The following is a 50,995-nucleotide window of genomic DNA, read 5'->3' on the forward strand; positions in this document are numbered from 1 at the left end:
TGCGCAATCTGAAGGCGCAGCATCCGAAAGTATTGAAGGCACGCCCTTGGTCCCATCTGTCTGATCATGCACCGCTGTCGGTGGAGATCGAGCTATGAGCAGCACGCCGATGGAAAAAACCCCGGTGGACAACTTACCCACAACCCAATCCCTACGGGACCGGGCGTTTGGAGATATCGAGTACGGCTGGCAGAGCAACAACCGGGTCGAGCTGCTGGAAAATGGCGAAGCGTATTTTCCCCGAGTGTTCGAAGTCCTGCGCCAGGCGCAGAACGAAATCCTCATCGAGACCTTCATTTTGTTCGAGGACAAGGTGGGCAATGAGCTGCAAAGCATCCTGATCGAAGCAGCGCAACGAGGCGTGCGGATCACCATGAGCCTGGACGGATTCGGTTGCGGTGAGCTGAGCACTGACTTCCTGGCGGCCCTGAGCGCTGCCGGAGTACGCCTGCAAATATTCGATCCGGCGCCGCTGACCCTTGGCTTGCTGCGGACTAACTGGTTCCGTCGTCTGCATCGCAAGATCGTGGTGGTCGACGGCGAAATCGCATTCCTTGGCGGGATCAATTTTTCCGCTGATCACCTCGCAGACTTCGGTCCCGAAGCCAAGCAGGATTACGCGGTCGAGGTCCAGGGCCCGGCGGTGGTCGACATCCACCATTTCACCCTGCTGCAAAGTGGCCGGCCGGCCCATGCCAAATATTGGTGGCAACGCCGCCGCAGACGTCGCTCGGAATTGGCCTTCACCGAACATGACGGTCAGGTGCGACTGGTCTATCGCGACAATCGCGAACATCAGACGGATATCGAAGAGGTTTACCGGCAGGCCTTGCGCAGAGCAAAACGTCGGGTGGTGATCGCCAACGCCTACTTCTTTCCGGGCTATCGCTTACTGCGCGAAATTCGCAATGCGGCGCGACGCGGGGTCGAGGTACGTCTGATTCTCCAAGGCCAGCCAGACATGCTGATCGCCAAACTCGCGGCGCGCATGACCTATGACTACCTGCTCAAGGATGGCGTGACCATCTACGAGTATTGCGAGCGGCCACTGCACGGCAAAGTCGCGTTGGTGGATGAGGAATGGAGCACCGTGGGTTCGAGCAACCTGGACCCGTTGAGCCTGTCACTGAATCTCGAAGCCAACGTGCTGATTCGCGATCGCGAATTCAATCGCGAGCTGTTCGAGCGCCTGGATCGATTGAGCCGCGAGCACTGCAAGTGCATGCCGCAAAACCGCTCATCGCGCGGGTTGCTTTGGCGGATGACGATCGGGTTTCTGGTGTTCCACTTCCTGCGGCACTTTCCAGCCTGGGCCGGTTGGCTGCCGGCACATAAACCGCGACTCAAACCCTTTACCCATCCGCAGCAAACGTCGAAGACCACCCGGGAGCAGGCGCCATGAGCCACCCCGAATCACACTCGGCGCAAAATGGCTCCCATCCCAACCATGGCTGGAAACGCTGGAAGCGGCCACTGACGGTGGTGTTTTTTCTGCTATTGATTGTGCTGTTCACCCTGCTGGCAAGGCGTATCGACTGGAGCGAGGTAGTCGATACCCTGGCCGACTTCAAGGTGCGCACGCTGATCATCGCCGCCAGCCTGACGCTGGTGAGTTTCCTGGTGTACGCCTGCTTTGACCTGATCGGTCGCACCTATATCCGACAGAATCTGGGCTGGCGGCAGGTTCTGCCGGTGGGATTTATCAGCTATGCCTTCAACCTCAACCTCAGTGCCTGGGTCGGCGGCATCGCCATGCGCTATCGATTGTATTCGCGGCTGGGTGTGAGCACGGCCAATATTGCGAAGATTCTCGGTCTGAGCCTGGCCACCAATTGGCTAGGCTACATGCTGCTGGCTGGATCGGTGTTCAGCAGCGGCCTGGTCAGGCTGCCACCCGGCTGGAAGCTCAGCAGCGATGCCTTTCAAGGGGTTGGGCTGCTGTTATTGTTATTGAGTGCGAGCTACCTCGTAGCCTGCCGCTTTTCCCGGCGACGGACCTGGACTTTGCGCGGTATCGAAATCAACCTGCCATCACTGCGCATGGCGTTGTTGCAATTGTTCCTGGGGGCGCTGAACTGGTCGTTGATGGCCGCGGTGATTTTCACTTTACTGCCCAAGCAGCTCGATTACCCGGTGGTGCTGGGCGTGTTGCTGATCAGCAGCATTGCCGGGGTGATTACTCATATCCCGGCCGGGCTCGGAGTGCTGGAGGCGGTGTTCATCGCGCTGCTGCAACATGAGGTGTCGCGCGGCAGTCTGCTGGCCGGGCTGATTGCCTACCGTGCGATCTATTTCATTGTGCCGCTGTTGATTGCGCTGGTGATGTTCCTGGTGGTCGAGGCCAAGGCCAAGGCGTTGCGGGTGGAGAAGAAGCCTGCGGGGTGAACCTAACATCAAAAAATCGTGCATGGGTCGGTGTAGGAGCGGCCGAAGGCTGCGATCTTTTGGGAATCACCCTTCACCTGGACTGAATCAGACTCAAGCGCTCGCCCACCACCATTTCGGTTATCCAGCCCACCAGGATCGAGGTGTAAGCCTGCTGGGAAATCGGATCGCTCAACGCATGATCGGCGCCATCAATGATCCGGTGGGTCAGCGAGTGGGTCTGCTGACAGGCCGCGCGATAACTCATGATGGTGGCGTGGGGCACATGCTCATCGTGCTCGGATTCAACGATCAGCACGTCCCCGGTAAACGCCGTACAGGCATGCAACGCACGGTTGCTGCCAGCCTGCACCCGGCTGCTGCGGTAATCGAGCAAGTCGGCTTTATCCAGGTCACGCTTGGGTGTGAGCCATAGATCATCGCGGTATAGCGCCGGAACCCTCAGCGCCAGCCAGCGCACCGGGCGCAATGAGGTCAGAATGCTCGCCAGGTAGCCCCCGTAGCTGGTTCCCACCACGGCAACCGCCGAGGTGTCGATAGCCGGATGAGCGAGCAACCGATCATAGGCCGCAAGCAAGTCGCGCAGGTTATCTTCACGGGTCACCTGCGACAGTGCAATGCCATTGCCTGCATGGCCGCGCAGGTCGAAGGTCAGACACACGCAACCCAGTCCGGCAATGCCTTTGGCTCGCTCCAGGTCGCGCTCCTGGCTACCGCCCCAACCGTGCACGAACAATACGCCCGGGACTTTCGATTTGGGACTGAGGAAGGTCCCGCTCATCTGCTCATGGTCGATCTCGATCTGAATCGTTTCGCTTCTAGCCGTCATAGGATTTGACCGTTACGTACTTGAGAAGAAAATCGCTGCTTTCAGCCGGGCCCCGGAACACTTCGATGGCACCCGCCGGTAATGCCTGTCGAGTATAGGTTTCCACCGAGGACACACGGATTGCGCGCATTCCAGGGTCGTTGACGAACGCTTGCAGCGCCGCCACTTCCGCACTGCTCGCACCGCCCATGCGCCACGACTGTTCCAGCACGCCACTGCGCTGCTGGCCGTTGGCATCCAGCCCCTGGGCGATGTCGTAATTGCGCCGCGAGGCGAAGAATGCCGGATAGGCCTCATCCGCCGCGGCATCGAATACCTGGGCCTGGCGGATGGCCAGACGCACGTCATCCGGCAGCTCGAGGGCGAGCAACTCGTCGTAGCCGCCCTGCACTACCAGCAGGTCCGAGCCGCCGTAGACCTTTTCGCCAACGCCGTCTTCCGTCAGGTACTGCTCGCCACAGTAGCTCAGGCGATTGCCGGCGATAACGGTCTGGCCAACGCTGTGGGTCATGACGTTTTGCAAATCCTGCTCGAGCACCACGCCTTCGCTGAACAGCTTGGCGGCTTGCGGCCGGGCAATGATTTCATCGAATTGATCGAGGCTGTTGATCACTTTCTGCCCCCGACCGGCACAGCCGTGAATCGGCTTCATCCGGATCGGCCCGCTGTAGAGCAGGTGGCTTGCCGCCGGCCGGGCATCTCTCAACGAAAAAACGCTGACGCCGTCCAGCACCACAGTGCGAACCCTTTCGCAAAACAGCGGCGCCCAGCCTTCAGGCGCCACCGCGTCTTTGTTCAACAGGCCATGGGTGATGGCTTTGGTGCAGATAAAATCGTGCTCGACGTAACCTCCCCACAGGTCTTCCGGGCCCTTGATCCCGAATTGCCGTGCGTCCTCTGCGCCGACAATGGTTTGCGTGGGCAGCAGATAGAGGTCGCGAGAGGCGTGACGTTCGGCGTCATAACTGCCACCGAACTTGAGTCCGAGAACCTGCGCCAACCAGCGAGCCAGCGCACGGTTGGTTTCGACTTCATGCAATGGCGCCTGCGGGCGGACCGAATGGGCGACCACCAGTTTCTTTCGTTGTGCCGGGGTCATGTGTCCCCCCTTGGCCCTGTGCGTAATGGGTGTCCTGGGATAGGTGCAGGGATCAGGCCAACAGACCAACCGAGAATAGGCTCCACTGATCAGTGGTCTGCCGGCACCGATGCTGGCATTGGGCCTGTCGTATTTTGCACGACCGCTGTGACAGGCAACGCATTTTGCACGACCGAGGATTCAACCCCGCTGGGCCATCGCGAGTGCCGTGACGCCGAACCGGCTTCGGTAATCACTGGGGGCAAGCCCGGTGATTTTCTTGAACGTCGCGCGAAAAGCACTCGGGTCCTGATAGCCGACGGTCCAGGCAATGTGGTCGATGGTGTCGTGGGTGAATTCGAGCATTTCCCTGGCCTTGCCGACCCGTAGATGCTGACAGTACTCGGTGGGTTTCAGGCCTGTCGCCGTCCGAAAGCGCCGCAGGAAGGTACGCTCTTCCAGCCCGGCCCGCTGCGCCATGCTGCTCAGGGATACCTCGACCGCACCATTGCCCTGCAGCCAGTGCTGAACCTTCAGAATAGCGCCGTCGCCATGGCCGAGAATCGGTGAAAAGTTGCTGCCACACTGACTCGCGCTGTCGCTGTGTTCGACCATCAGAAAGCGCGCGGTACTGGTGGCGATACTCGGCCCGAGCAGCCGATCGACCAGCCGTAAACCCAGCTCGGACCAAGCCATGAGTCCAGCGGTGGTGATCAGGTCGCCGTCGTCGATTATGGGTTTGTCGGCATTGAGCCTGACCGCCGGGTAACGCTCGGCAAATTTTTTCGCCGAGGTCCAGTGAGTGGTCGCGCTACGGCCATCGAGCAGACCGCTTTGCGCCAACAGAATCGAGCCCACGCACACGCCACCAAGGGTCGCACCCCCGGAGTGTTGCTGGCGAATCCAGCGCATTAGCACCAGCGGCGCCTGGTCGTCGGAAAAGCCGCCGATCGACGGTGGAATCAGTACCGCCACCAGCGCCTCCTCAGAACCGGGATGGCTGTCAAACACTCGCACGGGCACCTCATCGTCATCGGCCCGCCAATGACTGACCCGCAGTATCGGCAACCGCGACGCCTGATGCTCATCGGCGATGCGGTTGGCCACCCCGAACAGATCGGTCAAACCGTGCACCGCCGCCATCTGCGCCCCGGGATAGATCAGCACGCCGAGTTCGGCGACTGCGCGTTCCACATCCATTGTCAGTTTTCCCCTCTCTATTGTCGGTGCGGCCAATCCTCGGACGCCCTGTCAGACCCAATACTTGATTCCACACCAAGACACACTTCGAGGAAACAGACATGGCCAAGCAAGCACTCATCGTAGTCGATATCCAGAACGACTACTTCCCCCAAGGCAAGTGGCCACTAGTTGGCGTCGAAGCCGCGGCGGACAACGCCGCACGGCTGATTCAGGCCTTTCGCGAGGCCGGTGAGCCGGTGGTGCACATCCGGCACGAATTCACCTCCGACGCGGCGCCGTTCTTCACCCCCGGCTCCGAAGGCGCACACCTGCACCCTAAAGTGACCAACCGTGCGGACGAAACGGTGGTGCTCAAACACTTCGTCAACTCATTTCGCGAAACCGAACTACAGTCAATCCTCGACCAGCAGGGCATCGAGCAACTGGTGATCGTCGGCAACATGAGCCACATATGCGTCGACGCCATCACTCGCGCTGCGGCCGACCTTGGCTACCCGGTCACGGTGATCCACGACGCCTGTGCCTCCCGCGATCTAGAGTTCAACGGTGTTGTTGTTCCGGCCGCCCACGTGCACGCCGCCTTCATGTCGGCCCTGGACTTTGCCTATGCAAGCGTGGTGTCCACCAACGATTTCCTGACTGCCAGCCACTGACGCACACTCATTGGAGACTACTGACATGGCAATGCTTACGACTCGCGAAGGTAATACTCTCTATTACAAGGATTGGGGCAGCGGACAACCGGTAGTGTTCAGCCATGGCTGGCCACTGAGCGCCGACAGCTGGGAATCGCAAATGCTGCACTTCGCGGACAATGGCTATCGGGCCATCGCCCACGACCGGCGCGGCCACGGACGCTCCAGCCAGCCGTGGGACGGCAACGACATGGATCACTACGCCGACGATCTGGCCGAGCTGATCGAACACCTGGACCTCAAGGAGGTAATCCTCTTCGGCTTCTCCACCGGCGGCGGCGAAGTCGCCCGCTACATCGGTCGCCACGGCACCGGACGACTGGCCAAGGCCGGGCTGATTTGCGCCGTGCCACCGCTGATGCTGAAAACCGAGACCAACCCCAAAGGCTTGCCTATCGAAGTTTTCGACGGCATCCGCGCCGGCTCCATCGCCGATCGATCGCAACTCTACAAAGACATCGCCAGCGGCCCGTTCTTCGGCTTCAACCGCCCCGGAGCCAAAGTCTCCCAGGGCTTGATCGACTCGTTCTGGATGCAAGGCATGATGGGCGGGCACAAGAACACCCTGGACAGCATCAAGGCCTTCTCGGAATCCGATTTTCGCGAAGATCTGAAGAAATTCGATATACCGACCCTGATCATCCACGGCGACGATGACCAGATCGTGCCGATCCAGGCTGCCGGACTGGAAAGCGCCAGGCTGATCGAACACGCCAAGCTGATCGTCTACCCGGGGGCACCTCATGGGCTGACGGATACGCATAAAGAGAAGGTGAACGCGGATATGCTGGCCTTTGCCAAAGGCTGATAAAAGCATCAGAAACCAAAAGGCCGGTAGCGTTTGAGTGCTACCGGCCTTTTGTTTACCGTTAGAGAAATCCGAGTCCCTTGGAAGGGTTACGCATCCCCCAATTATCGCCCCCCCTCAAGCTAGCCGAGGGGGGGGCTGGAGCCTACGGTTTCTTGAGCAGGCGATTGTCCAGTTTGAAGATCTCGCCGGTCAGAACGGCCTTCGCCGAGTCCATGTGCATGGGATTGTAGAGGTAGTTTTGAGTGTGCGGCATGATGGCGCTTGGGATCGGCATCAGAAGTGCCGCTGCTGTCTTGAGAAACGCATCGCCCAGGCCTTTGGTGTGACGAAGATCATCTGCCCAATCCGTCTTGAGTTGGGGTGCTGCGGCAATGCTAATGTCGTCCGGGATCTCTACCTTGAGCAGCTGCAGCGTTTCAGGAAAGTCTTCCTGATCCACCTCAAGGTGGACCAGGATTTCAAGCATGGCCCCGGCAGGCGTCCCGGCGAGGTAAACGACAGGCCTGCCAGCAGTATGCCATCGTCCACTGGCAAGAAGGCCACCACGTCCTGTCAGATCGGCGAACGCGCTTATCCGCCAGAAAATCAAAAGGTAAAGCCTTCTGCCAGTTGAATGAGCATTTCCTCGACCTGACGGGTACCCTGAATGGTCGAAAGCATCGCCATTGGGCTTTTGCCTGAGAAACGATCTTTGGGCTTCGATAACCAGCGCTTGGCCTTTTCATCGTTTCCGAACAGAGCGTCGGCCATGGCGGTGATGTGCGCGGCACGGAACAGCCGATCACTCTCGTCGACCGTCAGCTTCTGATCTTTGGCAATCCGCGTCTTCAGCGTTTTGAGGGGGATGATCTGATCACGCTCCAAGGGCGTCACATCGCCTTGGTCGCAGAGTTTCATCAGTCGATCGGCCTCGAAACCAAACTGGATTATCTCGTGAATCTCCAGCTCGCTTGCATCGGTCGGAATCTGCAGAAGGGATTCCAGGCGGATTCGGTATGCAGCGTAGGCAGGCTCTCGCATCACTTCAGCTAACATTCGGCACCTCCATTGATTCGGCATTTGCCTCTTAGTATCCGGCAAACGCCGGATAATTGGAAGTGAGGGCGCTAGATCTGATCAGCAAGCGACCTGGATTCCACGCTTACGCCCCGCGATGGCCTCCGACGGTGCCGCAAGCGATTACACCTGCCCTTAAAATACAAAACGCCCGATGCAGTGCATCGGGCGTTTGGGTGAAACAGGTGTAAAACCTATTTCAGGTCTGGACACTTCGCGTTTCTAAAAATCAGAACGGAATATCGTCATCAAAGCTGTCGAAATCCGCTGCCGGCTGTGGCGCAGCCTGTTGTGGCGCTGGACGCGACTCACGCTGTGGCTGCTGGGTCGGCTGTGGACGGGACTGCTGTTGTGGACGTGGTGCCGAGTTGGACATGCCGCCCTGGCCTTGTTGGTCGCCCTGTGGACGGCCGCCGAGCAGTTGCATGGTGCCTTGCATGTCGACCACGATTTCAGTGGTGTAACGCTTGATACCGTCTTTTTCCCACTCGCGGGTTTGCAGTTTGCCTTCGATGTAGACCTGCGAACCTTTGCGCAGGTACTCGCCGGCGATTTCCGCAACCTTGCCGAACATCGACACACGGTGCCATTCGGTCTTTTCGACCTTCTGACCGGTTTGCTTGTCGGTCCACTGTTCGCTGGTCGCCAGACTCAGGTTGGTCACGGCGTTACCGTTAGGCAAGTAGCGAACTTCGGGATCCTGGCCGCAAGTGCCGACCAATATGACTTTGTTAACCCCACGGGCCATAACGTTCTCCTAGGCTTCGCACGTTGCCGGCGCCGGGTTGTTGACCAGGCGCTCGAGGGTCGTACGATCCAATAGTTCGGTGTCCAATTTGATGTAAATGGCAGCCTCGTCGGCCACCACCACTGCATCTGTTACTCCAACGACGGCCTTCAGGCGCTCGGTCAGGCCAGCTTCGCGTATCGCTTCAGGCGACAACGGCAAGCGCAGGCTCGTCACATAGGGAGGTTCGCGCATGGTAACAGCAAAGGCCAGCCAGAGGGCAGCCAGACCTGCGCATCCGAGGAACACAACCGACAGACCGCCATGCTGGAACAGCCAACCGCCCATGATCCCGCCCAGTGCCGAACCGAGGAACTGGCTGGTGGAATAAACCCCCATGGCCGTACCCTTGCCGCCCGCCGGTGAAACCTTGCTGATCAGCGATGGCAAGGAGGCTTCCAGCAGATTGAACGCGGTGAAAAACACCACCGTACCCATCACCAGCGCCCGCAAGCTATTGCCGAACTGCCAGAAGAATAGCTCAGTGAGCATCAGCATACCGACTGCACCGAGTAAAACTCGTTTCATTTTGCGTTTCTTCTCGCCGTAGATGATGAACGGGATCATCGCGAAGAAGGAAATCAACAACGCAGTCAGGTAAACCCACCAATGCTCTTCTTTAGGCAACCCGGCTTTTTCGACCAGGGCCAGCGGCAAGGCGACGAAGCTGGACATCAGCATCGCGTGCAACACAAAAATACCCAGGTCCAGGCGCAGCAGGTCCGGGTGCTTGAGCGTCGGCATGAGCGCCTGTCGCGCAACGCCGGACTCGCGATGCTGCAACGGCCCGGTAGAGCGCGGGACCATGAACATGACGATCACAATCCCCACTAACGCCATTGCACCGGTAGCCAGAAACAGCCCCGACAAGCCGAATGCGCGGGTCAGCAGCGGGCCGACTACCATGGCCACCGCGAACGACAGGCCGATGGTCATGCCGATCATCGCCATGGCTTTGGTGCGGTGCTGTTCGCGGGTCAGGTCTGAGAGCAAGGCCATGACTGCCGCGGAAATCGCCCCGGCGCCTTGCAGGATCCGTCCGGCGATCACGCCCCAGATCGAATCAGCGTTGGCCGCCAGCATACTGCCGAGGGCAAAGACGATCAGCCCCAGGTAGATGACCGGGCGTCGGCCGATACGATCGGAAACAAACCCGAACGGAATCTGGAAAAGCGCCTGGGTCAGGCCGTAAGCGCCAATCGCCAGTCCGATCAGGGCCGGGGTCGCTCCAGCGAGATCCATGCCATAGGTCGCCAGGACCGGCAACACCATAAACATGCCAAGCATACGGAAGGCGAACACCAGGGCCAGACCGCTTGCCGCGCGGGTCTCGCTGCCACTCATGCGTTCGCTGTGGGGATCGTGCATGGATAAACCTCATGTGAACCGGCGGCGATTCTACCAGTCCCATCGAATGACGGGGTACATCGCGACGCATTGACGCGCAGCTTTGATATATGGCTACGCCACGCTCATTTGATAGTGTGCATCCATCCAGTATTTGGCCTTATACTCCTACGTTTACGCCCGCCGAGCGAGGCCACTTTGGACAAGATCCTGATTCGTGGGGCCCGAACCCACAACCTGAAGAACATCGACCTGACCCTGCCCCGGGACAAACTGATCGTCATCACCGGCCTGTCCGGATCCGGCAAGTCGTCCCTGGCTTTTGACACGCTGTACGCCGAAGGTCAGCGACGTTATGTCGAATCGCTGTCGGCCTACGCCCGGCAGTTCTTGTCGATGATGGAAAAACCTGACGTCGATACCATCGAAGGTCTGTCACCGGCGATCTCCATCGAACAGAAGTCGACCTCGCACAACCCGCGCTCGACCGTCGGCACCATCACCGAAATCTACGACTACCTGCGCCTGCTGTACGCTCGCGTCGGCATGCCCCGCTGCCCGGACCACGATATCCCGCTGGAGGCGCAGACCGTCAGCCAGATGGTCGACCTGGTTATGGCGCAGCCCGAAGGCAGCAAGCTGATGCTGCTGGCCCCGGTGATTCGCGAGCGTAAAGGCGAGCACCTTTCGGTGTTCGAAGAGCTGCGCGCCCAGGGCTTCGTGCGGGCCCGGGTGAATGGCAAGCTCTGCGAGCTGGATGAGCTGCCGAAGCTGGATAAACAGAAAAAGCATTCGATTGATGTAGTGGTCGACCGCTTCAAGGTTCGCCCCGACTTGCAGCAACGTCTGGCCGAGTCCTTCGAAACCGCCTTGAAACTCGCCGACGGCATAGCCCTGGTGGCGCCGATGGACGATGAGCCCGGCGAAGAAATCATTTTTTCCGCACGCTTTGCCTGCCCAATCTGCGGCCATGCCATCAGCGAGCTCGAACCCAAGCTGTTCTCCTTCAACAACCCGGCCGGCGCCTGCCCGACCTGTGATGGTCTGGGGGTGAAGCAGTTCTTTGATATCAAGCGCCTGGTCAATGGCGAACTGACCCTGGCCGAGGGTGCGATTCGCGGCTGGGACCGGCGCAACGTTTATTATTTCCAGATGCTCGGGTCGCTGGCCTCCCATTACAAGTTCAGCCTGGAGGAGCCATTCAACGCGCTACCGGCTGATCAGCAGAAGTACATTCTGCACGGCAGCGGCTCACAGAATGTCGACTTCAAATACCTCAACGACCGTGGCGACATCGTCAAACGCTCGCACCCGTTCGAAGGCATCGTGCCGAACCTGGAGCGGCGCTATCGGGAAACCGAGTCGGCTTCCGTACGCGAAGAACTGGCCAAGTTCCTTGCCACCCAGGCGTGCCCGGACTGTCGCGGTACCCGTCTGCGCCGCGAGGCGCGGCATGTATGGGTCGGCGAGAAGACCCTGCCAGCGGTCACCAGCCTGCCAATTGGCGATGCGTGCGAGTACTTTGGCGTTTTGAAACTGACCGGTCGACGTGGCGAAATCGCCGACAAGATTCTCAAGGAAATCCGCGAGCGTCTGCAGTTCCTGGTCAACGTCGGCCTCGACTACCTGTCCCTGGATCGCAGTGCCGACACCTTGTCTGGCGGCGAAGCCCAGCGTATCCGCCTGGCCAGCCAGATTGGTGCCGGCCTGGTCGGGGTGCTGTACATCCTCGACGAACCGTCGATTGGCCTGCATCAGCGCGATAACGACCGACTGCTCGGTACGCTCAAGCATCTGCGTGATATCGGCAACACAGTGATTGTGGTCGAGCACGATGAAGACGCGATTCGTCTGGCCGACTATGTGGTGGATATCGGCCCGGGTGCCGGGATACACGGCGGACATATCGTCGCCGAAGGTACACCGGCCGAAGTCATGGCCCACCCCGATTCACTGACCGGCAAGTACCTGTCCGGCCGGGTGAAGATCGCAGTGCCGGCCAAACGTACGCCACGCAACAAGAAGCTTTCGCTGTCGCTCAAGGGAGCCCGCGGCAACAATCTGCGCGATGTCGACCTGGATATTCCGATCGGCCTGCTGACCTGTGTTACCGGCGTGTCCGGCTCGGGCAAGTCGACGTTGATCAACAACACGCTGTTTCCGCTCAGCGCCACGGCATTGAATGGTGCGACCACCCTCGAGGCGTCGGCGCACGACAGCATCAATGGCCTGCAGCATCTGGACAAGGTGGTGGATATCGACCAAAGCCCGATCGGTCGTACCCCGCGCTCCAACCCGGCGACCTATACCGGGCTTTTCACACCGATTCGCGAGCTGTTCGCCGGGGTACCGGAATCGCGTTCCCGCGGTTACGGCCCGGGGCGTTTCTCGTTCAACGTCAAGGGCGGGCGCTGCGAGGCCTGTCAGGGCGATGGACTGATCAAGGTGGAAATGCACTTCCTGCCGGACATCTACGTGCCGTGCGACGTCTGCAAGAGCAAGCGCTACAACCGCGAAACCCTGGAGATCAAGTACAAGGGCAAGAGCATCCACGAAACCCTCGAAATGACCATCGAGGAAGCACGAGTGTTCTTCGATGCGGTGCCGGCCCTGGCGCGCAAGCTGCAGACGCTGATGGACGTCGGTCTGTCCTATATCAAGCTGGGACAATCAGCGACTACCTTGTCCGGTGGCGAGGCCCAGCGGGTCAAGCTGTCTCGCGAATTGTCCAAGCGCGATACCGGCAAGACCCTGTATATCCTCGACGAGCCGACCACCGGCCTGCACTTCGCTGACATCCAGCAACTGCTCGACGTGCTGCATCGCCTGCGAGACCACGGCAACACTGTGGTGGTGATCGAACACAACCTGGACGTGATCAAGACCGCCGACTGGCTGGTGGACCTGGGACCCGAAGGGGGTTCCAAAGGCGGACAGATCATTGCTGTCGGCACCCCGGAAGAAGTAGCGCAGATGGAGCAGTCATACACCGGCTACTACTTGAAGCCGCTGCTGGAACGCGACAGGGCCTGAGGCCAATGAAAAAGCCCCTGTCACTTCGTCAGTGACAGGGGCTTTTTATTGCGCTGCCGCCAAAAGATCGCAGCCTGCGGCAGCTCCTACAGGGGGACGCGGCCCGGCGTAGGAGCTGCCGCAGGCTGCGATCCTGGCGATCTTGACCGCACCTGATTAGAACTGCGACTGCAGGTAGTTCTCCAGACCCACCAGCTTGATCAGGCCCAGCTGTTTCTCCAGCCAGTAGGCGTGGTCTTCTTCGGTGTCTGCCAACTGGAGACGCAAGATCTCGCGGCTGACGTAATCCTTGTGCAGTTCGCAGAGCTCGATGCCCTTGCACAGTGCGGCACGCACCTTGTATTCCAGGCGCAGGTCGCAGGCGAGCATCTCGGGCACCGTGGCGCCGACATCCAGATCGTCCGCACGCATGCGCGGCGTGCCTTCAAGCATCAGAATCCGCCGCATCAGCGCGTCAGCGTGTTGGGTCTCTTCTTCCATCTCGTGATTGATGCGCTCGTAGAGCTCGGTGAAGCCCCAGTCCTCGTACATCCGCGAATGGATGAAATATTGATCGCGCGCCGCCAATTCGCCCGTCAGCAACGTGTTGAGATAATCGATTACATCCGGGTGGCCTTGCATCGCCTGAATCTCCCTGCTTGAAAGTCTATAGTTTGAACCAAGCTGACTTGCAGGTCACTCGCCCATCGCAATAAAAGCGAAGATATTCTGAGAAAAGCAGGCTAAATAACGCAAAAACCGCCTAAATGAGGGCGGTTCTGCTTCTCGTTTAGACTTAGTTAAGCGCTACGCCCAAGGCCTTTGCGACGCCTTCTCCATAAGCGGCATCGGCCTTGAAGAAATGTTGCAATTGTCGCTGGACCACATCGGCAGAAACCCCGGCCATGGCACCGGCGATGTTGTTGATCAACAGAGCCTTCTGTTCGTCATTCATCAAGCGGAACAAGGCACCGGAGTGGCTGTAGTAGTCGGTGTCTTCGCGGTGATCGTAACGATCTGCCGCACCGCTCAGGGCCAGCCCTGGTTCCGCGTATTGCGGAGCCTGTTTCGGCGCATCGGCGTAGCTGTTGGGCTCGTAGTTCGGAGCACCGCCGCCGTTGCCGCCAAAGGCCATGGAGCCATCGCGCTGGTAGGTATTAACCGGATTACGCGGGGCATTTACCGGCAGTTGCTGGTGATTGGTGCCTACCCGGTAACGGTGGGCATCGGCGTAGGCGAACACCCGGCCTTGCAGCATGCGGTCCGGCGACAGACCGACACCTGGCACCATATTGCTTGGCCCGAACGCCGCCTGCTCGACTTCCGCGAAGTAGTTCTGCGGGTTGCGGTTCAGCTCCAGTTCACCGACTTCAATCAGCGGGAACTCCTTCTGCGACCAGGTCTTGGTCACGTCGAACGGGTTCTCGTAGTGCGCCGAGGCTTGGGCCTCGGTCATGATCTGAATGCACACGCGCCATTTCGGGAACTCACCGCGCTCGATGGCTCCGAACAGGTCACGCTGGGCGTAGTCCGGGTCAGTGCCGGCCAGCCGCGCTGCTTCTGCCGGGGCCAGGTTCTTGATGCCCTGCTTGGTTTTGTAGTGCCATTTCACCCAGTGCCGTTCGCCATTGGCATTGATCAGGCTATAGGTGTGGCTACCGAAGCCGTGCATGTGCCGGTAGCCGTCAGGGATCCCGCGATCTGAAAACAGAATGGTGACCTGATGCAACGCCTCAGGCGAATGCGACCAGAAGTCCCACATCATCTGCGCGCTCTTCAGATTGCTCTGCGGCAAGCGCTTTTGGGTGTGGATAAAGTCAGGGAATTTCAGCGGGTCACGGATAAAGAACACCGGGGTGTTGTTGCCAACAATGTCCCAGTTGCCTTCTTCGGTATAGAACTTCAGCGCAAAGCCGCGTGGGTCGCGCTCGGTATCCGCCGAGCCGCGCTCGCCACCGACAGTAGAGAAGCGCAAGAAGGTCGGAGTTTGCTTGCCGACGGACTCGAACAGCTTGGCGCTGGTGTATTGGGTGATGTCACCGGTGACCGTGAAGGTACCGTAAGCGCCCGAACCTTTGGCGTGGACACGTCGCTCCGGGATATTTTCACGGTTGAAGTGGGCAAGCTTCTCGATCAGGTGAAAATCGTCGAGCAACAACGGGCCACGGGGGCCGGCGGAACGGGAATTCTGGTTATCGGCTACTGGAGCGCCACTGGCTGTCGTTAGCGTTTTATTCTGGCTCATGCTCAAACTTCCTCTGTCAGTCTTTGACTGCCGGCTAATCGGCTGGAGGGAGTATTGACCATCAACATGTCACCACCAAATTCATTAAATTGCTGGCTTCGATAGAAAATAACTAATGACAGCAGATTGCCTGAGAAAAAGAAGGTTTGCTTATCGAGCGGACACAAAAAACCGGGCACTAGGCCCGGTTTTTTGTATTTGACGTCTTACTCAGCGGATACAGCTTCACCGCCGACAGCACGATCAACCAACTCGACGTACGCCATAGGCGCGTTGTCGCCAGCGCGGAAACCGCACTTGAGGATGCGCAGGTAGCCACCCTCACGGGTAGCGTAACGCTTGCCCAGGTCGTTGAAGAGCTTACCAACGATGGCTTTCGAACGAGTACGGTCGAAGGCCAGGCGGCGGTTAGCCAGGCTGTCTGTCTTGGCCAAAGTGATCAGCGGCTCAGCAACGCGACGCAGTTCTTTGGCTTTTGGCAGTGTAGTTTTGATCAGCTCGTGCTCGAACAGCGACACCGCCATGTTTTGAAACATGGCCTTGCGGTGCGAGCTGGTACGGCTCAGGTGACGACCACTTTTACGATGACGCATGGTTCATTCCTTACCAAACTCACGTTCGGTGATTACGACGATCAGGCAGTCGCCTTGTCGTCCTTCTTAAGACTTGCAGGCGGCCAGTTGTCGAGGCGCATGCCGAGGGACAGACCGCGGGAGGCCAGAACGTCCTTGATTTCAGTCAAGGATTTCTTGCCCAGGTTCGGAGTCTTCAACAGTTCTACTTCGGTACGCTGAATCAGGTCGCCGATGTAGTAAATGTTTTCCGCCTTAAGGCAGTTAGCCGAACGTACAGTCAGTTCCAGATCGTCAACCGGGCGAAGCAGGATCGGATCGATCTCGTCTTCTTGCTCGATTACCACTGGCTCACTGTCACCTTTGAGGTCGACGAACGCAGCCAACTGCTGTTGCAGGATGGTTGCAGCACGACGGATAGCCTCTTCAGGATCCAGGGTACCGTTGGTTTCCAGATCAATAACCAGCTTGTCCAGGTTAGTACGCTGCTCGACACGGGCGTTTTCCACCACGTATGCGATACGGCGAACCGGGCTGAACGAAGAGTCAAGCTGCAAGCGACCGATGCTGCGGCTTTCGTCTTCATCGCTCTGACGCGAGTCGGCCGGTTCATAACCACGACCACGAGCTACAGTGAGCTTCATGTTCAGGGCGCCGTTAGACGCCAGGTTAGCGATTACGTGATCGGGATTAACGATCTCGACATCATGATCCAGCTGAATATCGGCAGCGGTAACCACCCCCGAACCCTTCTTCGACAAGGTCAGCGTAACTTCGTCACGGCCGTGCAGCTTGATAGCCAGACCTTTAAGGTTCAACAGGATTTCAATTACGTCTTCCTGTACACCTTCGATGGCGCTGTACTCGTGGAGCACACCGTCAATCTCGGCCTCGACTACTGCACAGCCGGGCATTGAGGACAACAGGATGCGGCGCAGCGCGTTGCCCAGGGTGTGGCCAAAACCACGCTCGAGAGGCTCGAGAGTGATCTTGGCGCGGGTTGGACTGACAACCTGCACATCAATGTGGCGGGGTGTCAGGAACTCATTTACCGAAATCTGCATGGATGCACCTATTTTCTAGCCCTTACTTGGAGTAGAGCTCGACAATCAGGCTTTCGTTGATGTCGGCGGACAGATCACTGCGAGCAGGAACGTTCTTGAAAACGCCCGACTTCTTCTCAGTGTCTACTTCTACCCATTCTACGCGGCCACGTTGGGCACACAGATCGAGAGCTTGGACAATGCGAAGTTGGTTCTTTGCTTTCTCGCGAATCGCGACCACGTCACCAGCACGAACCTGGTAGGACGGGACGTTTACGGTCTGACCGTTAACGCTGACGGATTTGTGCGATACCAGCTGACGGGATTCGGCACGAGTCGAACCAAAGCCCATACGGTATACAACGTTGTCCAGACGGCATTCGAGCAGCTGCAACAGGTTTTCGCCAGTTGCGCCTTTCTTGCCAGCAGCTTCTTTGTAGTAGCCGCTGAATTGACGCTCGAGAACGCCATAGATACGACGGACTTTCTGCTTTTCACGCAGTTGGGTGCCGTAATCGGACTGGCGACCGCGGCGCTGGCCGTGGATACCAGGTGCTGCTTCAATGTTGCACTTCGATTCGATCGCGCGCACGCCGCTCTTCAGGAAGAGATCGGTGCCTTCGCGACGAGCGAGTTTGCATTTTGGACCAATGTAACGAGCCATTCTTTACAATCTCCTGGATTACACGCGGCGCTTCTTCGGCGGACGGCACCCGTTGTGCGGGATTGGCGTCACGTCGGTGATGCTGGCGATCTTATAGCCACAGCCGTTCAATGCACGGACAGCGGACTCACGACCTGGACCTGGACCTTTGACGTTGACGTCGAGGTTTTTCAGGCCATATTCCAGCGCAGCTTGACCAGCACGTTCAGCAGCTACTTGAGCAGCGAACGGGGTGGACTTGCGAGAACCGCGGAAACCCGAACCACCGGAGGTAGCCCAAGAAAGCGCGTTACCCTGACGGTCGGTAATGGTCACGATGGTGTTGTTAAAAGACGCGTGGATGTGGGCGATGCCATCAACCACTGTCTTTTTGACTTTTTTACGAGGACGAGCAGCAGGTTTTGCCATGATTAATTTCCTGTCGATTCGCTGGGGCGATTACTTGCGGATCGGCTTACGCGGACCTTTACGGGTACGCGCGTTAGTCTTGGTACGCTGACCGCGTACTGGAAGACCACGACGATGACGCAGACCGCGATAGCAACCGAGGTCCATCAAACGCTTGATTTTCATGTTGATTTCGCGACGCAGGTCACCTTCAGTGGTGAACTTCGCCACTTCGCCACGCAGCTGTTCAATCTGCTCGTCGCTCAGATCCTTGATCTTTGCGGCTGGGTTTACCCCAGTCACTGCACAAATTTTCTGTGCAGTAGTGCGACCAACACCATAGATGTAGGTCAGCGAGATAACAGTGTGCTTGTTATCTGGAATGTTAACGCCTGCAATACGGGCCATTCAGTGGGACTCCAATTGACAGCTACCTACGCCCCGGAAGCCAAGAAATAGGGCGCGAGATAATATCGCTGTAATAACAAATAATCAACCCAGCAGCGCACTAGCTGCTGGGCTTCAAGCGGATCACACTCAGCCTTGGCGCTGTTTGTGACGCGGTTCCGCGCTGCAAATTACTCGAACAACACCTTCGCGGCGAATAATTTTGCAGTTACGGCACAGCTTTTTCACCGATGCACGAACTTTCATCACCAACTCCTCGAACCTTATGGGTGCTTCAGCGCAGCATGCCGCTGCCGTAGCCCTTCAGGTTGGCTTTCTTCATCAGGGATTCGTACTGGTGCGAAACGAGGTGCGATTGTACTTGGGACATGAAGTCCATCACAACCACGACCACGATCAGCAACGAGGTCCCGCCAAGGTAGAACGGAACGTTTGCTGCAACCACCAGGAACTGGGGCAGCAAGCACACGGCCGTCATATATAGAGCACCGAACATGGTCAAGCGAGTCAGAACGCCGTCAATGTAGCGCGCAGACTGCTCACCTGGACGGATACCCGGAATAAAGGCACCGGACTTCTTCAGGTTTTCCGCTACGTCTTTCGGATTGAACATCAACGCCGTATAGAAGAAGCAGAAGAAAATAATCCCTGCACTAAACAGCAGAATATTCAACGGCTGACCAGGAGCGATCGACTGCGAGATGTCCTGCAACCAGCCCATACCTTCAGACTGACCGAACCAGGCACCCAACGAAGCCGGGAACAGCAAAATGCTGCTCGCGAAGATAGCAGGAATAACACCGGCCATATTCACTTTCAGCGGCAAGTGGCTAGTCTGCGCAGCAAACACCTTGCGGCCTTGCTGACGCTTGGCGTAATGAACGGCGATGCGCCGCTGACCACGCTCAATGAACACCACAAAACCGATAATCGCTACTGCCAGCAAACCGATGGCAACCAGGGCGAAAATGTTGATATCACCCTGACGTGCAGACTCGAAAGACTGCCCGACTGCACTCGGAAGACCGGCGACGATACCTGCGAAAATCAACATCGAGATACCGTTGCCAACACCACGCTCAGTAATCTGCTCACCCAGCCACATCATGAACATCGCACCAGCCACAAAAGTGGATACCGCGATGAAATGGAAGCCAAAGTCACCAGTGAACGCAACGCCCTGCCCCGCCAGGCCAACGGACATGCCGATAGCCTGAACAAGAGCAAGGACGACGGTGCCGTAGCGGGTGTACTGGCTAATCTTGCGACGGCCAGCTTCACCTTCCTTCTTCAACTGCTCCAGCTGCGGGCTGACGGCGGTCATCAGCTGCATGATGATCGATGCCGAGATGTACGGCATGATCCCCAGTGCAAAGATGCTCATCCGCTCCAGCGCGCCGCCGGAAAACATGTTGAACAAGCTAAGAATGGTCCCCTCATTCTGTCGAAACAGGTCTGCGAGTCGGTCCGGGTTGATACCTGGAACCGGGATGTGTGCGCCTATTCGGTAGACGATAATCGCCAGGAACAGAAAACGCAGACGAGCCCAGAGTTCAGACATACCGCCTTTGCCGAGCGCAGAGAGAGCACCTTGCTTAGCCATTTATTCCTCGAACTTGCCGCCAGCTGCTTCGATAGCCGCACGCGCACCTTTGGTGGCGGCGATACCCTTGATGGTGACTGCGCGAGTAACTTCACCGGACAACATGATTTTCACACGTTGTACGTTTTGGTTAATCACGTTGGCATCCTTCAGGGACTGCACAGTGACGATGTCGCCTTCCACTTTAGCCAGCTCGGACAGACGCACTTCTGCGCGGTCCATGGCCTTCAGGGAAACGAAACCGAACTTCGGCAGGCGACGATGCAGCGGCTGTTGACCGCCTTCAAAGCCCGGAGCAATGGTGCCACCGGAGCGGGAGGACTGACCTTTGTGACCACGGCCACCAGTCTTACCCAAACCACTACCGATACCACGGCCCGGACGATGCTTCTCGCGACGGGAACCCGGCGCAGGACTCAGATCATTGAGTTTCATCGATTAACCCTCGACACGCAGCATGTAGTAAGCCTTGTTGATCATCCCGCGATTCTCGGGAGTATCAAGTACTTCTACAGTGTGACCGATGCGACGCAGACCCAGACCCTTGATGCACAATTTGTGATTAGGGATACGGCCGGTCATGCTTTTGATCAGCGTTACTTTAACGGTAGCCATGATCAGAAGATCTCCTTGACACTTTTGCCACGCTTGGCGGCAATGGATTCAGGAGACTGCATAGCTTTCAAACCTTTGAAAGTGGCGTGAACCACGTTTACCGGGTTAGTCGAGCCGTAGCACTTGGCCAGAACGTTCTGAACGCCAGCAACTTCGAGGACAGCACGCATAGCGCCGCCAGCGATGATACCGGTACCTTCAGAAGCAGGCTGCATGTACACCTTCGAAGCGCCGTGAGCGGACTTCATTGCGTACTGCAGCGTGGTGCCGTTCAGATCAACCTGGATCATGTTGCGGCGAGCAGCTTCCATTGCCTTCTGGATCGCGGCAGGCACTTCACGTGACTTGCCACGGCCGAAGCCAACGCGCCCTTTACCATCACCCACCACGGTCAACGCGGTGAAAGTGAAGATACGGCCGCCTTTAACGGTTTTGGCTACGCGGTTAACTTGAACCAGCTTCTCGATGTAGCCTTCGTCGCGCTTTTGGTCGTTATTTGACATAACTTAGAACTCCAGCCCAGCTTCACGAGCAGCATCAGCCAGCGCCTTGACGCGGCCGTGGTACTTGAAGCCAGAGCGGTCGAAAGCCACCTGCGAGACGCCAGCGGCTTTAGCACGCGTAGCGACCAGCTGGCCAACCTTAGTGGCCGCGTCGATGTTGCCGGTGGCACCATCACGCAGTTCTTTATCCAAAGTCGAGGCACTTGCCAGGACTTTGTTGCCGTCGGCCGAAATGACCTGGGCGTAGATGTGCTGCGACGAGCGGAACACGCAGAGACGCACGACTTCGAGTTCGTGCATTTTCAGGCGTGCTTTGCGAGCGCGACGCAGTCGAGTAACTTTTTTGTCGGTCATTTGCTATGCCCTACTTCTTCTTGGCTTCTTTACGACGGACGACTTCGTCCGCGTAGCGCACACCTTTGCCTTTGTACGGCTCTGGTGGACGGAAGTCGCGGATCTCGGCGGCCACTTGACCTACCAGCTGCTTATCGATGCCCCGGATCAGGATATCGGTCTGGCTAGGAGTCTCAGCGGTGATGCCTTCCGGCAGTTCATAATCCACTGGGTGCGAGAAGCCAAGAGCCAGGTTCAGCACTGTGCCTTTTGCTTGCGCTTTGTAACCAACACCGACCAGCTGGAGCTTGCGCTCGAAGCCTTGGCTTACGCCTTGGACCATGTTGTTTACCAACGCACGAGTGGTACCAGCCATTGCGCGAGTCTGTTGATCGCCATTGCGAGCAGCGAAACGCAGCTCACCAGCTTCTTCAACAATCTCAACGGACGAATGGATGTTCAGTTCTAGAGTACCCTTGGCACCCTTCACCGAAAGCTGTTGGCCTGCGAATTTGACTTCGACACCGGCTGGCAGCTTAACGGGGTTCTTAGCGACGCGTGACATGCTTATCCCCCCTTAGAACACTGTGCAAAGAACTTCGCCGCCGACACCGGCAGCGCGCGCAGCACGATCCGTCATCACACCTTTGTTGGTGGAGACGATAGACACACCGAGACCGCCACGAACTTTCGGCAGATCTTCGACGGACTTGTACTGACGCAGGCCTGGACGGCTAACGCGCTTCACTTCCTCGATGACCGGACGGCCTTCGAAGTACTTCAGCTCGATGGATAGCAACGGTTTGATTTCGCTGCTGATCTGATAACCCGCAATGTAGCCTTCGTCTTTCAGGACTTTGGCAACAGCTACCTTCAACGTGGAAGATGGCATGCTTACGACGGACTTTTCAGCCATCTGGGCATTACGGATTCGAGTTAGCATGTCCGCTAACGGGTCCTGCATACTCATGGGCTAGACGCTCCTAATACAAAAAAATTAGCCTTGCGGCTACTACGTGTCGCCGAGTACTTCCGCACGAAAAAAGCACGGGCTCAGGCGAGCCGGGTATTCTAGACACACCCCACAAATGAATCAAGCCCCAATAGGGGCTTGATTCAAGTTCAAGGTCACCGGTGGTCAGGATCTTCCGACCCTGGACACCGAGACTTCGACAGTGCTTACCAGCTGGCTTTAACCAGACCAGGTACGTCACCACGCATTGCAGCTTCACGCAGTTTGTTACGGCCAAGGCCGAACTTGCGGTAAACGCCGTGTGGACGACCGGTCAGGCGGCAGCGGTTACGCATGCGCGAAGCGCTTGCGTCACGTGGCTGCTTCTGCAGAGCAACTGTAGCTTCCCAACGCGCTTCTGGACTTGCGTTCAGATCAACGATGATAGCTTTCAGTGCTGCACGCTTTTTGGCGTACTTGGCAACCGTGAGCTGACGCTTCAGCTCGCGGTTTTTCATGCTCATCTTGGCCATGGTCCTACTCCAATCAGTTGCGGAACGGGAATTTGAAAGCACGCAACAGGGCGCGACCTTCATCATCGTTCTTGGCAGTGGTGGTCAGGGTAATGTCCAGACCGCGGAGAGCATCGATCTTGTCGTAGTCGATTTCCGGGAAGATGATCTGCTCTTTAACGCCCATGCTGTAGTTACCACGACCATCGAAGGACTTGGCATTCAGGCCGCGGAAGTCGCGAACCCGAGGCAGGGAGATCGACAGCAGACGATCCAGGAATTCATACATACGCTCACGGCGCAGAGTCACTTTGACGCCGATCGGCCAACCTTCACGGACTTTAAAGCCAGCGATGGATTTCCGAGCGTAAGTCACAACGACTTTTTGGCCGGTGATCTTTTCCAGGTCAGCAACAGCGTGCTCGATGACTTTTTTGTCGCCGATCGCTTCGCCCAGACCCATGTTCAGGGTGATTTTGGTAACGCGCGGAACTTCCATCACGTTCGAAAGCTTAAGTTCTTCCTTAAGTTTCGGAGCGATTTCCTTCCGGTAAATCTCTTTTAGTCGTGCCATGGTCTTCTACCTAGCAGTGTTCAAGCATCAACCGCTTTTTGGGTCGACTTGAAGACACGAATTTTCTTGCCGTCTTCTACTTTGAAACCAACGCGGTCAGCCTTGTTGGTTTCGCCGTTGAAAATGGCGACGTTAGAAGCGTGCAGTGGCGCTTCTTTTTCGACGATACCGCCTTGTACGCCCGACGCCGGGTTAGGCTTGGTATGACGCTTGACCAGGTTCAGACCACCAATGACCAGACGGTCATCAGCGAGAACCTTAAGCACCTTACCGCGCTTACCTTTGTCTTTGCCGGCGATCACGATGATCTCGTCGTCACGACGAATCTTTTGCATGTCGGATCTCCTTACAGCACTTCTGGGGCGAGCGAGACGATCTTCATGAACTTCTCAGTACGAAGTTCACGGGTCACTGGCCCAAAGATACGGGTGCCGATCGGCTCTTGCTTGTTGTTCAGAAGAACAGCAGCGTTGCCATCAAAGCGGATAATGGAGCCATCTGCACGGCGAACGCCGTGACGAGTGCGGACTACTACAGCAGTCATCACTTGGCCTTTTTTCACTTTACCGCGAGGAATTGCTTCCTTCACGGTAACTTTGATGATGTCACCGATACCAGCGTAACGACGATGGGAGCCACCCAGCACCTTGATGCACATAACGCGGCGAGCGCCGCTGTTATCGGCCACATCGAGCATGGATTGAGTCTGAATCATATAATTTCTCCGACCCCTAGTCCTTAGACTTCCACAGCGCGTTCGAGAACATCAACCAGTGCCCAAGACTTGGTCTTGGCCAGGGGACGAGTTTCACGAATAGTGACTTTGTCGCCAATGTGGCACTGATTGGTTTCGTCGTGCGCGTGCAGCTTAGTCGAACGCTTAACGTATTTACCGTAGATCGGGTGCTTAACGCGGCGCTCGATCAGAACGGTGATGGTTTTGTCCATCTTGTCGCTGACAACACGGCCAGTCAGCGTACGGACAGTTTTTTCGGCTTCAGCCATGATTACTTACCTGCCTGCTGGTTGAGCACAGTCTTCACGCGAGCAATGTCACGCTTAACTTGCGAGAGCAGATGAGACTGCCCCAACTGGCCAGTTGCTTTCTGCATACGCAGATTGAACTGGTCGCGCAGCAGGCCGAGCAGTTGCTCGTTCAGCTGCTGTGCGGATTTTTCACGAAGTTCATTCGCTTTCATCACATCACCGTCCGTTTAACAAAGGAGGTGGCGAGCGGCAGCTTTGCAGCAGCCAGGGCGAAAGCCTCACGCGCCAGCTCTTCAGAAACACCCTCGATTTCATACAGGACTTTGCCTGGCTGAATCTGGGCAACCCAGTATTCGACGTTACCCTTACCTTTACCCATCCGAACTTCGAGTGGCTTTTTGGTGACAGGCTTGTCCGGGAATACACGGATCCAGATCTTGCCGCCACGTTTAACGTGACGGGTCAGTGCACGACGCGCTGACTCGATCTGACGAGCGGTGAGACGACCACGAGCTACAGACTTCAGCGCATATTCGCCGAAGCTGACTTTGCTACCGCGCAATGCCAAGCCACGGTTGTGGCCAGTCATCTGCTTGCGGAACTTCGTACGCTTTGGTTGCAACATTTGGCGTACCCCTTACTTAGCAGCTTTTTTACGAGGCGCTGGTGCTTGTGGTTTCAGCTCTTCTTGGCGACCACCAATTACTTCGCCTTTGAAGATCCAAACCTTTACACCGATCACACCATAAGTGGTGTGAGCTTCGTAGTTGGCATAGTCGATGTCGGCACGCAGGGTGTGCAGTGGCACACGACCTTCGCGATACCATTCAGTACGTGCGATTTCAGCACCGCCGAGACGACCGCTCACTTGGATTTTGATGCCTTTGGCACCAATGCGCATGGCGTTCTGTACAGCGCGCTTCATAGCGCGACGGAACATTACGCGACGCTCCAGCTGCTGAGCTACGCTCTGCGCAACCAGCATACCGTCGAGCTCCGGCTTACGGATCTCTTCGATATTGATGTGCACAGGCACACCCATTTGCTTGGTCAGGTCCTGACGCAGTTTCTCAACATCTTCACCTTTCTTCCCGATAACGATACCTGGGCGAGCGGTGTGGATGGTGATACGTGCAGTTTGAGCCGGACGATGGATATCGATACGGCTTACGGACGCGCTTTTTAGTTTGTCTTGGAGATACTCACGCACCTTCAGATCAGCGAACAAATAGTCCGCATAAGTCCGACCGTCTGCGTACCAGACGGAGGTGTGCTCCTTGACGATTCCCAGGCGAATGCCAATGGGATGTACTTTCTGACCCATCTCTTCGACTCCGTTACTTGTCAGCAACCTTGACAGTGATATGGCAAGACCGCTTGACGATGCGATCAGCACGGCCTTTGGCACGCGGCATGATGCGCTTCAGCGAACGCCCTTCGTTGACGAAAACGGTGCTGACTTTAAGGTCATCAACGTCTGCGCCTTCGTTATGCTCGGCGTTGGCTACGGCCGACTCCAGCACTTTCTTGATGATCTCGGCGGCTTTCTTACTGCTGAAAGCCAACAGGTTGAGCGCTTCGCCCACCTTCTTCCCGCGGATCTGGTCGGCGACCAAGCGGGCTTTCTGGGCGGAGATTCGAGCGCCCGACAACTTAGCGGCTACTTCCATCGTTCCTTACCCCTTAACGCTTGGCTTTCTTGTCTGCCACGTGCCCACGATATGTGCGGGTACCGGCAAACTCGCCTAGTTTGTGGCCGACCATGTCTTCGTTCACGAGAACTGGAACATGTTGACGACCGTTATGCACAGCAATGGTCAGACCGACCATTTGTGGCAGGATCATGGAACGACGCGACCAGGTTTTCACTGGTTTGCGATCGTTCTTTTCCGCCGCCACTTCGATCTTCTTCAGTAGGTGAAGATCAATAAAAGGACCTTTTTTCAGAGAACGTGGCACTGTCGTATCCCTCTATTTACTTGCGACGACGGACGATCATTTTGTCGGTACGCTTATTACCACGAGTCTTCGCGCCCTTAGTCGGGAAGCCCCATGGCGATACCGGATGACGACCACCAGAGGTACGACCTTCACCACCACCATGTGGGTGGTCAACCGGGTTCATGGCAACACCACGAACGGTTGGGCGAACGCCACGCCAGCGCTTGGCACCAGCTTTACCCAGCGAACGCAGGCTGTGCTCGGAGTTCGAGACTTCGCCCAGGGTCGCACGGCATTCAGCCAATACTTTACGCATCTCACCGGAGCGCAGACGCAGGGTCACGTAGACACCTTCACGAGCGATCAGCTGAGCCGAAGCACCAGCGGAACGAGCGATTTGCGCGCCTTTACCCGGCTTCAATTCGATGCCGTGTACGGTGCTACCAACTGGAATGTTACGCAGTTGCAGAGCGTTGCCCGGCTTGATCGGCGCCAGAGCACCTGAGATCAGCTGGTCACCGGCACTCACGCCTTTAGGGGCGATGATGTAGCGGCGCTCGCCATCTGCGTACAGCAGCAGAGCGATGTGAGCAGTACGGTTTGGATCGTATTCGATACGCTCGACAGTGGCAGAGATGCCATCTTTGTCGTTACGACGGAAGTCGACCAGACGATAATGCTGCTTATGACCACCACCGATGTGACGAGTGGTAATACGGCCATTGTTGTTACGACCACCAGTCTTCGATTTCTTCTCGAGCAGCGGTGCGTGAGGAGCGCCTTTATGCAGCTCCTGGTTGACCACCTTGACCACAAAACGGCGGCCAGGGGAAGTCGGTTTGCATTTAACGATTGCCATGATGCACCCCTTCCTTACTCAGCACTGCTGCTGAAATCGAGATCTTGGCCTGGCTGAAGGGAGATAACTGCCTTCTTCCAGTCATTACGCTTGCCCAGACCGCGAGCAGTGCGCTTGCTCTTACCCAGAACATTCAGGGTAGTAACACGCTCTACTTTCACGCTGAACAGGCTTTCGACGGCCTTCTTGATTTCCAGCTTGGTTGCGTCAGTTGCAACCTTGAAAACGAACTGGCCTTTCTTGTCTGCCAGGACCGTAGCCTTCTCGGAAACGTGCGGGCCAAGCAGAACTTTAAATACGCGTTCCTGGTTCATCCCAGCAGCTCCTCGAATTTCTTCACGGCCGACACGGTGATCAACACCTTGTCGTATGCGATCAGACTAACTGGATCGGAACCTTGCACGTCACGTACATCAACGTGTGGCAGGTTGCGAGCAGCCAGGTACAGGTTCTGATCAACAGCATCGGACACGATCAAGACATCAGTCAGACCCATGCCATTCAGCTTGTTCAGCAGATCTTTGGTTTTCGGTGCTTCAACAGCGAAGTCCTGAACCACGACCAGACGATCAGTACGCACCAGTTCAGCAAGGATGGAACGCATTGCTGCGCGATACATCTTCTTGTTGAGCTTCTGGGAGTGATCCTGAGGACGAGCTGCGAAAGTGGTACCGCCGCCACGCCAGATTGGGCTACGGATAGTACCGGCACGAGCACGGCCAGTACCTTTCTGACGCCATGGGCGCTTACCGCCACCACGAACGTCGGAACGGGTCTTTTGCTGCTTGGTACCCTGACGGCCGCCGGCCATGTAGGCCACGACTGCTTGGTGAACCAGCGTCTCGTTGAATTCGCCGCCAAATGTCAGTTCGGAAACTTCGATCGCTTGAGCGTCATTTACATTTAATTGCATGTCAGCTTCCCCTTAACCGCGAGCCTTGGCCGCTGGACGTACAACCAGGTTGCCGCCAGTAGCGCCAGGAACAGCACCCTTGACCAACAACAGATTGCGTTCAGCGTCGACGCGCACTACTTCGAGGGACTGCACGGTCACGCGCTCAGCGCCCATATGACCGGACATTTTTTTGCCCTTGAATACACGACCAGGAGTCTGGCACTGGCCAATAGAGCCCGGGACGCGGTGGGAAACGGAGTTACCGTGAGTGTTGTCTTGGCCACGGAAATTCCAACGCTTGATCGTACCCTGGAAGCCTTTACCCTTGGACTGACCGGTTACATCAACCAGTTGACCAGCGGCGAAGATTTCAGCGTTGATCAGATCGCCTGCCTGGTACTCGCCTTCTTCAAGGCGGAATTCCATTACGGTACGACCAGCTGCAACGTTTGCTTTAGCGAAGTGACCTGCTTGAGCAGCAGTCACACGCGAAGCACGACGCTCGCCGACAGTGACTTGCACTGCACGATAGCCATCGGTTTCTTCAGTTTTGAACTGGGTGACGCGATTCGGTTCGATCTCAATGACCGTGACCGGAATGGAGACACCTTCTTCGGTGAAAATACGGGTCATACCGCATTTACGACCGACTACACCAATAGTCATGTTGTAAACCTCATGAGTGTACGGGGCTTTCACCCGCTATGGCCGCCCATTTCAGAGCGTTACACGACTAAGACCGAGTCTTAGCCGAGGCTGATCTGTACTTCCACACCGGCCGCCAGATCGAGCTTCATAAGTGCATCAACGGTTTTATCCGTTGGCTGGACGATGTCCAGCACGCGCTTATGAGTACGGATCTCGTACTGGTCGCGCGCGTCTTTGTTGACGTGCGGGGAGACCAGAACGGTGAACCGCTCTTTACGGGTAGGCAGTGGAATCGGACCACGCACTTGAGCACCAGTACGTTTCGCGGTTTCCACGATTTCCTGGGTGGATTGGTCGATCAGGCGATGGTCAAAAGCCTTCAACCTGATACGGATTTGCTGATTTTGCATTGGATTTCAGACTCCAGGCTGCTATTCCCACCGAGCGCAATACGCCCGTTAAAAGGAGGCGCAATTCTATAGACGGGCCCACACAGTGTCAACCCAATAAAAAAGCCCCCGCAAGCGGGGGCTCTTTCATCAATCAACGCTTAGGCGATGATTTTGGCTACGACGCCAGCGCCGACGGTACGACCGCCTTCACGAATAGCGAAACGCAGACCATCTTCCATTGCGATGGTTTTGATCAGGGTGACAACCATTTTGATGTTGTCGCCTGGCATTACCATTTCAACGCCTTCCGGCAGTTCGCAGTTACCGGTCACGTCAGTGGTCCGGAAGTAGAACTGTGGACGGTAGCCTTTGAAGAACGGAGTGTGACGACCGCCTTCTTCTTTGCTCAACACGTACACTTCAGCTTCGAAGGTGGTGTGCGGCTTGACCGAACCTGGCTTGACCAGAACCTGGCCACGCTCAACGTCGTCACGCTTGGTACCACGCAGCAGAACGCCGCAGTTCTCGCCTGCACGACCTTCGTCGAGCAGCTTACGGAACATTTCAACACCGGTGCAGGTGGTGACGGTAGTGTCACGCAGACCAACGATTTCCAGTGGATCCTGAACCTTGACGATACCGCGCTCGATACGACCGGTCACAACAGTACCGCGACCCGAGATCGAGAATACGTCTTCGATTGGCATCAGGAACGGCTTGTCGATAACACGGACTGGATCTGGAATGTAGCTGTCCAGAGTCTCAACCAGTTTACGAACGGCAGTGGTGCCCATTTCGTTGTCATCCTGGCCGTTCAGAGCCATCAGAGCGGAACCGATGATGATCGGAGTGTCGTCGCCCGGGAAGTCGTAAGTGCTCAGCAGATCGCGCACTTCCATCTCAACCAGTTCCAGCAGCTCAGCGTCGTCAACCATGTCAGCCTTGTTCAGGAAGACAACGATGTACGGTACGCCTACCTGACGGGACAGCAGGATGTGTTCACGAGTCTGTGGCATCGGACCATCAGCGGCCGAGCAAACCAGGATCGCGCCATCCATCTGCGCAGCACCGGTGATCATGTTCTTCACATAGTCAGCGTGACCTGGGCAGTCAACGTGAGCGTAGTGACGGATCAGCGAGTTGTATTCAACGTGCGCGGTGTTGATGGTGATACCACGAGCCTTTTCTTCCGGAGCGCTGTCGATCTTGTCGAAAGCAACAACGGCCGAACCGAAAACTTCGGAGCAGACGCGAGTCAGAGCAGCAGTCAGGGTGGTTTTACCATGGTCAACGTGACCGATGGTGCCAACGTTGACGTGCGGGAGGTCACGTACAAATTTTTCTTTAGCCACGACAATTAACTCCTTGCCTAAAGGACTGAATCAGCCTTGTTTTTTAGTGACAGCTTCGACGATATGCGACGGAGCTACATCGTATTTTTTGAATTCCATAGAGTAGCTCGCGCGACCCTGAGACATGGAACGGACGTCGGTCGCATAACCGAACATCTCACCCAGCGGAACTTCGGCGCGAATCACTTTGCCGGAGACCGTGTCTTCCATACCCAAAATCATGCCGCGACGACGATTCAAGTCGCCCATCACGTCACCCATATAGTCCTCAGGTGTAACAACCTCTACCGCCATCACCGGCTCAAGCAGCACACCACCACCTTTGGTGGCCAGCTGTTTGGTCGCCATGGAAGCAGCCACCTTGAACGCCATCTCGTTGGAGTCGACGTCGTGGTAAGAACCATCGAAAACGGTCGCCTTCAGGCCGATCAGCGGATAGCCGGCCACAACGCCGTTCTTCATCTGCTCTTCGATACCCTTCTGGATAGCCGGGATGTATTCCTTAGGAACCACACCACCCACTACTTCGTTCAGGAATTGCAGACCTTCCTGACCTTCGTCAGCAGGTGCAAAACGGATCCAGCAGTGGCCGAACTGGCCACGACCGCCGGACTGGCGAACGAACTTGCCTTCGATCTCACAGTTCTTCGTGATCTTCTCACGATAGGAAACCTGTGGCTTACCGATGTTGGCTTCGACGTTGAACTCACGGCGCATCCGGTCAACCAGGATGTCCAGGTGCAACTCGCCCATGCCAGAGATGATCGTTTGACCGGTCTCTTCATCAGTCTTGACGCGGAAAGATGGATCTTCCTGAGCAAGTTTGCCCAGAGCGATACCCATTTTTTCCTGGTCGTCCTTGGTCTTGGGCTCAACGGCAACCGAAATAACCGGCTCCGGGAAGTCCATGCGAACCAGGATGATTGGCTTGTCAGCGGTGCACAAAGTCTCACCGGTGGTGACGTCCTTCATGCCGATCAAGGCCGCGATGTCACCAGCGCGTACTTCCTTGATTTCCTCACGGGCGTTTGCGTGCATTTGCACCATACGACCCACGCGCTCTTTCTTGCCTTTAACCGAGTTGATAACGCCGTCACCGGAGCTCAACACACCCGAGTAAACCCGGACAAAGGTCAAAGTACCCACGAATGGGTCGGTAGCGATCTTGAACGCCAGCGCCGAGAACGGCTCGCTGTCGTCTGCATGACGCTCCAGCTCGATAGTCTCGTCATCCGGGTCAGTACCCTTGATGGCAGGAATGTCGACGGGTGCCGGCAGGAAATCGATAACGGCATCGAGAACCAGGGGAACACCCTTGTTCTTGAAGGAAGAACCGCAAACAGCCAGGACGATTTCGCCAGCGATAGTACGCTGACGCAGAGCACCCTTGATTTCCGCGATGGTGAGTTCTTCACCTTCGAGGTACTTGTTCATCAGCTCATCATTGGATTCGGCGGCTGCCTGCACCATGTTGTCACGCCACTCTTCAGCCAATGCCTGCATATCTGCAGGGATAGCCTCGCGACGAGGAACCATGCCCTTGTCAGCGTCGTCCCAGTACACAGCTTCCATGTTGATCAGATCGATCTGACCCTGGAACTGGTCTTCGGAACCGATAGCCAACTGGATGGGTACCGGGGTGTGACCCAGACGCTTTTTGATCTGTTCGATCACGCGCAGGAAGTTCGCACCAGCACGGTCCATCTTGTTTACGTAAACAAGACGTGGAACGCCGTATTTGTTGGCTTGACGCCATACGGTTTCCGACTGGGGCTCAACACCCGAGGTGCCGCAGAACACAACTACCGCGCCATCGAGTACGCGCAGGGAACGCTCAACTTCAATCGTGAAGTCAACGTGGCCCGGGGTGTCAATGACGTTGAAGCGGTACTTGTCGTACTGCTTGGCAGAACCTTGCCAGAAGGTAGTGATCGCAGCAGAAGTAATGGTAATACCACGCTCCTGCTCCTGCACCATCCAGTCTGTGGTCGCGGCGCCGTCATGCACCTCGCCCATCTTGTGGTTTACGCCAGTGTAAAAAAGGACGCGCTCGGTGGTGGTGGTTTTGCCAGCATCCACGTGAGCAACGATACCAATGTTACGGTAGCGGTTAATCGGAGTAGTACGAGCCATAAAGCCCTCGCAAAATTATTGACGCTAAAATTAGAAGCGGTAGTGCGAGAAAGCCTTGTTGGCTTCAGCCATACGGTGCACGTCTTCACGCTTCTTAACTGCAGCACCTTTACCTTCAGCAGCGTCCAACAGTTCGCCAGCCAAACGCAGGGCCATAGACTTCTCGCCGCGCTTGCGGGCGAAGTCTACCAACCAGCGCATTGCCAGGGCGTTACGACGGGACGGACGAACTTCGACCGGAACCTGGTAAGTAGCACCGCCTACACGGCGCGACTTCACTTCGACCAGCGGAGCGATGGCGTCGAGAGCTTTCTCGAAGATTTCCAGGGGATCGCTGTTCTTGCGTTCTTTAACCTTGTCCAGCGCGCCATAAACGATACGCTCGGCAACGGCTTTCTTGCCGCTTTCCATCACGTGGTTCATGAACTTGGCCAGGATTTGGCTTCCGTATTTTGGATCGTCAAGCACTTCGCGCTTGGCTGCTACGCGTCTTCTTGGCATGGATAAGCCCTCAAACGGTCTTCAGGTTCGCTCGGAATCGGTGCCCTTTCGGGACGCCTCCGACCTTACTCTTATCGACTCAGAAAAAAAGAAATTCAGTTTTTACAAAAAGCCGCTACTACTTAGGCTTCTTGGTACCGTACTTCGAACGACCCTGGTTACGACCTTTAACGCCGGAAGTATCCAAGGAGCCGCGAACGGTGTGGTAACGAACACCTGGCAAGTCTTTTACACGACCGCCGCGGATCAGTACCACGCTGTGCTCTTGCAGGTTGTGGCCTTCACCGCCGATGTACGAGGAAACCTCGAAACCGTTGGTCAGACGCACACGGCATACTTTACGCAGTGCCGAGTTAGGTTTTTTCGGCGTAGTGGTATACACGCGAGTGCATACGCCACGACGTTGCGGGCAGTTCTGCAGCGCAGGCACGTCGGATTTCTCGACGATACGCTTACGCGGCTGACGTACCAGCTGGTTGATAGTTGCCATCTACTAGCTCCACTGTTGTCTTGCGACGCTATTGTCTTGCAAGAAAAGCAAAATGGCAGGAACGAATTCCCGCCAAATTTAGGGGTACAAGAGTCTAAAGAGGTTCTTGCCCCCAGTCAAGGCAAGGCCCCGACCTCCCCGCCCTACTCGCCCCGGAAAAAATCCCGGGGCGAGTCAGGCAGGGCTGCCAGGGCCCGGCGCTTATTTACCGCAGAACTCAGTTACCGCTCGAGTTCAGCGCTTCGGTCAGTGCAGCTTCCACTTCACTGGCGCTCACGCGCAACGGTTTGTCAGCATCACGGCGACGCTTGCGCTCGCTGTGATAAGCCAGACCGGTACCAGCCGGAATCAGACGACCCACGACCACGTTTTCTTTCAGGCCGCGCAGGTAATCGCGCTTGCCGGTTACCGCCGCTTCGGTCAGTACGCGAGTGGTCTCCTGGAAGGAGGCCGCCGAGATGAACGATTCGGTGGACAACGACGCCTTGGTAATACCCAGCAGAACACGAGTGAACTTGGAAACGAATTTCTCGTCGTTCGCCAGGCGCTCGTTTTCTACCAGAACGTGAGTCAATTCCATCTGGTCGCCCTTGATGAAAGTGGAATCGCCGGATTCAGCGATTTCAACTTTACGCAGCATCTGACGCAGGATGGTCTCGATGTGCTTATCGTTGATCTTCACGCCTTGCAGACGGTAAACGTCCTGGATCTCGTTAACAATGTACTTGGCCAGCGCACTCACACCCAGCAGACGCAGGATGTCGTGCGGATCGCTCGGACCGTCGGAGATAACTTCGCCGCGGTTAACCTGTTCGCCTTCGAAGACGTTCAGGTGACGCCACTTCGGAATCAGCTCTTCATACGGATCGGTACCGTCGTTCGGGGTAATGACCAGACGGCGCTTGCCTTTGGTCTCTTTACCGAACGCGATGGTGCCGCTGACTTCAGCCAGAATAGAGGCTTCTTTCGGACGACGGGCTTCGAACAAGTCGGCAACACGCGGCAGACCACCGGTGATGTCACGGGTTTTCGAAGTTTCTTGCGGAATACGAGCGATTACGTCACCGATCGCGATCCGCGCACCGTCCGCCACACCAACCAATGCGTTGGCTGGCAGGAAGTACTGAGCAATTACGTCGGTACCCGGCAGCAAGAGATCCTTGCCGTTGTCATCAACCATCTTCACGGCAGGACGGATGTCCTTGCCCGCTGCTGGACGGTCTTTGGCGTCGAGTACTTCAATGTTGGTCATACCGGTCAATTCGTCAGTCTGACGCTTGATCGTGATGCCTTCTTCCATGCCCACGTAGGTCACGGTACCTTTCATTTCGGTAACGATTGGGTGAGTGTGCGGATCCCACTTGGCCACGATTGCGCCAGCGTCGACCTTGTCACCCTCTTTAACCGAAATCACAGCACCGTACGGCAGCTTGTAGCGCTCGCGCTCACGACCGTAGTCATCAGCGATCGCCAGCTCACCGGAACGGGACACAGCAACCAGGCAACCATCCACTCGCTCAACGTGCTTCAGGTTGTGCAGACGGACGGTACCGCCATTCTTCACCTGAACGCTATCGGCCGCGGAGGTCCGGCTTGCCGCACCACCGATGTGGAACGTACGCATCGTCAGCTGGGTACCCGGTTCACCGATGGACTGGGCAGCGATAACGCCGACCGCTTCACCGATGTTCACCTGGTGACCACGAGCCAGGTCACGGCCGTAGCACTTGGCACAGATGCCAAAGCGGGTTTCGCAGCTGATCGGCGAACGTACGATCACTTCGTCGATGCTGTTGAGTTCGATGAACTCGACCCACTTCTCATCAACCAGGGTGCCTGCAGGAACGATAACGTCCTCGGTACCTGGCTTGAATACGTCACGGGCAATGACACGACCCAATACGCGCTCACCCAACGGCTCTACAACGTCACCGCCTTCAATGTGCGGAGTCATTACCAGGCCATGTTCGGTGCCGCAATCGATCTCGGTCACGACCAGATCCTGCGCCACGTCTACCAGACGACGAGTCAGGTAACCGGAGTTCGCAGTTTTCAACGCGGTATCCGCCAAACCTTTACGAGCACCGTGAGTGGAGATGAAGTACTGAAGTACGCTCAAACCTTCACGGAAGTTCGCAGTAATCGGCGTTTCAATGATGGAACCGTCCGGCTTGGCCATCAGGCCACGCATACCGGCGAGCTGACGGATCTGCGCAGCAGAACCCCGTGCGCCCGAGTCGGCCATCATGTACATCGAGTTGAAGGACTCTTGGTCGACTTCGACGCCGTGACGGTCGATAACCTTCTCTTTCGAGAGGTTCGACATCATCGCCTTGGAAACTTCGTCGTTCGCCTTGGACCAAAGGTCGATCACTTTGTTGTACTTCTCGCCCTGGGTTACCAGGCCGGAGGCGTACTGACTTTCGATCTCTTTCACTTCATCGGTAGCTGCACCGATGATGGCCGCTTTCTCATCCGGGATAACGAAGTCGTTAACACCGATGGAAACGCCGGAAATGGTCGAATAGGCAAAACCGGTGTACATCAACTGGTCAGCGAAAATCACGGTCTCTTTCAAACCAACCACGCGGTAGCACTGGTTGATCAGCTTGGAGATCGCTTTCTTCTTCATCGGCAGGTTGACGACGTCGAAGGACAAACCTTTTGGCACAACCTGGAACAACAGCGCACGGCCGACGGTAGTGTCGACGATACGAGTGTTGGTCACGCTGCCACCATCACGATCGTTGACGGTTTCGTTGATCCGCACTTTGACTTTGGCATGCAGCGCGGCTTCGCCGGCGCGGAATACACGGTCAACTTCCTGCAGATCCGCGAACACACGACCTTCGCCTTTGGCGTTGATCGCTTCACGAGTCATGTAGTACAGACCCAATACAACGTCCTGCGACGGAACGATGATTGGCTCACCGTTGGCTGGCGACAGAATGTTGTTGGTCGACATCATCAACGCACGCGCTTCGAGCTGGGCTTCCAGTGTCAGCGGTACGTGCACGGCCATTTGGTCGCCGTCGAAGTCGGCGTTGTACGCAGCACAGACCAGAGGGTGCAGCTGGATAGCCTTACCTTCGATCAGTACCGGTTCAAACGCCTGGATACCCAGACGGTGAAGGGTCGGTGCACGGTTGAGGAGAACCGGGTGTTCACGAATCACTTCAGCGAGAACGTCCCAGACCTCTGGCAGTTCGCGCTCGACCATCTTCTTGGCAGCTTTGATGGTGGTCGCGAGACCGCGCATTTCCAACTTGCCGAAAATGAACGGCTTGAACAGCTCGAGAGCCATTTTCTTCGGCAGACCGCACTGATGCAGACGCAGGGTCGGACCTACGGTAATTACCGAACGACCGGAGTAGTCAACACGCTTACCGAGCAAGTTCTGACGGAAACGACCCTGTTTACCCTTGATCATGTCAGCCAGGGATTTCAGAGGACGCTTGTTGGAACCAGTGATAGCGCGGCCACGACGACCGTTGTCGAGCAGTGCATCGACAGCTTCCTGCAACATACGCTTTTCGTTGCGCACGATGATGTCCGGAGCGGACAGATCGAGCAAACGCTTCAAGCGGTTGTTACGGTTGATCACTCGACGATACAGATCGTTGAGGTCGGAAGTCGCGAAACGACCGCCATCCAGCGGGACCAGTGGACGCAGATCTGGCGGCAGAACCGGCAGAACGGTCAGCACCATCCACTCTGGCAGGTTGCCGGAACCCTGGAAGGCTTCCATCAACTTCAGACGCTTGGACAGCTTCTTGATTTTGGTTTCGGAGTTGGTTTGCGGAATTTCTTCACGCAGACGGCCAATCTCGTGTTCCAGATCGATAGCGTGCAACAGCTCACGAACGGCTTCGGCTCCCATGCGGGCATCGAAATCGTCGCCGAACTCTTCCAGCGCTTCGAAGTACTGCTCGTCGTTGAGCAGCTGACCTTTTTCAAGGGTGGTCATGCCTGGATCGATAACGACATAGCTCTCGAAGTAGAGAACGCGTTCGATATCACGCAGGGTCATGTCCATCAGCAAGCCGATACGGGACGGCAGCGATTTCAGGAACCAGATGTGGGCAACTGGCGAAGCCAGTTCGATGTGCGCCATGCGCTCACGACGAACTTTGGCCAGTGCGACTTCAACGCCGCACTTCTCGCAGATCACACCACGGTGCTTCAAGCGCTTGTACTTACCGCACAAGCACTCGTAATCCTTTACCGGGCCAAAGATCTTGGCGCAGAACAGACCGTCACGCTCTGGTTTGAACGTACGGTAGTTGATGGTTTCCGGCTTTTTAACTTCACCGAACGACCACGAACGGATCATCTCAGGCGATGCCAATCCAATACGGATGGCATCGAACTCTTCGACTTGACCCTGGTTTTTCAGCAAATTCAGTAGGTCTTTCAAGGCCTTTCCTCCTGGCGGAGCAGAGAGCGGGCAATCCTGCCCCGCTCTCGATTCGCGTCACGTGTTATTCGGTTTCCAGATCGATATCGATGCCGAGGGAACGAATTTCCTTGATCAACACGTTGAAGGACTCGGGCATGCCCGGCTCCATACGGTGATCGCCGTCCACGATGTTTTTGTACATCTTGGTCCGGCCGTTCACATCGTCCGACTTCACTGTGAGCATTTCTTGCAGAGTGTATGCAGCACCGTATGCTTCCAGTGCCCAGACCTCCATCTCCCCGAAACGCTGACCACCGAACTGCGCCTTACCACCCAGCGGCTGCTGGGTAACCAGGCTGTACGAACCGGTAGAACGAGCGTGCATCTTGTCGTCTACCAAGTGGTTCAGCTTCAGCATGTACATGTAGCCAACAGTAACCGGGCGCTCGAACTTGTTGCCGGTACGGCCGTCGGTCAGCTGCATCTGGCCGCTTTCTGGCAGGTCCGCCAGTTTCAGCATGGCCTTGATTTCGCTTTCCTTGGCACCGTCGAACACCGGAGTGGCCATCGGTACGCCGCCGCGCAGGTTTTTCGCCAGATCCAGGACTTCCTGGTCGGAGAAGCTGTCCAGATCTTCGTTACGGCCGCCGATCTCGTTGTAGATCTCGTGCAGGAACTTGCGCAGATCGGCAACTTTACGTTGCTCTTCGATCATACGGTTGATCTTCTCGCCCAGACCTTTGGCCGCGAGGCCCAGGTGGGTTTCAAGGATCTGACCAACGTTCATACGCGAAGGTACGCCCAACGGGTTGAGGACGACGTCGACCGGGGTGCCATTGGCATCGTGCGGCATGTCTTCAACCGGCATGATCACGGAGACCACACCTTTGTTACCGTGACGACCGGCCATCTTGTCGCCCGGCTGGATGCGGCGGCGGATTGCCAGGTAAACCTTGACGATTTTCAGCACGCCTGGAGCCAGGTCATCGCCCTGCTGCAGTTTGCGCTTCTTGTCTTCGAACTTGTCGTCCAGCAGACGGCGGCGATCAATGATGTAGGCCTGAGCCTTCTCGAGCTGCTCGTTCAGAGCATCTTCAGCCATGCGCAGCTTGAACCACTGGCCGTGCTCAAGACCGTCGAGAATTTCGTCGGTGATGTCCTGACCTTTCTTCAGACCGGCGCCGCCTTCGGCTTTGCGGCCGACCAGAGCGGAACGCAGACGTTCGAAAGTCGCGCCTTCAACGATACGGAACTCTTCGTTCAGATCCTTGCGGATCTCGTCGAGCTGAGTCTTCTCGATCGACAGTGCACGAGCATCACGCTCGACGCCGTCACGGGTGAAGACCTGTACGTCGATGACGGTACCCTTGGTGCCGGTAGGCACGCGCAGGGAGGTGTCTTTAACGTCGCTGGCTTTTTCACCGAAGATCGCACGCAGCAGTTTTTCTTCCGGAGTCAGCTGGGTCTCGCCTTTCGGAGTGACCTTACCGACCAGGATGTCGCCTGCGCCTACTTCAGCACCTACGTAAACGATACCGGCTTCGTCCAGCTTGTTCAGTGCAGCTTCACCCACGTTCGGGATGTCTGCAGTGATTTCCTCAGGCCCAAGCTTGGTGTCACGCGCCACACAGGTCAGTTCCTGAATGTGGATCGTGGTGAAGCGATCTTCCTGAACCACACGCTCGGACAGACAGATGGAGTCTTCGAAGTTGAAGCCGTTCCATGCCATGAACGCGATGCGCATGTTCTGACCCAGCGCCAGCTCACCCATGTCGGTGGACGGACCGTCGGCCATGATGTCGCTGCGCTGAACCCGATCACCCTTGCTCACCAGCGGACGCTGGTTGATGCAGGTGTTCTGGTTGGAGCGGGTGTACTTGGTCAGGTTGTAGATGTCGACACCGGCTTCACCGGTTTCAACTTCGTCATCGGCAACACGAACCACGATACGGCTGGCGTCCACGGAATCGATCACGCCACCACGACGGGCCACGACGCAAACGCCGGAGTCACGGGCTACGTTACGCTCCATACCGGTACCGACCAGCGGCTTGTCAGCACGCAGGGTGGGTACAGCCTGACGCTGCATGTTCGAACCCATCAACGCACGGTTGGCGTCGTCGTGCTCGAGGAACGGAATCAGCGACGCAGCAACCGAAACTACCTGCTTCGGCGATACGTCCATCAGGGTGACGTCTTCCGGCGCCTTGACGGTGAACTCGTTCAAGTGACGAACAGCTACCAGCTCGTCGATCAGGACTTTCTTGTCGTTCATCGTGGCCGAAGCCTGAGCGATCACGTGATCAGCTTCTTCGATGGCGGACAGGAACACGATCTCGTCGGTGACCAGAGCGTCTTTCACCACGCGGTACGGGCTTTCAAGGAAGCCGTACTGGTTGGTGCGCGCATAGGCAGCCAGGGAGTTGATCAGACCGATGTTCGGACCTTCCGGCGTTTCAATCGGGCATACACGACCGTAGTGAGTCGGGTGTACGTCACGGACTTCGAAGCCTGCACGTTCGCGAGTCAAACCGCCTGGGCCGAGTGCAGAGACACGACGCTTGTGGGTGATCTCGGACAGCGGGTTGTTCTGGTCCATGAACTGCGACAGCTGGCTGGAACCGAAGAACTCTTTCACCGCAGCAGCCACTGGCTTGGCGTTGATCAGGTCTTGCGGCATCAGGCCTTCGCTTTCGGCCATCGACAGACGCTCTTTGACCGCACGCTCAACACGTACCAGGCCAACGCGGAACTGGTTTTCGGCCATTTCGCCTACGCAGCGAACACGACGGTTACCCAGGTGGTCGATGTCATCGACGATGCCCTTGCCGTTACGGATGTCGACCAGAGTCTTCAGAACCGCGACGATGTCTTCCTTGCACAACACGCCCGAACCTTCGATCTCGGTACGACCGATACGACGGTTGAACTTCATCCGGCCGACCGCAGACAGGTCATAGCGCTCAGGGCTGAAGAACAGGTTGTTGAACAGGGTCTCGGCGGCGTCTTTGGTTGGCGGCTCGCCTGGACGCATCATGCGATAGATCTCGACCAGCGCTTCCAATTGGTTGCTGGTGGAGTCGATCTTCAGGGTGTCGGAGACGAACGGACCGCAGTCGATATCGTTGGTGTACAGCGTCTCGATGCGAACAACCTGGGCCTTGGCGATTTTCGCCAGGATCTCGGTGTTCAGCTCGGTGTTGCACTCAGCCAGGATTTCGCCGGTTGCCGGATGCACGATGACCTTGGCGGTCGTGCGACCCAGGACGTAGTCCAGGGGCATAACCAACTCTTTGATCCCGGCTTTTTCCAGCTGGTTGATGTGGCGAGCGGTGATACGACGACCCTGCTCGACAATAACCTTGCCTTTGTCATCGAGGATATCGATAACAGCGATTTCACCACGCAGGCGCTGAGGCACCAGTTCCAGGCTGAGGTTTTCACCGCTCACATGGAAAACGTTAGTGGTATAGAACGCGTCGAGCACTTGCTCGGTGGTATAGCCGAGCGCGCGCAGCAATACCGATGCAGGCAGCTTGCGACGACGGTCGATACGCACGAACACGCAGTCTTTCGGGTCGAACTCAAAGTCCAGCCACGAACCGCGGTAAGGAATGATCCGCGCGGAGTACAGCAGTTTACCGGAGCTGTGCGTCTTGCCACGGTCGTGGTCGAAGAACACGCCCGGGGAACGGTGCAGCTGGGAAACGATTACTCGCTCGGTACCGTTGATTACGAAGGTACCGTTCTCAGTCATCAGGGGGATTTCACCCATGTAGACTTCTTGTTCTTTGATGTCCTTGATCGCTTTGTTCGACGATTCTTTGTCGAAAATGATCAGACGGACTTTTACCCGCAAAGGTACGGCGTACGTGACACCGCGCAGCACGCATTCTTTGACATCAAATGCCGGTTCGCCCAGGCGATAACCGACGTACTCCAGCGCAGCATTGCCGGAGTAGCTGATGATCGGGAAAACGGATTTGAAGGCCGCATGCAGGCCCACGTCGCGGAACTGATCTTTAGTCGCTCCCGCCTGCAAGAATTCACGATACGAATCCAGCTGGATTGCCAGGAGATACGGCACATCCATGACGTCCGGCAACTTGCTAAAGTCCTTGCGGATACGTTTTTTCTCAGTATATGAGTAAGCCATCAGCGTTCCCCAGCTTGGTCACCTGCTTGTTTGGCCCCTCCCGACGGGAGCAGCCAGAAAATCTTGCAAACCCCATGGTTTGCGCCACCGCATCGGGTGGTTACAGCGCGTTAATGGCGACGACCGAGTCGATTGCCAATAACGGAAAAAGGCCGGTGGCAAGAGCCACCAGCCATCAGCCTTCCGCTTAACGCTTGGGCTGGAGACGCAAAGTCGATGCTTATTTCAGCTCGACTTTAGCGCCTGCTTCTTCCAAGGTAGCCTTGGCTTTGTCAGCAGCGTCTTTAGACACAGCTTCCAGAACCATGCCTGGAGCGCCGTCAACTACAGCCTTGGCTTCTTTCAAGCCCAGACCGGTCAGCTCACGTACAGCCTTGATCACGTTAACTTTCTTCTCGCCAGCTTCCAGCAGCATGACGTTGAATTCAGTTTGTTCTTCAACAACGGCAGCAGCAACAGCTGGGCCAGCGGAAGCAGCAGCAGCGGAAACGCCGAACTTCTCTTCCATGGCTTTGATCAGTTCAACGATTTCCAGAACGGATTTTTCGCCGATTGCTTCGATGATTTGCTCGTTAGTCAGAGACATGACTATAAATTCCTGTATTGGGGTGACGGCCTACGGCCATCGAAATAAACAATAAACGTAAAAAGGAGTTGCTCAGCCTCAGGCTGCGGCAGCTTCTTTCTGGTCGCGAAGAGCCGCCAGAGTACGAGCCAATTTGCTGGTAGCGCCTTGAATCACGCTCATCAGCTGAGAAATTGCTTCGTCACGGGTCGGCAGGCTTGCCAGTACGTCGATCTGATTAGCTGCGAGGTAGTTACCCTCGAACGCAGCTGCCTTGATCTCGAACTTGTCCTGACCTTTTGCGAACTCTTTGAACAAACGGGCAGCAGCGCCTGGGTGTTCGTTGGAGAATGCAATCAAGGTAGGGCCAGTGAACACGTTGTTGAGCACGTCATACTGAGTGCCGGCAACAGCGCGCTTGAGCAGAGTGTTACGTACAACACGTACGTAAACGCCAGCTTCACGAGCCTCTTTACGGAGTCCGGTCATAGCGCCTACTGTTACGCCACGGGCATCAGCCACGACAGCGGACAGAGCAACTTGGGCAGCCTTGTTGACTTCAGCGACGATGGCCTTCTTGTCTTCAAGTTTAATTGCCACGGGAAAAACTCCTGCTTGTTACCGTTTCATCCAACCGGAGCCGGATGTCGTTTTGGTGTCTGATTCGGTAAGGAACCGGGAGCACCATCTGCGTAGGCTTGAGGTTTAAGACTTGCGTCGCCTACGGTCTTGGATAGCCCCCGCCAGGCAGGGACCCCAATCTTTCAATTGGCGCAATCGCTTGCGCCAACCTGTGTCTTATACGTCCAGCGAGCCTTGGTCGATGACCAGACCTGGGCCCATAGTGGTGCTCAGGGTAACGCGCTTGACGTAGATACCTTTCGAAGAAGCTGGCTTGATACGCTTCAGATCAGCGATCAGGGCTTCAACGTTTTCCTTCAGCTTGACGGCGTCGAAACCGACCTTGCCAACGGAAGTGTGGATGATGCCGTTTTTGTCGGTGCGATAACGAACCTGACCAGCCTTGGCGTTTTTAACCGCGGTAGCGACGTCCGGGGTAACGGTGCCGACTTTCGGGTTAGGCATCAGACCACGTGGACCGAGGATCTGACCCAACTGACCCACAACGCGCATTGCATCCGGGGATGCGATAACCACGTCATAGTTCAGGTCGCCGCCTTTCATTTCGGCAGCCAGGTCGTCCATGCCTACACGGTCAGCGCCGGCAGCCAGAGCGGCCTCAGCAGCTGGACCCTGGGTGAACACAGCAACGCGAACGGTCTTGCCAGTGCCGTGTGGCAGCACAGTAGCGCTACGAACAACCTGGTCAGATTTACGCGGGTCGACACCCAGGTTTACAGCGACGTCAACCGACTCGCTGAACTTGACAGTCGACAGCTCGGTCAGCAGTGCAGCGGCGTCTACAAAGTTGTAGGCCTTGCCTGCTTCGATTTTGCCGGCGATAGCCTTTTGGCGCTTGGTCAGCTTAGCCATTACACACCCTCCACGTTAAGGCCCATGCTACGAGCAGAACCGGCGATAGTACGCACGGCTGCATCCATATCAGCTGCAGTCAGATCCGCGTTTTTGGTTTTCGCGATTTCTTCCAGCTGAGCACGGGTAACGGTGCCAACCTTGACAGTGTTCGGACGAGCCGAACCGCTAGTCAGACCAGCAGCCTTCTTCAGCAGAACCGAAGCAGGGGTGGACTTGGTTTCGAAAGTGAAGCTACGGTCGCTGTAGACAGTGATGATCACTGGAGTCGGCAGACCTGGTTCAATACCCTGGGTACGGGCGTTGAAAGCCTTGCAGAATTCCATGATGTTCACGCCGTGCTGACCCAGAGCAGGACCAACAGGTGGGCTTGGGTTAGCCTGAGCGGCCTTCACTTGCAGCTTGATGTAAGCGGTAATCTTCTTGGCCATGAGGCACTCCAATTACGGGTTCGAACGCCTCGAAAGGCTCCCCGGCTACTTGCGCGTTTATCCCAGTGACGACAAAACCCCACAGCCTTAGGCTGCGGGGTATGGGATGCTTGTTCAGTTATGCCTTTTCGACCTGACTGAACTCTAGCTCTACCGGAGTAGAGCGACCGAAAATAAGCACAGCCACTTGGATCCGGCTCTTTTCGTAGTTAACTTCTTCAACCGTGCCATTGAAATCGGCGAACGGACCATCGGTGACGCGTACCACTTCACCTGGCTCGAACAGCGTTTTCGGCTTCGGCTTGTCGCTACCGTCAGCAACACGACGCAGAATTGCTTCCGCCTCTTTGTCGGTGATCGGCGCAGGCTTGTCAGCGGTTCCGCCGATGAAGCCCATGACGCGAGGGGTATCCTTGACCAAGTGCCAAGTACCCTCATTCATATCCATCTGCACCAGCACATAACCTGGGAAGAACTTGCGCTCGCTTTTGCGTTTCTGGCCGTTACGCATTTCAACCACTTCTTCAGTGGGAACCAGAATTTCGCCGAAGCCTTCTTCCATGCCAGCCAGCTTTACACGCTCGACCAACGAGCGCATGACATGCTTCTCGTAACCCGAGTAAGCATGCACAACGTACCAACGCTTAGCCACGGGACACCCTTAGCCAACAATCAAGGAAACAAGCCAGCCGAGCAGGGAATCAAGCCCCCACAACAGCAACGCCATAACCAGAACAACAGCCACTACGATCAACGTGGTCTGCGTGGTTTCTTGGCGAGTTGGCCATACGACTTTACGGATTTCGGTGCGAGCTTCCTTAGCGAGTACAAAGAAAGACTTGCCCTTGGCAGTCTGTAGGCCTACAAAAGCAGCTACAGCAGCAATGGCAAGCAAAGCCAGTACGCGATACAGGATCGGCGAAGCGGAGTAATACTGATTACCCACCACACCAACAACCACCAAAGCGACTACTACAAGCCACTTGAGCAGATCGAAGCGAGAACCTTGAGCTTCAGCCTTGGGAGTCATCTAAGAAAATCCTGTGAAAAGAAAGCCAGACACACCGAGTGAATCTGGCAGGTCAGGAGGGAATCGAACCCCCAACCTACGGTTTTGGAGACCGTCGCTCTGCCAATTGAGCTACTGACCTAAAAACAAAATCAGGCCGACCATTATGTCGGCCCGACAAAGATACTTCAACAACTTACTCGATAACTTTTGCCACGACACCCGCACCGACGGTACGACCGCCCTCACGAATGGCGAAACGCAAGCCATCTTCCATCGCGATGGTCTTGATCAGGGTAACGGTCATCTGAACGTTATCACCCGGCATCACCATCTCAACGCCTTCTGGCAGCTCACAGTTACCAGTCACATCAGTCGTACGGAAGTAGAACTGTGGACGGTAGCCTTTGAAGAATGGCGTATGACGACCACCTTCTTCCTTGCTCAGAACATAAACCTCAGCAACGAACTTCGTATGCGGCTTGACGCTGCCCGGCTTGACCAGTACCTGGCCACGCTCGACATCGTCACGCTTGGTGCCACGCAGCAACACACCGCAGTTCTCGCCTGCACGACCTTCGTCGAGCAGCTTGCGGAACATCTCGACACCTGTACAGGTGGTCTTGATGGTGTCACGCAGACCGACAATTTCGATCTCTTCTTGAATCTTTACAATGCCACGTTCGATACGACCGGTTACAACAGTACCGCGACCGGAGATCGAGAACACATCCTCGATCGGCATCAGGAACGGCTTGTCGATAGCGCGAACCGGCTCAGGAATGTAGCTATCCAGAGTCTCGACCAGCTTACGAACGGCAGTGGTGCCCATCTCGTTATCGTCTTGACCGTTCAGCGCCATCAACGCGGAGCCAACGATGATCGGAGTGTCATCGCCCGGGAAATCGTAAGTGCTCAGCAAATCGCGCACTTCCATTTCAACCAGTTCGAGCAGCTCGGCATCATCAACCATGTCTGCCTTGTTCAGGAAGACAACGATGTACGGAACACCAACCTGACGCGACAACAGAATGTGCTCTCGGGTTTGCGGCATCGGACCATCAGCGGCCGAGCAAACCAGGATTGCACCATCCATCTGCGCAGCACCGGTGATCATGTTCTTCACATAGTCAGCGTGACCCGGGCAGTCGACGTGTGCGTAGTGACGCACGGCCGAGTCGTATTCAACGTGAGCGGTGTTGATGGTAATACCACGAGCTTTTTCTTCCGGGGCGCTATCGATCTTGTCGAAGTCAACCTTCGCACTACCGAAAACTTCGGAGCAAACGCGAGTCAAGGCAGCAGTCAGAGTAGTTTTACCGTGGTCGACGTGACCAATGGTGCCCACGTTGACGTGCGGCTTATTCCGTTCGAACTTTTCCTTAGCCATCGAAATCACCCTCAGGAGAAGAATTAAGCAAGTGACACTAGCCATTAAAACAAAGGCAGATATTTTCATATCTGCCTTGTTATATGGAGCTCTTGAGCGGATTTGAACCGCTGACCTCACCCTTACCAAGGGTGTGCTCTACCAACTGAGCTACAAGAGCGAAACACATTGCACAACCTGAAAACTTGGAGCGGGTAGCGGGAATCGAACCCGCATCATCAGCTTGGAAGGCTGAGGTTCTACCACTAAACTATACCCGCGGAGCTTTCAGCTCGCGCTAAATTGGTGGAGGGGGAAGGATTCGAACCTTCGAAGTCGTAGACGTCAGATTTACAGTCTGATCCCTTTGGCCGCTCGGGAACCCCTCCTAAGCGAGGCAGCATTCTATATCATGCTACCCTTCTGTCAAGCATTTTCTCATTAAAAACCTGAGGTTAGCTGCGTTGACCTCGCTTCACATCGTTGACCGTTAAAGGTCTTCACTGTGGAGCGGGCGCCATTCTATGCAAACTATTCGACAGTTGCAATGCCTTCGCACGGCATTATTTTATGTTTTAACTCATTGAATTCTTTAGCAAGGTTCTGCAGCAGCAGATCATTGGCCAAATACCGACTCTCCGGCGCCACGCGCAGCCAAAAACCGCTGTCGCCTGCCCGAGCTGGCGGCTGTGGCCGAGTCTTGATATCAAGCCCGCTCAAGCGCTGCTCGAGCTCCCGAACCTTGTCCTGACGAGTAAAACCTCCGACATAGAGGCAATTACTGTCCGCCTCGGCCGCCTTGGCCTTGTTAAGCCTTGCCAGAGCATCGTCCGACTCACTCAGCAAGCGGATATCCTGCTGCGAACCGCGATACAGGCTCAACGGCGTCACGTCCTTCGCTCGCATGGGCGCTTCCTGTTGATGCCAGACGTAATAGAACCCATTGAGAACCAGCAGCAACAGAAACAACCAACGCATAAAAACCTCAAGACAAAGGACACGCCATAGCCAAGCCTACAAATACAAGATCCGGAACGACCCTGGCCCCAGGCACGACTTCGGACACCAGACCCGCATCACCACCGGTGAGAAACACCACAAAATCCTCACCCCAGTAGCTGCGTGCCAACTCCAGCTGCGTCAGAACAAACCCCCTGAGCATCAACGAGCATCCGCGCTCGACCGCCTCAACCGTTGTAATACCCGGAACCAGTTTTTCCAGGGCACGCTCGGCTGCCAGGTCGTCATAGCGGATTCGTCGTGTGTGGGTGCGCAACTGATTGCGCATCAGCGGCATTCCCGGACAGATGAAGCCTCCCAGGTGCTCACCGTCGGCTGCAATGAAGTCCGCTGTCACCGCCGTTCCGAAATCGAGCACCAGGCAGGCTCCGGATGCGAGGTGAAAGCCTCCGAGCATCGCAAGCCAGCGATCCAGTCCCAGCCTCTCGTAATCCTCGTAGCCATTACGAACCCCTGCCATCTCACGAGCCGGCACCGCGCGCGCAATAGATACGCCAAACTCCTCGACCAATGAAGACACCAGCACAGCGGTTTCTTCATTGGACCGGACGCTGACTAGCCTACAGTGCTTGAGAGCCAGGCCATCAAGCTCACGCAAGCTCTCCAGCAAGGCAAGATCCGAATCAACCACGCCCTCGGCAAACATACGAGCGGCATCAGCATGAAGCACGCGCCATTTGATGAAGCTGTTACCGCAGTCAAGCTCAAGAATCATTGCGCAACCTCAGACTGAGCTCACCACCACTGAAGACTTTCTCCACATCATCCACCTTCAAACGCAGTGCGCCTTGCCGATCGATGCCCATCACAACGCCGTCAATCCGGTTGACTCCGGCAATTAAGGAAACCGCACGTCCTTGCCACAGATGGTTCTGCTCCCATTCCGCCTGGATAGCCGCAAAACCCGACTCCTGGTGACGAATCAAGTAGGCCTGGAGCATGTCTCCCAAGCGAGCCACCAGCAGGTTGCGATCAAAGGCCTTGCCCGTCTCGAGCCGTATCGACGTCCATTGCTGATCGACCTCTTCGGCCATCTGCATATTCACATTAATCCCGACACCCAGCACGACGTGACACACATCTGCCGGATCTCCGACCAACTCCAGCAAGATCCCGGCGATCTTCTTCTGACCGACCAGCACATCATTTGGCCACTTCAATCCCGCATCAGAGATACCCAGCTCTTGCAGAGTGCGCATTACCGCCAACCCCACAACCAGACTGAGCCCCTCCAACTGACGCATCCCACCCTCGATACGCAGCACCAGGCTGTAATAAACGTTTTCCGCAAATGGACTTACCCACTTACGGCCACGTCGACCACGCCCAGCAGTCTGCCGCTCGGCAAGCACCAGGAACGGCGCAGCCATCCCGCGCTCAATGCAGCGCAAGGCTTCTGCATTAGTGGAGTCAATCGAATCAAAGACCAGAACAGGCCAGGCACACGCGGCCGAATGCTCGCTAACTTCGCCAGCACTCAACAGTGTGAGCGGCGCAGCCAGCTGATAACCGCGGCCGCGGACCTTGTGAATGGACAAACCCAATTCGATTTCCAGCTGCTGCAGTTGCTTCCACACAGCACTGCGGCTGATGCCCAAGGCAGCACCGAGCGCCTGCCCGGAATGGAATCGGCCATCCTTCAGAAGCTTCAACAACGTCAGCATGCAAGTCTCGCCTCACAATAAGGCACGCATGATAACTATGACTTGAGCTGCAAGCTATAAGCCGCAAGAACTGAAGCAGCTGCAAGCGGGGAGAGGGAATCGCGTTGGCGATTTCGAAATTGCTATCGCGATCAATCGAGCGTCGATCGGCGGATCCTTTAAATCGCGCAAAAAACAAAACCCCTACCTGCAGATGCAGATAGGGGTTTTGGAATTTAATCTTGACGATGACCTACTCTCACATGGGGAAACCCCACACTACCATCGGCGATGCATCGTTTCACTGCTGAGTTCGGGATGGGATCAGGTGGTTCCAATGCTCTATGGTCGTCAAGAAATTCGGTAGCCGGGTCGTCTTCTCTTGCGAGATCACGCTCCAGCGAATGGGTATGTAATAGATTTGTGCTGCTTTTGTGAGTGCTGCAAACTTTCGACTGTTGCGTCTTCACACACCGCAATCTGGCGCCCTTTCGAGTCAGCAAATTGCTTGGGTGTTATATGGTCAAGCCTCACGGGCAATTAGTATTGGTTAGCTCAACGCCTCACAGCGCTTACACACCCAACCTATCAACGTCGTAGTCTTCGACGGCCCTTCAGGGGACTCAAGGTCCCAGTGAGATCTCATCTTGAGGCTAGTTTCCCGCTTAGATGCTTTCAGCGGTTATCTATTCCGAACATAGCTACCCGGCAATGCCACTGGCGTGACAACCGGAACACCAGAGGTTCGTCCACTCCGGTCCTCTCGTACTAGGAGCAGCCCCTCTCAAATCTCAAACGTCCACGGCAGATAGGGACCGAACTGTCTCACGACGTTCTAAACCCAGCTCGCGTACCACTTTAAATGGCGAACAGCCATACCCTTGGGACCGGCTTCAGCCCCAGGATGTGATGAGCCGACATCGAGGTGCCAAACACCGCCGTCGATATGAACTCTTGGGCGGTATCAGCCTGTTATCCCCGGAGTACCTTTTATCCGTTGAGCGATGGCCCTTCCATACAGAACCACCGGATCACTAAGACCTACTTTCGTACCTGCTCGACGTGTCTGTCTCGCAGTCAAGCGCGCTTTTGCCTTT

59 protein-coding genes, 4 tRNA genes and 2 rRNA genes (2 of these 65 only partly in view) are annotated in these 50,995 nt (G+C 56.4%); 6 read left to right on the forward strand and 59 right to left on the reverse strand.

All coding sequences use genetic code 11. The annotated features are described in order from the left end of the window. The 3 genes in view from AC3IUA_RS27535 to AC3IUA_RS27545 are tightly spaced (each overlapping or abutting the next) and all read left to right on the forward strand, a layout consistent with a single transcriptional unit that may run on beyond the window. Positions 1-98, forward strand: partial view of an endonuclease/exonuclease/phosphatase family protein gene (locus AC3IUA_RS27535; RefSeq protein WP_489357958.1) — the final stretch only. Its footprint begins 700 nt before the window's first position; only the last 98 of its 798 coding nucleotides appear in the window; its start codon lies off the left edge, out of view; the stop codon is at positions 96-98. Further along, positions 95-1,402, forward strand: coding sequence for a cardiolipin synthase ClsB (gene clsB, locus AC3IUA_RS27540; RefSeq protein WP_489357959.1), 1,308 nt, complete (start codon positions 95-97; stop codon positions 1,400-1,402). The genes AC3IUA_RS27535 and clsB overlap by 4 nt, the downstream gene beginning before the upstream one ends. Then, a complete protein-coding gene (locus AC3IUA_RS27545) occupies positions 1,399-2,385 on the forward strand; it encodes a lysylphosphatidylglycerol synthase domain-containing protein (RefSeq protein ID WP_489357960.1) in 987 nt (328 codons plus the stop codon). The genes clsB and AC3IUA_RS27545 overlap by 4 nt, the downstream gene beginning before the upstream one ends. 73 nt (positions 2,386-2,458) lie before the next feature. Here the strand turns inward: AC3IUA_RS27545 and AC3IUA_RS27550 are convergent, their stop codons facing one another. The 3 genes from AC3IUA_RS27550 to AC3IUA_RS27560 all read right to left on the reverse strand — a co-directional run bounded on the left by AC3IUA_RS27550 (position 2,459) and on the right by AC3IUA_RS27560 (position 5,492). Next, positions 2,459-3,214, reverse strand: coding sequence for an alpha/beta hydrolase family protein (locus AC3IUA_RS27550; protein WP_489357961.1), 756 nt, complete (start codon positions 3,212-3,214; stop codon positions 2,459-2,461). Then, positions 3,204-4,313 carry a DUF3182 family protein gene (locus AC3IUA_RS27555; protein WP_489357962.1) on the reverse strand — a complete coding sequence of 370 codons (1,110 nt, stop codon included), beginning with the start codon at positions 4,311-4,313 and terminating at the stop codon, positions 3,204-3,206. The genes AC3IUA_RS27550 and AC3IUA_RS27555 overlap by 11 nt, the downstream gene beginning before the upstream one ends. A 180-nt stretch (positions 4,314-4,493) precedes the next feature. Beyond that, positions 4,494-5,492, reverse strand: a complete 999-nt coding sequence (locus AC3IUA_RS27560) for a GlxA family transcriptional regulator (protein ID WP_489357963.1) — start codon at positions 5,490-5,492, stop codon at positions 4,494-4,496. 101 nt (positions 5,493-5,593) lie between these two features. On the opposite strand from AC3IUA_RS27560, the gene AC3IUA_RS27565 reads away from it, so the two are divergent. Both AC3IUA_RS27565 and AC3IUA_RS27570 read left to right on the forward strand, forming a co-directional pair. Next, a complete protein-coding gene (locus AC3IUA_RS27565) occupies positions 5,594-6,148 on the forward strand; it encodes a cysteine hydrolase family protein (RefSeq protein ID WP_489357964.1) in 555 nt (184 codons plus the stop codon). A 25-nt stretch (positions 6,149-6,173) separates the two neighbouring features. Beyond that, positions 6,174-6,998 carry an alpha/beta fold hydrolase gene (locus tag AC3IUA_RS27570; RefSeq protein ID WP_489357965.1) on the forward strand — a complete coding sequence of 275 codons (825 nt, stop codon included), beginning with the start codon at positions 6,174-6,176 and terminating at the stop codon, positions 6,996-6,998. 145 nt (positions 6,999-7,143) lie between these two features. Here the strand turns inward: AC3IUA_RS27570 and AC3IUA_RS27575 are convergent, their stop codons facing one another. The 4 genes from AC3IUA_RS27575 to AC3IUA_RS27590 all read right to left on the reverse strand — a co-directional run bounded on the left by AC3IUA_RS27575 (position 7,144) and on the right by AC3IUA_RS27590 (position 10,212). Beyond that, on the reverse strand, positions 7,144-7,590 hold the full coding sequence (locus tag AC3IUA_RS27575; RefSeq protein WP_489357966.1) for an RES family NAD+ phosphorylase: 447 nt from the start codon (positions 7,588-7,590) through the stop codon (positions 7,144-7,146). Beyond that, complete coding sequence (locus tag AC3IUA_RS27580; RefSeq protein WP_489357967.1) at positions 7,587-8,036, reverse strand: Xre family toxin-antitoxin system antitoxin; 450 nt, start codon at positions 8,034-8,036, stop codon at positions 7,587-7,589. Before AC3IUA_RS27580 ends, AC3IUA_RS27575 begins: the two co-directional genes overlap by 4 nt. A 250-nt stretch (positions 8,037-8,286) precedes the next feature. Then, positions 8,287-8,805 carry a single-stranded DNA-binding protein gene (locus AC3IUA_RS27585; RefSeq protein ID WP_003210042.1) on the reverse strand — a complete coding sequence of 173 codons (519 nt, stop codon included), beginning with the start codon at positions 8,803-8,805 and terminating at the stop codon, positions 8,287-8,289. A gap of 9 nt (positions 8,806-8,814) precedes the next feature. Further along, positions 8,815-10,212 (reverse strand): MFS transporter, encoded by a 1,398-nt coding sequence (locus AC3IUA_RS27590; RefSeq protein WP_489357968.1) that lies wholly within the window; start codon positions 10,210-10,212, stop codon positions 8,815-8,817. Between the two features lie 177 nt (positions 10,213-10,389). Between AC3IUA_RS27590 and uvrA the strand changes: the two genes are divergently transcribed. Then, positions 10,390-13,224, forward strand: a complete 2,835-nt coding sequence (gene uvrA / locus AC3IUA_RS27595; RefSeq protein WP_489357969.1) for an excinuclease ABC subunit UvrA — start codon at positions 10,390-10,392, stop codon at positions 13,222-13,224. Positions 13,225-13,380: 156 nt separating this feature from the next. Here the strand turns inward: uvrA and bfr are convergent, their stop codons facing one another. From bfr to AC3IUA_RS27855, 52 genes are all read right to left on the reverse strand, one after another. Beyond that, positions 13,381-13,845, reverse strand: coding sequence for a bacterioferritin (bfr, locus tag AC3IUA_RS27600; protein WP_150804239.1), 465 nt, complete (start codon positions 13,843-13,845; stop codon positions 13,381-13,383). Positions 13,846-13,999: 154 nt separating this feature from the next. Continuing rightward, positions 14,000-15,448, reverse strand: coding sequence for a catalase (locus AC3IUA_RS27605; protein ID WP_489357970.1), 1,449 nt, complete (start codon positions 15,446-15,448; stop codon positions 14,000-14,002). 206 nt (positions 15,449-15,654) lie between these two features. Next, positions 15,655-16,041 (reverse strand): 50S ribosomal protein L17, encoded by a 387-nt coding sequence (gene rplQ, locus AC3IUA_RS27610; protein WP_007924175.1) that lies wholly within the window; start codon positions 16,039-16,041, stop codon positions 15,655-15,657. Positions 16,042-16,082: 41 nt separating this feature from the next. Continuing rightward, the gene (locus AC3IUA_RS27615; RefSeq protein ID WP_003176403.1) at positions 16,083-17,084 is read right to left on the reverse strand and encodes a DNA-directed RNA polymerase subunit alpha; all 1,002 of its coding nucleotides are present in this window, start codon (positions 17,082-17,084) and stop codon (positions 16,083-16,085) included. A gap of 22 nt (positions 17,085-17,106) precedes the next feature. Then, positions 17,107-17,727 carry a 30S ribosomal protein S4 gene (gene rpsD / locus AC3IUA_RS27620; RefSeq protein WP_003210056.1) on the reverse strand — a complete coding sequence of 207 codons (621 nt, stop codon included), beginning with the start codon at positions 17,725-17,727 and terminating at the stop codon, positions 17,107-17,109. Positions 17,728-17,745: 18 nt separating this feature from the next. Further along, positions 17,746-18,135 carry a 30S ribosomal protein S11 gene (rpsK, locus tag AC3IUA_RS27625; protein ID WP_002555466.1) on the reverse strand — a complete coding sequence of 130 codons (390 nt, stop codon included), beginning with the start codon at positions 18,133-18,135 and terminating at the stop codon, positions 17,746-17,748. 30 nt (positions 18,136-18,165) lie between these two features. Beyond that, positions 18,166-18,522 (reverse strand): 30S ribosomal protein S13, encoded by a 357-nt coding sequence (gene rpsM / locus AC3IUA_RS27630; RefSeq protein ID WP_003186020.1) that lies wholly within the window; start codon positions 18,520-18,522, stop codon positions 18,166-18,168. 129 nt (positions 18,523-18,651) lie between these two features. Next, the gene (gene rpmJ / locus AC3IUA_RS27635; protein WP_002555468.1) at positions 18,652-18,768 is read right to left on the reverse strand and encodes a 50S ribosomal protein L36; all 117 of its coding nucleotides are present in this window, start codon (positions 18,766-18,768) and stop codon (positions 18,652-18,654) included. 28 nt (positions 18,769-18,796) lie between these two features. Next, positions 18,797-20,125 carry a preprotein translocase subunit SecY gene (secY, locus tag AC3IUA_RS27640; protein ID WP_150804241.1) on the reverse strand — a complete coding sequence of 443 codons (1,329 nt, stop codon included), beginning with the start codon at positions 20,123-20,125 and terminating at the stop codon, positions 18,797-18,799. Further along, entirely contained in the window at positions 20,126-20,560 is a 435-nt protein-coding gene (gene rplO / locus AC3IUA_RS27645; protein ID WP_002555470.1) for a 50S ribosomal protein L15, read from the reverse strand. 3 nt (positions 20,561-20,563) lie between these two features. Beyond that, positions 20,564-20,740, reverse strand: coding sequence for a 50S ribosomal protein L30 (gene rpmD / locus AC3IUA_RS27650; RefSeq protein WP_003444363.1), 177 nt, complete (start codon positions 20,738-20,740; stop codon positions 20,564-20,566). Between the two features lie 2 nt (positions 20,741-20,742). Further along, complete coding sequence (rpsE, locus tag AC3IUA_RS27655) at positions 20,743-21,243, reverse strand: 30S ribosomal protein S5 (protein ID WP_003186035.1); 501 nt, start codon at positions 21,241-21,243, stop codon at positions 20,743-20,745. A gap of 3 nt (positions 21,244-21,246) precedes the next feature. After that, a complete protein-coding gene (rplR, locus tag AC3IUA_RS27660; protein WP_003186037.1) occupies positions 21,247-21,597 on the reverse strand; it encodes a 50S ribosomal protein L18 in 351 nt (116 codons plus the stop codon). A gap of 10 nt (positions 21,598-21,607) precedes the next feature. Next, complete coding sequence (rplF, locus tag AC3IUA_RS27665) at positions 21,608-22,141, reverse strand: 50S ribosomal protein L6 (RefSeq protein ID WP_007896774.1); 534 nt, start codon at positions 22,139-22,141, stop codon at positions 21,608-21,610. 12 nt (positions 22,142-22,153) lie between these two features. Next, positions 22,154-22,546: a 30S ribosomal protein S8 gene (gene rpsH / locus AC3IUA_RS27670; protein WP_017848802.1), complete on the reverse strand. Its 393-nt coding sequence runs from the start codon at positions 22,544-22,546 to the stop codon at positions 22,154-22,156. A gap of 209 nt (positions 22,547-22,755) precedes the next feature. Then, entirely contained in the window at positions 22,756-23,061 is a 306-nt protein-coding gene (gene rpsN, locus AC3IUA_RS27675; RefSeq protein ID WP_003176414.1) for a 30S ribosomal protein S14, read from the reverse strand. Positions 23,062-23,074: 13 nt separating this feature from the next. After that, on the reverse strand, positions 23,075-23,614 hold the full coding sequence (rplE, locus tag AC3IUA_RS27680) for a 50S ribosomal protein L5 (RefSeq protein WP_003210069.1): 540 nt from the start codon (positions 23,612-23,614) through the stop codon (positions 23,075-23,077). 20 nt (positions 23,615-23,634) lie between these two features. Beyond that, positions 23,635-23,949, reverse strand: coding sequence for a 50S ribosomal protein L24 (gene rplX, locus AC3IUA_RS27685; protein ID WP_029299388.1), 315 nt, complete (start codon positions 23,947-23,949; stop codon positions 23,635-23,637). An 11-nt stretch (positions 23,950-23,960) separates the two neighbouring features. After that, entirely contained in the window at positions 23,961-24,329 is a 369-nt protein-coding gene (rplN, locus tag AC3IUA_RS27690) for a 50S ribosomal protein L14 (protein ID WP_002555479.1), read from the reverse strand. Positions 24,330-24,352: 23 nt separating this feature from the next. Beyond that, entirely contained in the window at positions 24,353-24,619 is a 267-nt protein-coding gene (gene rpsQ, locus AC3IUA_RS27695) for a 30S ribosomal protein S17 (RefSeq protein WP_003176419.1), read from the reverse strand. Positions 24,620-24,621: 2 nt separating this feature from the next. Continuing rightward, positions 24,622-24,813, reverse strand: coding sequence for a 50S ribosomal protein L29 (gene rpmC, locus AC3IUA_RS27700; protein WP_002555481.1), 192 nt, complete (start codon positions 24,811-24,813; stop codon positions 24,622-24,624). Then, entirely contained in the window at positions 24,813-25,226 is a 414-nt protein-coding gene (gene rplP, locus AC3IUA_RS27705; RefSeq protein WP_027898303.1) for a 50S ribosomal protein L16, read from the reverse strand. The genes rpmC and rplP overlap by 1 nt, the downstream gene beginning before the upstream one ends. Before the next feature lie 12 nt (positions 25,227-25,238). After that, positions 25,239-25,925, reverse strand: coding sequence for a 30S ribosomal protein S3 (rpsC, locus tag AC3IUA_RS27710; protein ID WP_003176422.1), 687 nt, complete (start codon positions 25,923-25,925; stop codon positions 25,239-25,241). A 13-nt stretch (positions 25,926-25,938) separates the two neighbouring features. Further along, positions 25,939-26,271: a 50S ribosomal protein L22 gene (gene rplV / locus AC3IUA_RS27715; RefSeq protein WP_003210077.1), complete on the reverse strand. Its 333-nt coding sequence runs from the start codon at positions 26,269-26,271 to the stop codon at positions 25,939-25,941. 13 nt (positions 26,272-26,284) lie between these two features. After that, positions 26,285-26,560 (reverse strand): 30S ribosomal protein S19, encoded by a 276-nt coding sequence (gene rpsS, locus AC3IUA_RS27720; protein ID WP_002555486.1) that lies wholly within the window; start codon positions 26,558-26,560, stop codon positions 26,285-26,287. A 16-nt stretch (positions 26,561-26,576) separates the two neighbouring features. Beyond that, the gene (rplB, locus tag AC3IUA_RS27725; RefSeq protein ID WP_489357971.1) at positions 26,577-27,401 is read right to left on the reverse strand and encodes a 50S ribosomal protein L2; all 825 of its coding nucleotides are present in this window, start codon (positions 27,399-27,401) and stop codon (positions 26,577-26,579) included. 14 nt (positions 27,402-27,415) lie between these two features. After that, positions 27,416-27,715, reverse strand: coding sequence for a 50S ribosomal protein L23 (gene rplW / locus AC3IUA_RS27730; RefSeq protein WP_002555488.1), 300 nt, complete (start codon positions 27,713-27,715; stop codon positions 27,416-27,418). Next, positions 27,712-28,314, reverse strand: a complete 603-nt coding sequence (rplD, locus tag AC3IUA_RS27735; RefSeq protein ID WP_150642942.1) for a 50S ribosomal protein L4 — start codon at positions 28,312-28,314, stop codon at positions 27,712-27,714. Before rplD ends, rplW begins: the two co-directional genes overlap by 4 nt. Before the next feature lie 12 nt (positions 28,315-28,326). Next, the gene (gene rplC, locus AC3IUA_RS27740) at positions 28,327-28,962 is read right to left on the reverse strand and encodes a 50S ribosomal protein L3 (protein ID WP_003186059.1); all 636 of its coding nucleotides are present in this window, start codon (positions 28,960-28,962) and stop codon (positions 28,327-28,329) included. Between the two features lie 80 nt (positions 28,963-29,042). After that, positions 29,043-29,354 (reverse strand): 30S ribosomal protein S10, encoded by a 312-nt coding sequence (rpsJ, locus tag AC3IUA_RS27745; RefSeq protein ID WP_003186070.1) that lies wholly within the window; start codon positions 29,352-29,354, stop codon positions 29,043-29,045. Positions 29,355-29,494: 140 nt separating this feature from the next. Then, complete coding sequence (tuf, locus tag AC3IUA_RS27750; RefSeq protein ID WP_489357972.1) at positions 29,495-30,688, reverse strand: elongation factor Tu; 1,194 nt, start codon at positions 30,686-30,688, stop codon at positions 29,495-29,497. A 30-nt stretch (positions 30,689-30,718) separates the two neighbouring features. Further along, positions 30,719-32,821, reverse strand: a complete 2,103-nt coding sequence (gene fusA / locus AC3IUA_RS27755) for an elongation factor G (RefSeq protein ID WP_489357973.1) — start codon at positions 32,819-32,821, stop codon at positions 30,719-30,721. A 30-nt stretch (positions 32,822-32,851) separates the two neighbouring features. Next, positions 32,852-33,322 carry a 30S ribosomal protein S7 gene (gene rpsG / locus AC3IUA_RS27760; RefSeq protein WP_010490886.1) on the reverse strand — a complete coding sequence of 157 codons (471 nt, stop codon included), beginning with the start codon at positions 33,320-33,322 and terminating at the stop codon, positions 32,852-32,854. A gap of 118 nt (positions 33,323-33,440) precedes the next feature. Then, the gene (gene rpsL, locus AC3IUA_RS27765; protein ID WP_002555494.1) at positions 33,441-33,812 is read right to left on the reverse strand and encodes a 30S ribosomal protein S12; all 372 of its coding nucleotides are present in this window, start codon (positions 33,810-33,812) and stop codon (positions 33,441-33,443) included. A 217-nt stretch (positions 33,813-34,029) separates the two neighbouring features. After that, the gene (rpoC, locus tag AC3IUA_RS27770; RefSeq protein ID WP_489357974.1) at positions 34,030-38,229 is read right to left on the reverse strand and encodes a DNA-directed RNA polymerase subunit beta'; all 4,200 of its coding nucleotides are present in this window, start codon (positions 38,227-38,229) and stop codon (positions 34,030-34,032) included. A 64-nt stretch (positions 38,230-38,293) separates the two neighbouring features. Then, positions 38,294-42,367 (reverse strand): DNA-directed RNA polymerase subunit beta, encoded by a 4,074-nt coding sequence (rpoB, locus tag AC3IUA_RS27775; RefSeq protein WP_489357975.1) that lies wholly within the window; start codon positions 42,365-42,367, stop codon positions 38,294-38,296. A 220-nt stretch (positions 42,368-42,587) separates the two neighbouring features. Further along, positions 42,588-42,953 (reverse strand): 50S ribosomal protein L7/L12, encoded by a 366-nt coding sequence (gene rplL, locus AC3IUA_RS27780; RefSeq protein ID WP_489357976.1) that lies wholly within the window; start codon positions 42,951-42,953, stop codon positions 42,588-42,590. Positions 42,954-43,031: 78 nt separating this feature from the next. Continuing rightward, a complete protein-coding gene (rplJ, locus tag AC3IUA_RS27785) occupies positions 43,032-43,532 on the reverse strand; it encodes a 50S ribosomal protein L10 (protein WP_489357977.1) in 501 nt (166 codons plus the stop codon). Between the two features lie 198 nt (positions 43,533-43,730). After that, positions 43,731-44,426, reverse strand: coding sequence for a 50S ribosomal protein L1 (gene rplA / locus AC3IUA_RS27790; protein WP_003232403.1), 696 nt, complete (start codon positions 44,424-44,426; stop codon positions 43,731-43,733). Further along, positions 44,426-44,857: a 50S ribosomal protein L11 gene (rplK, locus tag AC3IUA_RS27795; RefSeq protein WP_003210097.1), complete on the reverse strand. Its 432-nt coding sequence runs from the start codon at positions 44,855-44,857 to the stop codon at positions 44,426-44,428. Before rplK ends, rplA begins: the two co-directional genes overlap by 1 nt. Before the next feature lie 118 nt (positions 44,858-44,975). Next, positions 44,976-45,509, reverse strand: coding sequence for a transcription termination/antitermination protein NusG (nusG, locus tag AC3IUA_RS27800; protein ID WP_004883648.1), 534 nt, complete (start codon positions 45,507-45,509; stop codon positions 44,976-44,978). 9 nt (positions 45,510-45,518) lie between these two features. Then, positions 45,519-45,887, reverse strand: a complete 369-nt coding sequence (gene secE / locus AC3IUA_RS27805; protein WP_003186101.1) for a preprotein translocase subunit SecE — start codon at positions 45,885-45,887, stop codon at positions 45,519-45,521. A 45-nt stretch (positions 45,888-45,932) separates the two neighbouring features. Then, a tRNA-Trp gene (locus AC3IUA_RS27810) sits at positions 45,933-46,008 on the reverse strand. A 54-nt stretch (positions 46,009-46,062) separates the two neighbouring features. Continuing rightward, positions 46,063-47,256 carry an elongation factor Tu gene (tuf, locus tag AC3IUA_RS27815; protein WP_489357978.1) on the reverse strand — a complete coding sequence of 398 codons (1,194 nt, stop codon included), beginning with the start codon at positions 47,254-47,256 and terminating at the stop codon, positions 46,063-46,065. 84 nt (positions 47,257-47,340) lie between these two features. Continuing rightward, a tRNA-Thr gene (locus AC3IUA_RS27820) sits at positions 47,341-47,416 on the reverse strand. Positions 47,417-47,442: 26 nt separating this feature from the next. After that, positions 47,443-47,516 (reverse strand) — tRNA-Gly (locus AC3IUA_RS27825). Between the two features lie 23 nt (positions 47,517-47,539). Then, positions 47,540-47,624 (reverse strand) — tRNA-Tyr (locus tag AC3IUA_RS27830). A 142-nt stretch (positions 47,625-47,766) separates the two neighbouring features. Then, complete coding sequence (locus tag AC3IUA_RS27835) at positions 47,767-48,213, reverse strand: hypothetical protein (protein ID WP_489357979.1); 447 nt, start codon at positions 48,211-48,213, stop codon at positions 47,767-47,769. 7 nt (positions 48,214-48,220) lie between these two features. Then, positions 48,221-48,970 carry a pantothenate kinase gene (locus AC3IUA_RS27840; protein WP_489357980.1) on the reverse strand — a complete coding sequence of 250 codons (750 nt, stop codon included), beginning with the start codon at positions 48,968-48,970 and terminating at the stop codon, positions 48,221-48,223. Next, the gene (gene birA, locus AC3IUA_RS27845) at positions 48,960-49,919 is read right to left on the reverse strand and encodes a bifunctional biotin--[acetyl-CoA-carboxylase] ligase/biotin operon repressor BirA (RefSeq protein WP_489357981.1); all 960 of its coding nucleotides are present in this window, start codon (positions 49,917-49,919) and stop codon (positions 48,960-48,962) included. Before birA ends, AC3IUA_RS27840 begins: the two co-directional genes overlap by 11 nt. 219 nt (positions 49,920-50,138) lie before the next feature. Next, positions 50,139-50,254, reverse strand: a 5S ribosomal RNA gene (gene rrf, locus AC3IUA_RS27850). A gap of 163 nt (positions 50,255-50,417) precedes the next feature. Continuing rightward, positions 50,418-50,995: ribosomal RNA gene (locus tag AC3IUA_RS27855) — 23S ribosomal RNA — on the reverse strand; it runs 2,314 nt beyond the window's last position.

The organism is Pseudomonas sp. KH_050 (assembly GCF_057838875.1).

What these genes read in the sequence shown, in the direction of transcription:
- rplB (WP_489357971.1), bottom strand. Translation starts at nt 27,401, where the DNA reads ATGGCAATCGTTAAATGCAAACCGACTTCCCCTGGCCGCCGTTTTGTG.
- AC3IUA_RS27840 (WP_489357980.1), bottom strand. Translation starts at nt 48,970, where the DNA reads ATGATTCTTGAGCTTGACTGCGGTAACAGCTTCATCAAATGGCGCGTG.
- rplR (WP_003186037.1), bottom strand. Translation starts at nt 21,597, where the DNA reads ATGACCGACAAAAAAGTTACTCGACTGCGTCGCGCTCGCAAAGCACGC.
- rplQ (WP_007924175.1), bottom strand. Translation starts at nt 16,041, where the DNA reads ATGCGTCATCGTAAAAGTGGTCGTCACCTGAGCCGTACCAGCTCGCAC.
- AC3IUA_RS27555 (WP_489357962.1), bottom strand. Translation starts at nt 4,313, where the DNA reads ATGACCCCGGCACAACGAAAGAAACTGGTGGTCGCCCATTCGGTCCGC.
- AC3IUA_RS27550 (WP_489357961.1), bottom strand. Translation starts at nt 3,214, where the DNA reads ATGACGGCTAGAAGCGAAACGATTCAGATCGAGATCGACCATGAGCAG.
- rpmD (WP_003444363.1), bottom strand. Translation starts at nt 20,740, where the DNA reads ATGGCTACCGTTAAAGTAACGCTGATCAAAAGCATGACCGGCCGTATC.
- rpmJ (WP_002555468.1), bottom strand. Translation starts at nt 18,768, where the DNA reads ATGAAAGTTCGTGCATCGGTGAAAAAGCTGTGCCGTAACTGCAAAATT.
- rplA (WP_003232403.1), bottom strand. Translation starts at nt 44,426, where the DNA reads ATGGCTAAGCTGACCAAGCGCCAAAAGGCTATCGCCGGCAAAATCGAA.
- AC3IUA_RS27835 (WP_489357979.1), bottom strand. Translation starts at nt 48,213, where the DNA reads ATGCGTTGGTTGTTTCTGTTGCTGCTGGTTCTCAATGGGTTCTATTAC.
- rpsL (WP_002555494.1), bottom strand. Translation starts at nt 33,812, where the DNA reads ATGGCAACTATCAACCAGCTGGTACGTCAGCCGCGTAAGCGTATCGTC.
- rplC (WP_003186059.1), bottom strand. Translation starts at nt 28,962, where the DNA reads ATGACTATTGGTGTAGTCGGTCGTAAATGCGGTATGACCCGTATTTTC.
- secE (WP_003186101.1), bottom strand. Translation starts at nt 45,887, where the DNA reads ATGACTCCCAAGGCTGAAGCTCAAGGTTCTCGCTTCGATCTGCTCAAG.
- AC3IUA_RS27585 (WP_003210042.1), bottom strand. Translation starts at nt 8,805, where the DNA reads ATGGCCCGTGGGGTTAACAAAGTCATATTGGTCGGCACTTGCGGCCAG.
- rplL (WP_489357976.1), bottom strand. Translation starts at nt 42,953, where the DNA reads ATGTCTCTGACTAACGAGCAAATCATCGAAGCAATCGGCGAAAAATCC.
- clsB (WP_489357959.1), top strand. Translation starts at nt 95, where the DNA reads ATGAGCAGCACGCCGATGGAAAAAACCCCGGTGGACAACTTACCCACA.
- tuf (WP_489357978.1), bottom strand. Translation starts at nt 47,256, where the DNA reads ATGGCTAAGGAAAAGTTCGAACGGAATAAGCCGCACGTCAACGTGGGC.
- rplP (WP_027898303.1), bottom strand. Translation starts at nt 25,226, where the DNA reads ATGTTGCAACCAAAGCGTACGAAGTTCCGCAAGCAGATGACTGGCCAC.
- AC3IUA_RS27580 (WP_489357967.1), bottom strand. Translation starts at nt 8,036, where the DNA reads ATGTTAGCTGAAGTGATGCGAGAGCCTGCCTACGCTGCATACCGAATC.
- bfr (WP_150804239.1), bottom strand. Translation starts at nt 13,845, where the DNA reads ATGCAAGGCCACCCGGATGTAATCGATTATCTCAACACGTTGCTGACG.
- AC3IUA_RS27565 (WP_489357964.1), top strand. Translation starts at nt 5,594, where the DNA reads ATGGCCAAGCAAGCACTCATCGTAGTCGATATCCAGAACGACTACTTC.
- AC3IUA_RS27590 (WP_489357968.1), bottom strand. Translation starts at nt 10,212, where the DNA reads ATGCACGATCCCCACAGCGAACGCATGAGTGGCAGCGAGACCCGCGCG.
- rplK (WP_003210097.1), bottom strand. Translation starts at nt 44,857, where the DNA reads ATGGCCAAGAAGATTACCGCTTACATCAAGCTGCAAGTGAAGGCCGCT.
- secY (WP_150804241.1), bottom strand. Translation starts at nt 20,125, where the DNA reads ATGGCTAAGCAAGGTGCTCTCTCTGCGCTCGGCAAAGGCGGTATGTCT.
- birA (WP_489357981.1), bottom strand. Translation starts at nt 49,919, where the DNA reads ATGCTGACGTTGTTGAAGCTTCTGAAGGATGGCCGATTCCATTCCGGG.
- AC3IUA_RS27615 (WP_003176403.1), bottom strand. Translation starts at nt 17,084, where the DNA reads ATGCAGATTTCGGTAAATGAGTTCCTGACACCCCGCCACATTGATGTG.
- rplN (WP_002555479.1), bottom strand. Translation starts at nt 24,329, where the DNA reads ATGATTCAGACTCAATCCATGCTCGATGTGGCCGATAACAGCGGCGCT.
- rpsK (WP_002555466.1), bottom strand. Translation starts at nt 18,135, where the DNA reads ATGGCAAAACCTGCTGCTCGTCCTCGTAAAAAAGTCAAAAAGACAGTG.
- rpsQ (WP_003176419.1), bottom strand. Translation starts at nt 24,619, where the DNA reads ATGGCTGAAGCCGAAAAAACTGTCCGTACGCTGACTGGCCGTGTTGTC.
- fusA (WP_489357973.1), bottom strand. Translation starts at nt 32,821, where the DNA reads ATGGCTCGTACTACTCCGATTAACCGCTACCGTAACATTGGTATCGTT.
- rplD (WP_150642942.1), bottom strand. Translation starts at nt 28,314, where the DNA reads ATGCAATTAAATGTAAATGACGCTCAAGCGATCGAAGTTTCCGAACTG.
- rpsM (WP_003186020.1), bottom strand. Translation starts at nt 18,522, where the DNA reads ATGGCCCGTATTGCAGGCGTTAACATTCCAGATAACAAGCACACTGTT.
- rplW (WP_002555488.1), bottom strand. Translation starts at nt 27,715, where the DNA reads ATGAACCAGGAACGCGTATTTAAAGTTCTGCTTGGCCCGCACGTTTCC.
- AC3IUA_RS27570 (WP_489357965.1), top strand. Translation starts at nt 6,174, where the DNA reads ATGGCAATGCTTACGACTCGCGAAGGTAATACTCTCTATTACAAGGAT.
- rpsN (WP_003176414.1), bottom strand. Translation starts at nt 23,061, where the DNA reads ATGGCCAAGATGAGCATGAAAAACCGCGAGCTGAAGCGTCAGCTCACG.
- rplO (WP_002555470.1), bottom strand. Translation starts at nt 20,560, where the DNA reads ATGAAACTCAATGATCTGAGTCCTGCGCCGGGTTCCCGTCGCGAGAAG.
- rpsC (WP_003176422.1), bottom strand. Translation starts at nt 25,925, where the DNA reads ATGGGTCAGAAAGTACATCCCATTGGCATTCGCCTGGGAATCGTCAAG.
- rpmC (WP_002555481.1), bottom strand. Translation starts at nt 24,813, where the DNA reads ATGAAAGCGAATGAACTTCGTGAAAAATCCGCACAGCAGCTGAACGAG.
- rplX (WP_029299388.1), bottom strand. Translation starts at nt 23,949, where the DNA reads ATGCAAAAGATTCGTCGTGACGACGAGATCATCGTGATCGCCGGCAAA.
- rpoB (WP_489357975.1), bottom strand. Translation starts at nt 42,367, where the DNA reads ATGGCTTACTCATATACTGAGAAAAAACGTATCCGCAAGGACTTTAGC.
- rpsE (WP_003186035.1), bottom strand. Translation starts at nt 21,243, where the DNA reads ATGTCAAATAACGACCAAAAGCGCGACGAAGGCTACATCGAGAAGCTG.
- rpsD (WP_003210056.1), bottom strand. Translation starts at nt 17,727, where the DNA reads ATGGCTCGTTACATTGGTCCAAAATGCAAACTCGCTCGTCGCGAAGGC.
- AC3IUA_RS27605 (WP_489357970.1), bottom strand. Translation starts at nt 15,448, where the DNA reads ATGAGCCAGAATAAAACGCTAACGACAGCCAGTGGCGCTCCAGTAGCC.
- rpsG (WP_010490886.1), bottom strand. Translation starts at nt 33,322, where the DNA reads ATGCCAAGAAGACGCGTAGCAGCCAAGCGCGAAGTGCTTGACGATCCA.
- rpsH (WP_017848802.1), bottom strand. Translation starts at nt 22,546, where the DNA reads ATGAGTATGCAGGACCCGTTAGCGGACATGCTAACTCGAATCCGTAAT.
- rplE (WP_003210069.1), bottom strand. Translation starts at nt 23,614, where the DNA reads ATGGCACGACTAAAAGAGATTTACCGGAAGGAAATCGCTCCGAAACTT.
- AC3IUA_RS27545 (WP_489357960.1), top strand. Translation starts at nt 1,399, where the DNA reads ATGAGCCACCCCGAATCACACTCGGCGCAAAATGGCTCCCATCCCAAC.
- AC3IUA_RS27560 (WP_489357963.1), bottom strand. Translation starts at nt 5,492, where the DNA reads ATGGATGTGGAACGCGCAGTCGCCGAACTCGGCGTGCTGATCTATCCC.
- rplF (WP_007896774.1), bottom strand. Translation starts at nt 22,141, where the DNA reads ATGTCACGCGTCGCTAAGAACCCCGTTAAGCTGCCAGCCGGTGTCGAA.
- rpsJ (WP_003186070.1), bottom strand. Translation starts at nt 29,354, where the DNA reads ATGCAAAATCAGCAAATCCGTATCAGGTTGAAGGCTTTTGACCATCGC.
- rplV (WP_003210077.1), bottom strand. Translation starts at nt 26,271, where the DNA reads ATGGAAGTAGCCGCTAAGTTGTCGGGCGCTCGAATCTCCGCCCAGAAA.